Consider the following 57,314-nt stretch of genomic DNA (forward strand, 5'->3'; position numbering starts at 1 on the left):
GCTGGGTGTAGAGCTGCTGGCCGTTGCGCGTGGTCGTGTTGAGGGTCTTGTCCTCGTTGACGAGCTGCTGGCCGCCGTAGCCCTGGTCCCGGTTGACGTTCTTGCCGCCCTCCTTCAGGTCGAGGACGGCGCTGTTCACCTTGGCCTTCGCGGCCTGGAGGGAGATCTGTCCGCCCGACAGCAGGTCGAGGGCGCTCTTGAGGGAGCGGGTGCGGGTGTCGGCGTCGGCGGTCTCGTCGGCGAGCCCGCCGACCGCGCCCTTGAGACGGTCGTACGCCGAGGTGCCGTCGCCCGCGCCCTTGGTGGCCTTGGCCAGCTCCTTCGCGTTCTTGATGGACTCGGACATCTCGCCCTTGACGCTGCCCAGGGCGTCGGCGGCGTCCTTGTACTGCTGCCCGACGTCGGTGTATTCGAGGGTGCTCACCTTCCCGCCGGCCTTGTCGACGTACTCCTTGTTCTCGTCGGCTGTGGCCTGGAGCTTCTTCTGCAGCGCGTCCAGGGACGTGCCCTGCCCCAGGTAGGCGTCGGTCAGGGAGGACACCGACACTCCCGCGTCTTCCATCACCTTGGTCAGCTGGCCCTGGCTGACCTTGGTGTCGAGCAGGACCTGAGCTGCCTGCCCGCGTACGTTGCCGTTGATCTGGCCGCCCGACTCCCGCAGCGCGGAGGTCAGAGAGGAGATCCGGGACTGATGCTCAGCGGCTGCCTGCGCCGCGCGCTGCTGGCGGGCCGCGAGGAGCCCCAGACCAACCGAGACTCCGGCCATCGCGATACCGAAGGGACCGCCCAGCGCACCGGAGATACCAGACATGGCCGAGCGCAGGCCCGAACCGGCGGCGCGGGACACTCCGTTCATCGTCCCCATGAACGTCACCCCCGCGCCGTTCGCGCTGCGGAACGCGGCGGTCATGTTGCCGAGGAAGCCGACGCGAGCCTGCACCGCCGCCCACGCCGCCCCGTACCGGGACAACGAAACGCCCGCGCTCGCCGCCAGGCTCTGCTGAACCCGCATCTGCTGGTTGAAGCTGGCGAAGCCGCTACGCACGGGGCCGGTGACGGTATTGGCGAGGTTGGTCAGGCCCGGCTGCGCACGGCGGAACAGCAACATCGCCAGGGCCGCCGACTGAATGGGGGCGGGCAGCGCACCGAAGGCGCTGACGAGACCACCGACGACATGGCCGATGGGGACCAACACGGCGGACAGCCCCGAGACCGCGTCCATCGCCAGGTTGGCGACGGTCGCGATGATGTCGAGCGTGCCGGCCGCGGCCCCGCCGTCCTGTCCGATTCCGGAGATGGCCTTCAGGATCGGCTCCGCGCCGTCGGCAGCGTTGCGCAGGACGTCGCCGAGCGTGCGGCCCGCGTTGATAAGCAGGTTCAAGCCGGTGGCCAGCGTGTGTTCGCCCAGCTCCTTCAGCGGGCCGATCAGCGCCTGGGCCTCATCGATGAGCCCGCCGAGCCCTGCGCTCGTCTTGGCCTTCAGCTCGGGCCCGTACAGCACGGCGAGGTTGCGCCCGTACTCAAGCGCCGTGGTCAGGTACGGCGTCGCACCGGCCATGCCGCGCGTCAGCAGGCGCGTCACCCATTCCAGACCAGGTGCCATGCCCTCGTACAGCGCGAGACCGGTCTGCCGTGCCTGGGTGCGCAGTTGCGTCATCGCGCCGGTCAGGCCCTGACCGCGCGAGGCAGTGATGGTCGCGGCAGCACCGGTCTGGCGCACCGCCACCGACAGCGCGTCGAAGGACTCGGTTCCCTGGTGGGCGAGTGCTGCCGCGCCGCTGAGCGCGGGCTTGCCGAACGCCCTGGTGACTCCGGCGGTGAAGTCTTTCTGGGACAGGTTGTGTTCGGCCTTGGAGAGACCGTCGATGACAACCCGGAGCCCGCGGAATTTTCCCTCGGCGTCCCAGGCGTCGATGCCCAAGTCCTTGAGGGCGCCCTGCATTTGGGGGGTCGGCGCCGCGAGGTTCGCGAAGATCCCGCGCAGGCTCGTTCCGGCGGTATGCCCAAGGATGCCGCTCTTGCCGAGCATGCCGACTGCGGCGGCGGTGTCCTGGAGCGAGACACCGAGGGCGTTGGCGACGGGCCCGGCGTACCGCATCGAATAGTAGATGTCAGTGATCGAGCCCGAGGCGTTGTTGGCCGTGGCAGCCAGGGTGTCCGAGGCGCGTGCCGCCTGGTCGGCGCCGAGACCGTACTGGTCCATGATGTCGCCCAGGTACTTGGCCGACGTGGCGGCGTTGACGTCGGCCGCCGAGGCGAGCTGGAGCGAAGCCCGGACAGCGTCGATGGACTGGTCCGCCCTGAAACCGGCCTTGCTCAGCTCGACCATGCCCTCGGCGGCGTCAGCCGCCGTCGAACCGGGCAGCGACAGGTCGTTGCCGAGTTCCTGCGCCACGACTGAGGCGCGCTTCATCTGTGAGGCGGTGGCCGAGGTGACCGCCCGGAACAGATTCATCTGCTTCTGGTAGCGGTTGCCTTCCTGGATCATCTCGCCCGCGCCCAGCAGCAGGCCGCCACCGGCGAGCATGTTGGTGGCGGACATGCCGCGCCGTCCGGCACCGGCGGTCGCCCGCTGGAGCCGGGACATGGACCGTGCGCCGTCGTCCCCCGCCGAGCGCAGCGCCGCACGGGCGGCCCCGGCGCGGGCGGTGATCCGGTTCAGCTCACCGACGGCACCGCGGGCGGAACGATTCAGCGCGGCGAACTGCGAAGCGAGGCGGGCCCCGTTGGCATCCAATCGGGCCAGGGATCGGTTCGCGGCGTCGGTGCGGTCCCCCAGGGTCCGCATCTGTGCGGAGGCAGCACGGGTTCCCGCGATCAGGTCGCGGACCTCGGCGCGCATCGCGACCGTGAGGGTGAACCCGGCCACCGCGGCGGCCTCCTTACGTGGTGCGGGGGTGGATCAGGGGCGCTGTTCGTACTGCTCGCGCGGGAGGAGCTGGATCTTCACGCCGTAGCCGGACCGGTCCTGCGGGACGTGGTCGCGTTCCTGCTCGATCAGCTCGCAGCCGGGGCAGCGCAGGGTGTCGGTGACGTAGGCGTGGGGGTCACCACCACGGGTGCGGTCCCACTCCTCCAGCCGGGTGCTGCACTCCGGGCACACCGCCCGCTGCCACTCCGACCAGGCCAGGGCCTTCGCGCGGTCTAGGTCGGACCAGCGGCCGTCGCCGCCGAGGAACTGCGAGTGCGGGATCTGGAACCGCTCGCACAGCTCCAGCTCCGCGCGCAGGCCGGCGTCACGGCTCAGCCTTTTCCCAGCTCGACCCGGCTCTCCTGCTGGATCTGCCAGGCCGCGTCCCACAGCGCGTTTGCGTCCGGCGCCGACCAGCCGTTCAGCAGCTCCTCGGCCTCCTCGCGGCTCATGCCGTCCACGGATGCTGCCGAGATCAGAGCGGCAGGGAAGGTGTCGGCGTTGAAGATCGCCCCTTCCTCCACCTGCTGTTCGGTGGGCGGGTGCTCGGAGATCAGCTCCTCCAGCACCGGGCGCGGCAGTGCGCGGAAGGTCAGGAACTCCGAGGCGGCATCCAGCGCCGAAAGGGCCTGGCCGCACGCTGTGTCGGCGTCGACGGCCTGGCGCGCGGCCAGCTCGTCACCCGGGCTGGCTTCCGCGAGGAACCGGGCGCGGCGGGCCGCCTGTTCGGCCTCGTCGTACCGCTGGCGCAGCTCGTTGTCGTCGCAGACTCGCAGGCGGTTCTGCGGCCGGGCTCGGCGGCGGAGGCGATCCATCTTGGCCGACCAGGCCCCCTCCACCGGTGTGGTGGAGGGGGACGGCCGCTTGGCCTGTACGGGGCGCGACACGATCAGCCCTCGTCGGTGTCGTGCTCGCGGACCGTCGCCTCGGTCTTGGTCTTGGTGGTACTGACCACCGTCACATCGACGTGATCACCCTCGTGGTCGTGGTGTCCGTGATCGTCGTCGCAGTCCTCGTCCGGCAGCGGGCGGGGCTGCGCCTTCGGCACCGGGCGGTCGAGCGACGGCTCGTCGGTGATCGTGAAGTCGACCTTGAACTTCGCGGCCTCGTTGCCGGTGCTGTACGTCGCGGCGCGGGTGGCGACCTGGACGGGGAACACGTCCACGCTGCGGCTGCCCGGGAGGTCGCCCTTGCGCAGGAGGACCACATAGCCCTTCGCGCCCTTGGGGAGCTGCTGCTCGATCGCGTCGGAGAATCGGTCCTCGTAGAACGTCAGGCTGGAGTTCTCCGCCTTGTCGTTGCCCGGGATCGAGGAGTTGAAGGTCGAGCCCATGTCGGGGGTCTCGATCGGGTCGTTCTCCAGGGCCCAACCCTCGATGTCCGAGACGGCATCGGTCAGGCCGAAGGCGTTGGTGATCTCCCGGCGACTGGGGTACTTCGGGTCGTTCAGGTCGGGCGCCCAGAGGATCTTGGAGATGCCGCGCCGCAGAAATCGGGTCTGGGTGGTCTTCTTCGTGCTCGTGGACACAGGTCCGCTCCCACTTCTGGGGCAGCGTCCCGTGCCGAGGCCCTGCCCCTTGATGATCAAAGGGGGTTCGCCTGGCCTGGTGGGGCTTAGCGTCCGCGCGGGCCTCCGCGGTGAGGATCAGAAGAAACGTTTCTTCACGCAGAGGTCACGGTGATCGTGAACCGCTGCACGTAGGACACGATAGCGCCTGCCGCCGACACGGAGGGGTCTCCTCCGGCGTCGTAGGTCAACTCCCTATCTATGACACGGAATTGAGGAATGTACAGGCCATGGGCCCAGTGGCCGTCGCTTCGTCCGACGACGCCGGCGCGCACGCGGTCGGCCAGCCACTCCACCTGATCGCCCCGTTCCCCGACCGAGGTGACCTGGTAGGACCAGGCCGCGTCCGCGTGCCAGTCCCACAGGGGTGGACCGCTGAACTCGGCGGGCAGCGAGTCGAGGATCGTGTACGGGGCGGCGGCGGGTTCCCAGCCGGATTTCCCTTGCACGCGCGGGAGTTCACCGGTTCCGCATGGGCGGCCGGTGGCGTGCTCGACCAGCGCAGCGAGTGCCCGAGTGACGGGAAGCCGGGCGGTCACGGCAGGACTCCGTCCGCCAGGGCCTGGATGAACGCCGATTCGGTCTGCCGGAACGCGGGCTCGACGTGCGGGAACGGCGGCTGCCGGTAGTGCCGTCCGATCGAGTCCACGCCCACGAATCCGTACTCCAGCCGCCTGGCCTGCGGTGCGTCGGAGAACACCTCGGCGGTGACCTCGCCGCCACCGGTGCGCATCCGTACGTCCCACGATGCACGGTACTGCCCGGTGATCACGTTCGGGCCGGGCCTGCCGCTCGCGTTCCGCTGGATGCGGACCCGCAGCAGCATGGCGTGGTGCCGGGTGATCGTCCGGGTGCGGGCGCGGGTCGCCGGGCCCATCCGGGCCAGCGCGGCGGCCAGCGCGATCGGGTCGCGGAAGGCAGTGGCGTCCGGGTGGGCGTTGGGGTGCGGGTTGGCTGCGGCCATCAGTCGATCACCTGGACTCGGACGATGCGCACCACGCTGTAGGTGCCCACGGCTTCGTCGGAGACGCGGAAGCGGCGGCCGACCAGTTGCGGATCGCGTGGGCCCTCGGGGCGGATGGATCCGGCAACGCGGATCACGTCGTCGCGACGCAGCGCCGGAGCGCCGACCGGCAGCACGGCCTGGTAGTCGGTGGTCGGCGGTTCGACGGCGACCGATCCCCCGACCGGCTGTGTGATGGCGGGACGGCTGATCGGCATCACCGCGCCGAGCCCGTCCCAGACCAGCTCCTCATCCGGCGCGGGCTGCACCAGCCTGCCCGTGGTCTCGTCCAGCACATCGTCCGTACGGCCCGCGCTGTCCCGCCATACCTCCAGCTGGTCATCCATGATGCGGTCGACAACGCGGCGCGCACCGTCCACGTCAAAGGCCACGGGCCCACTCCCCGAGCTGGGTGAGCATCGCCTTCGTCAGCGAGTTCGGCTCGGCCCCGAGATCTGGGCGGGCCAGCGCCGCGCGCTCCAGCGCCTCCGGATCGATCGCCTCAAGGAACACGGCCGCGGCGGGGCCTGGGTCGGGGAGGTCCGCGACCGCGACGCGGGCCATGCCGGACCACTGAGTGTCGCCGCGGTCTGCGACGTGCAGCAGGACCTCCGGCCGTTCGCCCGCGAGATGGGTGACCGAGTACGCCTTGATGGCGCGCGGGTCCACCGGCTTGCCGTCGATCTCGATGGTGGCCTGTGGCCCCTTGGCGGTGATCCGCAGGCGGTGCGACTGATCGTTGTTGTGATCCATTCAGCCGACGCTAACGGCGCTGTCGGACAGCACCCGGCGCGCACGGCTGCCGTCACGCGGCGGGATCCTTGGCAGGCGGCTGGCAGTGACCCATATCCCATACCAACCCGCTTATCGACCTGATCGTGCCGTTTTTGTGCGACGCATGGATTCCCCTACCGTGACACGATGTCTTTGTGGCGTACCATGCTGCTCTCGATGCGGGGCGGCCGGTGCCAATTACCCCCTTCGAGAGGTGCAGGATGATCGACCCGAATCTGTTGCTCCACGACGTGGAAGCTGTCGCAGCGGCTCTGGAGACGAAGGGAACGTCTCCCGAGGCTGTGCACCAGGCTCATGCTGCCCTCCTGGACCGCAGGTCGGCACTCTCTGAGCTGGAGACCCTTCGGGCCGAGATGAACCGGCGCTCCAAGGAGGTCGGGAAGCTCCTCGCCCAGCGCGATCCCGCAGCAGAAGAGGAACGGAAGCGCCTGGGGGAGCTGAAGGCGCAGATCAGCAAGCAGGAGGCCGAGTACCGGGAGGCGGAGGAGCAGTTCCGCCACCATATGCTGCGCCTGCCGAACCTGCCCTCTCCGGAGGCTCCGGTCGGGAGCACGGAGGACAGCAATGTCGTTCTGCGGCATGAAGGGCCTTCCGTGGAGATGTTCCAGGGGAAGGAGTACCGGCCGCACTGGGATATCGCCGCTGACCTGAAGGTATTCGACCCCGAGCGGGCGGCGAAGCTCAGCGGATCAGGGTTTGCGCTCCTGTACGGTGACGGGGCGAGGCTGTTGCGGGCTCTGGTGCAGTTCGGGTTGGACATCCATCGGGACACCTACCTTGAGACGGTCGTGCCTCACCTAGTGCGCGGTCCGATCATGGAGGGAACCGGCCACCTGCCAAAGTTCGCCGATGATGCGTACAACACCACGCTGGACGATCTGTGGCTGGTGCCCACCGGTGAGGTTCCGCTCACAGGTCTGCACCAGAACGAGATCCTGGAGCCCGGGGATCTTCCGAAGCGTTACATGACGCACACGGCGAGCTTCCGGCGCGAGGCTGGTTCGGCTGGGAAGGACACGCGGGGCTTTCAGCGGGTGCACGAGTTCCACAAGGTGGAGCTGGTGCGTATCTGCACTCCTGAGACGTTCCAGGAGGAGTTCGATGCGCTGTTGGCTGATGCTGAGAAGCCGCTACGCATGCTGGGGCTTCCCTACCGGGTCCTGGACCTGTGCACGGGTGACCTGACGTTCTCCTCCGCGCGGATCTTTGACCTTGAGGTCTACGCGCCTGGTGTCGGCAAGTGGCTGGAGTGCGCGTCGGTCGGTCACTTCAGTGATTTCCAGGCCCGTCGGGGGAACATCCGTTACCGCACGGCGGACGGGAAGACGGCGCCCGTGCACACGCTGAACGGAACCGGGATTGTCACGCCCCGCGTGTGGGCGGCGCTGCTGGAGCATGGGCAAAGGCCCGATGGCACGGTGGAGCTTCCTGAGGTGCTGGTTCCCTACATGGGGAAGAAGATCCTCGAGCCTCTGGGATGACGCCCAGGAGATGTGAGAAGGGCCCCGTCGGTCGCCGGCGGGGCCCTTCCGCGTCAATCGAGGTCGTTTAGGTTCCTGCTCCAGGTGGGGTCGGTGAGGCGCGTTCGTACCAGCGTCCGTTCTCCGGCATTCCCCTCGGGCAGCGGGCCGCGGCGGTGCAGAGAGCGCCGGTTGTCGAACACCAGGACCTGGCCCTCGGTGAGGCGTAGCGCGAGGTGGCCGGTGGTGGACCGTAGTGCTTGGTGCAAGCGGTCGTCCAGGTCGTGGAGGTCGTGGGCGAGGTGCGGGAATGCTGTGGCGGCAGGTTCGATGTGCTCGCGCAGGTAGCGCAAGCCCTCCGGAGTGACGATTGGCGTGAAGGCCGTACCAGCGCCGCTTTCGTCGTCCAGGATCCACGGAACATCCGTCTCCCATAGCCTGCGCCAGAGGTCTGGATCTCGGGCGAGGACGGACCGCAGTGCCGCCCAGGGGAGGAGTTCGGTGGCGCCTCCTTCCTGTGCGGGCTTGATGCAGAGCAGGCATGTGAAGTCGTTCTGCCGGGCCCAGCCTGCCCCGTCGGTATGCCAGCGGGTATCGGCGCCGTCCGGGGCGTGTCGGCGTAGGACATGCAGCATCTGCCCCATCATCTGGGGGACGACGAGGGAGCCCAGGGCGGCTGACAGGGCGGCGAGCAGCGGTACTGACGCCTGACGTGGCGGGTGCGGGGTGATGACTGCCGCATGCGGCTCGGTGTCCAGGCCCTCACGCACTTGCCGCACAACCTGTTCCCACGGCTCGCCGACCGTGGCGTAGAGCCGGTGCCGCCATGTTTTCTGTCCTTGCGGGTCTTTGAGGGCAGTGTCGGAGAGTCCGAGTGTGCTCCACAGGCGCTCGATGCCGTCGACCGTATCCGCGTCCACCGCGACCAGGGCGGGGCTCAGCTGGCTTGCCTGGAGTGTCACCGCTTACCCCTCCGCGGGTTGTGCGCTAGCCATGTGAAGACGTCGACGATGGGCAGGAGGGCCTGTTCGTCGAAGTCGAAGCGCGAGGTGTGCAGATCGGCGGGCGACGGGCCGGTACCGCATCCGGCGAGGAACATGGCACCGTCGGCGCCTTTCAGATACCAGCCGAAGTCGTCACTGACCCCGATCGGCTGGGGCGGGTAGGGGCGCCACGTGGCTCCTGTCGCCCGGCAGGCTTCGGCAACCAGATCTACGGCCGACTCCGTGTTGCACAGCGGTGGCCGGATGTCCTGCTCCAATTTCACGTCGATGGCGGCGCCCGTCCGGGCCGCAGCCATCGCTGCCAGTGCTTGTATCTGGCCGAGGGCTTCGGATTCGGCGCTCTCCGAGAGGGCTCGCAGCGTGCCGCGGATCTCACACTCGACCGGCACGCGGTGTGGGAGAGCGCCACCGGCAAGCCTCCCGATGTGGAGGGCATACGGATGGTCTTCGTCCAGTGTCCGGCCCGCAGGCGTGGTGGGCAGCATGCCGTACAGAAGTACCCCGGCGTTCAGAGCGTCCACGCCACCGGCCTCGGCCTGTGTTCCATGGGAGCGGCCCTGGCTACCGGTGATGCGGATCGTGATGCCTGCCACCGAGGCCAGGAGCGGACCGGAGCGCAGGCCGATCACGCCGGTCGGCAGTTCGGGCCAAAGGTGGAGCCCGAAGAACAAGGGGGGACGCATGTCGGCCGGGAGCCCTTGCAGTACGAGGGGTGCGCCCGAGGGGTGGGATTCCTCGGCTTGCTGGAAGACCAGGAGTAGGGCGTGGGAGCGGGGTGGATCGGCGGCAAGCCGACGGGCGAGTGCCAGGACGGCCGCGGCGTGTCCGTCGTGACCGCAGGCGTGCATGACGCCAGGGATGCGTGAGCGGTATGGGGCCTTGGTTTCTTCTGGGATGGGGAGGGCATCGAGGTCCGCGCGAAAGCCGATCACGAGGTCGGCTGTGGGTGGTCCGATGCGCACGGCGACGCTGGTGGGGGCCGGGCGGAAGGGCGCAAGCCCGAGCCGTGTGAGGAGACGTTCGACGTAGGCGGCGGTGCGATGCTCTCGGTGCGCGGTTTCAGGGTGGCGATGGATTGCCCGCCGGATCCTGCGCAGCAGCACAAGATCGTCAATGGTTGGTTCGTTCACGAGTCGGCTCCGTCGGGCACAGCGGCGGGAATGCGCTGTCGATTTCAGTGTCCAGGGTCTTGAACAGTTCTTCGCCGGTGATGAGGTCGAGAGCGGCGGCAGCGTCTCGCAGTTGGGCTTCGGTGCGCGGACCGATCACGGCCCCGGTTACGCGCCTGAGCACCCACGCTAGGGCCGCCTGGGTGGGCCGGACGCCGAGACGCGCGCAGGCGTCCCAGAAGCTCTCCAGTGCCCTCGCGTGGCGCCTGTGGGTTGCGGTAGTACGCGGGTCGTTCCTGCGGGGTCCTGCTCCTGTGAGTCCGGCGAGGAGACCGCGGTTGAGGGGGCTCCACGCCAGCGTTCCCATGCCGTATGCGGTGCAGGCGGGGATCACGTCGAGTTCGGCGGCGCGGACCATGGGGTTGTAGAGGCACTGTTCGGCCACGCCGCCGGGAAGGCCGGCGGTTCGCGCGGTCTCTTGGGCTTGCGCCAGGTGCCAGCCGGCGAAGTTGGAGTAGCCGAAGGAGCGTATGAGGCCGCGAGTCCGGAGGCTTTCCAGGGCGCAGAGAGTTTCGTGGATGGGTGTGGTCCGGTCGACATGGTGGAGAAAGAACAGGTCGATCGTGTCGACGCCGAGGTTGCGCAGGGAGCGTTCGCAGGCACGGCGGAGGCTTAGAGCCGACAGGCCGCCGGAGTTTGGCCAGTCGTCCACGGGCCTGTATGCCTTGGTGGCGATCAAGACTTGATCGCGGGCCTGGGGGTTGCGCTTCAGCCAGCGGCCGATGATCTCCTCGGTCCAACCTCCACCGGGCCGCCATCCGTAGACGTTGGCAGTGTCGATGAGGGTGATGCCGAGGTCTACGGCTGCGCAGAGGATGCGGTGCGCCGCGGGCTCGGGGGTGTGGGGGCCGAAGTTCATAGTCCCGAGCACCAGGGGGTGTATCGCCGGGCCGCCCACGCCCAGGCGCCGCAGAGGGGGGTGGGCAACGGTCATAGGAAGAAGCTGTGGGTCGGGCGCGGCAGCACGGCGCGGAGGTCTTCCATCCATGCGGCCACCTCGTGGATGCGTCCCTGCGTGCGCAGGTTCTCGACCTGCCGGAATATGCGGTTGAAGAAGTAGCCGCGGCCATTGCGAGGGCAGGAGGTGGTGTAGCAGGAGGTCTGTCGGGCGTGTTCGAGGGCTGTGCGGCGCCCCTCGCCTGCCCACAGTGCCGTGAGAGGGATGGTGGCGACGTTCCCGATGAAGTAGTCGGGGTTGCCGTACTGGTCTGAGCACAAAACCATGTCGGCGTTCGGGGTGATCTCTCCGAACCAGCCAGCGGAGAGGCATCCCATGTCGTCGCGGACGGGAAGGTCCGCTGGCGTCTCGTTCTGGGTTGAGAGCGACTGTTCGGGCACTACCACGTCGATGCCCACCTCGCGCATCCGCCGGTTCCACAGAGAGTCCGGACCGACTGCGTTGAGGAAGCGGTCGACGGTGTCCGGGCGCATGTCGATCTGCGCCGTGTTCAAAGGGAATGCAGGGCGGAAGATCGCATAGGAGACGGCACCGTGCCCGTATTCCTCGGCGAGGCGGCATAGGTGCTCGGCTGTGGCTTCAAGGTCGTCGAGGTTGCGTTCATCGACGACCACCGACACCCCGACCTTGGTTGATCCCTGTCGGCGTGCGCCTGTCTCAGCCAGAGCGCGCAGGTTGTCCATGACCCGCTTGGAATATCCGCGGCGGGGGTCGTAGTCGTGGTGGGCCTCGTGGACTTTAGGGGTTACGGCGTTGAGGCTGAGCCTGATGAATGCCAAGCGGGCGTCGAACAAGGTCGCAATACGCTTGGGCTGGAGGAGGCTGCCGTTGGTGAACAGGCATTGCTGGAGGCCGAGTTCGGCGGCGCGGAGAGCGGCGGGGTACATCAGCGGATTCATGGTCGGTTCACCGCCGACCCACATGATGCCGACCTGGTCTTCGGCGAGGTGAGTGAGAACGTGGTCGAGTTTGTCCTTCCGCATGACTGTCATGGGGGTAGCGCGGGGGTGGTTGAAGACATCGTCGTCTGACCAGTCCTCCCGTGCGCTACGGCAACTGCACCAGGGACAGGCGAAGTTGCACAGGTAGGTGGGGGACAGTTCGATGTGGAGGGGTTTGACGTCGTCGTAGCGGGCTTGGAGGACCAGGTCGGCTCGGTCCTCCCAGAAGACCCACTGCCCGCTTTCCACGCGGGAGGCGCGGAAGGCTTCCAGGTCGCCCCATGTGGCGACCTGGTCGGGCAGTGGCCAGCGCGTGCGCGTGCGCGTGCTTCCAGTGGTGTTCATGATGGTTGGGCCTCCGGTGGGCGGCTGGGCAGGCCCGGGGGTCAGACGAAGAAGGAGTGTCCGAGGGGGTACGTGACTTCCCTGAGGTCGTCCATCCAGCGGCGGACCCGGTCGATCTCCCCGGCCTGCCGGAGTTTTTCGATCTGATGGAAGACCCGGTTGTGGTGGTGGCCTCGGGAGTTGTGCGGGCACGCCGTCTGGAAGCACTTCTTGGCGTTGACCTTGTCCAGGACCTCGCGACGCCGGTCGGAGCTCCAGATTTCTTCGAGTGTGTTCTCGAAGAGGTTCCCGACGGTGTACTCGGGGTTGCCGTACGAGTCGGAGCACAGTTGGACATCGCCGTTGTGGCGCAGTTCGCCGTACATCCCGTAGGCCAGGCAGTCCGTACCTTCGTACGTTTCGGCGGCCGGTGGGGTTTCGTAAGAGTCCTTGATGAGGACGAGGGGGATGCCGAGGTCGTTGATGATGTTCCACGCCTCGCCGCCATCGCTGACCAAGTCGCGGGCGCGCTCCTTGGTGCCGTCCTTGACGCGAGCCCAATCGTCGTCGAAGTGCTCGTAGTTCATGACGGGGCGGGCGATGACGTAGTCGATGCCGGGGCCGGCTTCCTCGACGACGGCGCGGATCTCCTTCGCGGCGGCGACTGTGTCGTCCATGTTGCGCTCGTCGGTGATCAGAGAGATGCCGACCAGAGTCCGGGCGCCGCGTTCGAGCTTGCGGCGAGCTAGATCGCGCATGTTGGCTTTGACCCGGTCGAAGTAGTCCCATCCGCGGGGATAGCCATGGAACTTGCGATACGTTTCTTCGGTTCCGCAGTTGAGGCTGATCCTGATCAGCGTCGGGTCGGCGTCAAGGCAGCGGTCTACCTCGAGGAAGGTGCCGTTGGTGAGGAAGCTGGAGGTAATGCCCAGGTTCCGGGCGTACATCATCCCGTCGTAGGTGTAGGGATTGGCGGTCGGGTCTCCGCCTCCCCACACGATGCCCATCTGGTCGTCGGTGCGGTGCAGCGCGAGCTGGTCGATGACCCGCCTGAGGCCGGCGGGGTGCATCGTGTTCTTCTTCTCGACTTCGGTGTTGTGCTCCCAGGTGCCGTCTTCGACCCATTTGGTGCGGGTGACGCGGCGGGTGCAGTGCGGGCACATGAAGTTGCAGACCAGGGTGAAGATGCCCTCGAAGTGCGCGGGGGGAAGCTCGTGGTAGCGGCCTTCGAGAACCATGTTCGCGCGGTTCTTCCAGTGAACCCACTGCGCCATGTATTTGGGTGCTTTACGGAAGTCTGTGTAGGTTCCGTACTCGCCGGGCCGGTCTGGAATCGGGTACGCGGTGCGGCCTGCTATGCGCGGCAGTACAGCCCCGGGGTAGGGCTGGAGCGGGGTGATCAGCTCCTCGTTGGAGAACAGTGTCTCGTGGTCGCCGACGGGGAACGCTTGGTGGCCGTCTACGACGCCGGCGGCCTTCAGGGGGGCCAAGTCGTGGTCGGTGATCAGCGGAAGCCTGCGCCTGGATGTCTTTTCCTGGTTACTGCTCAAGGTCACCCTCCCGATTTAGTGGCGGATCCAGCCGTGCTTGTCGAGCAGCGCGCACACGTCACACACGCCCGCCCACGGCGCATCGGCCATGGTCTGCAGGCTCACGGAGGCCCCGCAGTTCTCGCACTCCTTGAAGACCGCGGGATGGGCAGCGGCATGCTGGGCGTGGGCGGTGAACATCCACGTCTCGATACCCGGCCAGGACCATTGGAGCTGGTCGGCGAGGTAGTAGTAGAAGTTCCGGTCAGTGGGGTTGAATTCCCACTGATTGGGCGTGGTCTGCTTCGGGGCGTGGCCGGTGTGGTGCGTGTAGTACAGGTGCAACTCCCGCTTCGGAGTGAACGCCAGAGGGAGGATGTACTCGTACGGACCGACTGTGCGGGAAGGGATTTGCCCCATGGTGAAGCCGGTGGTGTGGGCGTTCATCATCCCGGCGAGCAAGTCGGTGGTGTGCAGCCCGAGCGCGATCTTCCGGGCCCCGACACGATCAGCGAAGACCTCCAGGACGCGGCGGGTGGAGTGGTGGTCGGCATACATGGCGAAGTGGGCGTCCTCGGTCTCCATCAAGAGCATGAGGATCTGCGCCATGGGCCGGTTGAGGTGAAAGACCTCCTCAGCCATGCCCGCTTCGAGCACACGATGCCGCACCCCGTGCTTGGCAGCCAGAGCCGCGGCGAAGTCGAAGGTCTCCGACCATTTACTGTCGAAGTCCTGGAAGGTCGCGGCTTCGATCTCGACGTCGGCCAGTTCCGCTGCGTCTCGGTGAGCAGCGAGCAACATCAAGAGAGACCCACTGTCCACCCCGCCAGACAGGCCGAGAACGACGCGGTCGCCGTCCCTCATCAGCTTGAACTCGTTGATGGTCTCCCGCACCATCGTGTCGACATGAGCGGCGGCGGACGGAAGATCCAGCGGCGCTCGCTCCATTGCCAGTGCTCCATCGGAAGCGACCGAAAGACGCCTCCGGATGTATGCGGCGCTGCTGTCCCGGCTCTCGAAGAGCCTGCGGATCCCGGCCAAGTCATAGCCCTCGATCAGCCGGGCCTCGTACGTCTGCTCAGGGTCTATGACGTGGTCGTCGGCGACGATGCGTTCCTGGCCGCTGTAGGTGAGGACCGATGTCGGGGGTATGTGGTTGCGCAGCAACACGGTCGCGACGGTGTCGCCAGGCTGGGCGATAAGGGAGTGCTTTCCCCCTCGCCGATCGAGTAGTGAAAAGGTCGTCAAGGTTGTTCCTCCAGCAAGGGGCACTGCAGCATGGGCGGAGGCGAGGTCAGGCCCGCACAGCGGAGCCTGACCTCACGTCGCTACTTGCTGGCGCGGGGATCCGCGCAGCACGTACGGAAGCGGATCAGGTCACCCTCTCGCTTCGCTGCGACTTCCCTCAGCGCAGCGGCCAGGGCTGTAGGGCGGACGGTGGTGCTGCGTGTCTCCTGAAGGTCTCGCGTGAGAACAGTCACGGATCTTTCCTCCTCGGGTCGCGGCAGGGGCACTCGTCAACATCGAAGCGCCCCTTGAGGGCAACGAAGGCTATTTCGAACGGGGTTGACTCCACAAGATCGCGTCGACCTGCAGCGATCCTCTTGGCCTGTTTTCAACGGCTGAGGGAAGCCGGAAGCGTCGGCCCGGCTCTCGACCAACACCCAACCGGCGGTGATCTGCCCCGCGGCAGAGGCTTGCGCTGAGAGCTCCTGGTGGCGATCCTCACGCCGCCGCCTTCACGGGAAGTGCCGCGTCGCGGTGCTCGGTGTCGTCGGGCGACCCGGATTCCGGTTCGCGGGTGTGGCGTCGTCGTAAGGCTTCGTGAGCGGTGGCGAATGGCGGCAGGCCGACGCTCGCGCGGCGGGCGTTAAGGTGCTGGGGCTCTCGGACTGGCAAGGGTTCCACACCATCGGATCCGCTGCGGTACTGGGTGCCGTAGGTTTGCGCCGTGCCGGCGTTGATGCTGCACCGGTCGTGCAGGTGTGCCCACTGCTGGATGGTCGCCTCGCCCCGTTCTACAGCGGTGGCCATGAGACGCAGGGTCAGACGCTGGAAGTCGGCGAGGTGGTCAGCGTGGAGAGCGATCTGCCACGCCGACTTTGCCCCCTCCTCTCCGACCAGGCTCCTGCCCGGCCATCCGTGTTCGCCGACGATCCGCCGGAGCACCTGGGCGTTGACGTGTTCGTTGTGGCGTCCCATGTCGATCTCGGCCCGTCTCAAGAGGCCGCGGGCGAGCCTGGAGTGGTGCTCCCGTGATCTCTCAGCACGGTCGATCAGATCGCGGGCGATGTCAGGCCGCTGCGGGTTCGTGGTCATGGTGAGACTCCGAAGTGGAGGGCGTTCATGAGGCGCTCTCTCCCATCAGGTCGAGGATCGCGAGGATGGTGAGGGCGAACCGTCGGAGGTGGCCCAGTGCGTCATCGAGGTGGGGATGCTCGGCGCTCAGGTAGATCAGTCGCCGCATCGCCCCGACCGGGTACGGCCGCACGAGGTACGGAACGACCTCTACGATCTTGGTGGTTGTCTTCCGGAACCGCTCCGCGATGACCCTGATCTCGTGCGGGGCGGGTTGTGCGTACTCGTCGAGTACAGCGTCCAGGTCGTCGTACAGCTGCTCGTCGATCGCCTCACCGGCGAGGGAGCGGCGCAGAGAGTAAAGGAGCATGCCCAGCGTGTCGTGATCGTTGGAGGTTCGCCGGGTCAGCAACTGCGCGGCCACGCCGGCCGTCACTGCAACCATCACGATCCCCCTTCGGGGATCGCGAGAGAGCACCACGTCATGGTCCCGTCGGGACTAGTGCCCCACTCCTTCGCGATGGCAGCGACGAGTAACAGCCCACGGCCACTCTCGTCTGCCTCGCCCGCGCAACGCAGACGCGCCGGTGTCGGCGATCCGTCGGTGACTTCGATGCGAAGTTCGTGCGCGGCGCGCCACATCCTCAGTCCAACCGGGGTTCCCTCGGCGTGTCGTACGGCGTTGGTAACCAGCTCGGAGACGACGAGCGCGGCGTCGTGGGTTAGCGCGGTCAGGTGCCAGCGACGCAGTTGGGCTGCTGTGATCCGTCTCATCTGCCCGACCCGGAACTCGGCCGGAAGGAAGTCAACTTCGAAGCCAGTCGCGGCGGTGTGATCTGGGGCTGAGGCGACCGGGGCGAGGGCCGTGGTGGGGGTCATCGGCGTTCTCCAATCCCGTCTCGATCTCGGGTCCACGCCGGATATGGGCGGCGTCCCTCGGCGTGCTACCGCCGCAGTTCTGTCCGTGCCCCCGCCCGGCGGGGTCGCCTCTTGGACCCTGGTCATGCACCCATCACACCGCGCTACGAAGCCGTCTACCAGGGGAACCCAGAGGGGGAAAAATCTGTCAAGGGGGGAAACCCCGGGGGGAATTGAGGCCATGATTGGATTCCGCCCACGACAGAGGTCACACTCATGACAGATCCGTTCGCCGAACTACTCCTCCGGCTCCGGAAGGACGCAGGCCGGACGCAAGAGCAGCAGGCAGACGCGATCAACGCGGTCTCCGGCCGGGACACCATGACCCGCCGGGAAATCAGCCGCTACGAGAAGTTCGAGAACGTTCCTACGAACCACACACTCGCCCACATCGCGGTGGCCTGCGGCGTCCCCTTCGAAGAACTAGTGCGGGAGGCCAAGGCCGCCCGCGCCCGGCGGAGGAGGGGGAACGTCCGTGAAGAGGAGGACCAGGACGACGTGAAGCGCCGCAAGCTGCTGGGCAGCGCCGCCATTGGCGTAAGCGCGGCTGCCGAGCCCTGGGGGCGGCTCGCCTTCGCGCTCAGCAAGGGCTCCCGCATCGACAAGCCCGCTGCGGTCGCGCTCATCACGCGAGCTGCTGACCTGCACGTCCAGGAACTCAATCTCAGTGCCCGCCGCCTGCAGAGCACCGTTGAGTCGCACCTTGACGCGATCACCGCAGCCCTGCCTCATGCCGGCGAGCACGAACGGGCTCTCACGATCGCCGCCGGGGAGACCGCCGCCCTTGCCGGATGGGTGGCCTGGGACCTGGGCGAGAACGACAAGGCTGGCGCCTACTACGACGTCACGACTGAGTGCGCGGCGAAAGCCGGGCATCCTCCCCTCAGAGCCTTGGCCCTCACCTACGCCAGCTATGGGGCTCCGACGCCGAAGAGGAAGCTGGAACTCCTGTCCCAAGCCTCCAAGGATGTGCGCGGCCACGGCAACGCCACGGCCGCAGCCTGGGTCCTCGGAAGGCACGCGGAGGAAGCCGCCGCGGTCGGCGACGAGACAGGGGCTCTGCGTGCGCTTGATCGAGCACGCTTCGCCTACGACTTCGCGGATCACACCAACGAGCAGGCGTGGGTCCGCTTCGTGACGCCGTACCGGATGGATTCGTTGGCCCTGTCCGTGTACGGGCAGTTGGGGCGATCCGAACTCACCGCCACGGCCGACACCGCGGTCGACCGCCTTGGGGACGAACTACCGGGTGGCGGCGTCGTCGTGCTCGGTGACCTCGCCTCGGCCCTGCTACGCGGAGGCGACGTCGAACAAGGCGTCTATGTATCACGCCAGTTCACGGCCGCATCACAGGCCAAGCCCAACACGATGGGCAAGGAACGTGCCGCGAAAATCGCCACGTGGCTCCCCGACAGTGAGCGGGAACTCGCCCATCACTTGCGGCAGTTCGCATCCTGAACCGATACCTTCGTTCGGTACACGGGCAAGCTCAGGACACGAACGCCGTCGCGCGGCACGTCGCTCGTCAGCCCCGCGTTGTCTCCTCAACGACCCACGACAAGTACGCCTCCGACCCGCCGGTCACAGGCAGCGTGATCCACTGGGGGACGTCGTACGGGTGCTTCTCGGACAGCCACGCCTCCAACTGCTGGAGACGGTCTGTCGTCGTCATGTAGGAGATACGCCACTCCCGCGCCGTCTCGACCTCGTTCTTCCACCAGTAGACGGCGGTGATCGGCGCGTCGATGTGAACGCCCGCTGCCAACTTGCTCTCGACCGCACCCCGCGCCAGAGTCTTCGCCTGGTCCTCATCGTCGATGGTCGTCTGCGCGATCACAATCTCGTTGGCCATGCAACTACCTCTCCAGCTCGGTGTACCACGACCCTACCCAGCCGCCGCGGCACGTCGAAGGCCGTCACCTCTGGTAACTCCTCAGTCACCATGCCCTTGGCATGGCCAGCACGAGACCCGTGCCGTCAGGGCCAGGGGTCGATAGGGACAGTCCTCAACTCCCCTGCACGGGGAGGAAGGTTAGACACTCATGCCACCCCAGATACGATGTCGGGATGGTGCAGAGTAGCGGTCAGAACGGGCGGGGCACTGTCTTCCCCATCGTCGAAGCGTTTGGGTTCCCCTACAACAGCGCGGCGCCTGAAGCCGCCAAGGCACAGAGCGAGAAGGCGTGCCCCTTCGCCGGCGGCCTATGCGAGAAGTACCGTCAGTACCATTTTGGATACTGCTCAGTCACCTATGCCGCCAATTGGAACAATGGCCAGCAAAAGACTTACGCGGTCTGCGATCATCGCTTGGACGGCCCTCCCGTCGAGTGGGCCGTGACCGATTACTTCGGTAGCGATCAGGCAACGCTAGTTTCCGAAGTCATGGCAACGAGCAAGCCGAGACTCAACATCGACTATGTCGCCTTCTCCGATGACCCTTCCGCCCCTGACGGAACTCGCCTCATCGCTATCGAAACACAGGCGATCGATCTGCGAGGCGGTGGAGTCGGTCCAGCTTGGGAAGCATGGGAAGCAGACGACGTCGCGAACTGGCGCGCATATTTCACTGCGGAGGCCGAACGCAAGGGACGCCGCGACACCGTTGACTATGGAGTGAACACGGGAAACGTCTACAAGCGCCTAGGGACTCAGGTGGCCGTGAAGGGGGAATACTTCAAGCAAATAGACGTACCCCTGTATGTCGTCATGCAGCACAGCATCCTGGAACAACTTCGCTCGCGGATCAATTTTGCTCCGGTCGAAGACGGCGCACCTTGGGACATTACTTTTGCCGGATTCGAGTACAGCGGCGACTTGGACTCGGACGGCAAGCTCCGCCTCGACCTAGTTGAATCCACACGGACCACGCTGCCGAACTATCTAGAAGCCATGACCTCAAGCCGAGAGGGCGGCGCCCTTCGCTCCGACTTCGTAGCCAAAGTCAGGAAGAAGAAAGGGACGCCGCCGCCCAATCAGCAGGATCTGTTCACGATCTAGTGGCCTCATTCTTGGCCTTGAATCGACCGCCCGCCCCGTGTCCGCCACGACTCGGAAAGTAGCACGGCACACAGACGGCCGCCGATCCGGCAAGGGGTTTCCGACTAGAACAGCTGAGACTGCGGGTCGGTATCCCTTTGCGAGGGAAGATCTGCCTCGTCGGCAGCTTCGGTGGCGAAGTCCAGGTTCGTTGCGTTCGCTCGCGCGGATGCCGAGAAATTCGACGTGATCTCAAATCCCATCCCGCGGCGGCCATTCTTGACAGCCACTGCAAGCGACCTGCCCGTGCCACAGAACGGGTCCAACACAAGGCCATCAGGAGGGCACGAGCTCAAGATTCGGGGCTCGATCAGCTTCACAGGGAAAGTTGCCGAATGACCGTCCGAACCCGGCGCGGCATTCACCCTAACGACGTCCCGAGCCCCGTCCTCCACCGCAGACATGTCGTAGTAGTACTTCGCTCGCCCTTCCTTCGGTCGCTTCACGAAGTGGAAGAAGTGCTCATGTGCCAGTCGAAGCCGGTCCTTCTCCGGACGCGGCGGCACGTTCCGCTTCTCCCAGATCAGGTCGTTGCGGAGAATCCACCGCTTGTCCTGCATGGCGATAGCGAACCGCGCCGGAATCAGCAGCATCTGCTTCTCCTGTCGGAAGCCTCCCATGGGAGTCTTCCGGCGCAACCGCGGGTTATCGCCAAGCCCCTGCCGGCCGTCCATCCGAATGCTTGACCAGCGGGCAAAGTACGTGTCCCCAATGTTGATCCACAAGCTACCGCCCGGCTTCAACGCCGGGGCACTGCGCTGGAAGATCTCAACCAGGTGGCTCACGTACCACTCCGGAAGTGGTTCCAATCCCAGGCAACCGCCATGCAGCCGGTACCAGTCGTACGGCGGGGCTTCCTCCTTGCTTCCACCCTCGGCTTCCCATTCACGCAGGATTTCCTCGTTGTGGTCGAGGCCATAGGTGCGGAGCCCCCAGTAAGGGGGTGAAGTAATGATCAGGTCGACAGATTCCGCTGGGATTTTCTCCATGAGGTCATAGGCGTCACCCTCATAGACCTCGGCCGTCTTCCCCTGAAGAGGAGGCGTGATTGTGCGGGAATCTGTCATTTTCAACCTCGGGCACCGTGGACGCGTTTTACATGGGAGCGAATCAGGTCAGAGTATATACCAATGCGCCACGGAATTACAATTCCGCGGCAACGCGCTTTTCTTTCCGCCCGATCGTCACCCGTATTCCTCAACATCATTTTGAGCTTTGCTCAATGTGTGAGATTTAATGATCCACATCTCACCAGCTCGCCGTTAATACGACTCCGAGTTTCACCTTCGCACAATCTGCAATCGTCATGCGGAGAATCATGCTCGGCGAGCCCGGATATGCGACTCGTGCTTCAAGGGCCATTACCGGTACTGGCGCGCGGGCGTCAGCCACGTCACCGCCATCACCGGCTCCGCTGCATCGTCCTCATCGCCTGGGTCGCCCGGGGCGGGGGCTTGGCGCACCTGCTCGATCTGTCGCTCGATACCCCGCAAGTTCTCCTGGAGGTCCATCGTCACCACGCCGTCGACGGTGACCTTCAACGGGTCCGCGAGGAGTTTGGCCCGCCGCTCGCCCAACACCTCGAGGGCAACCGCGCGCACCGACCGCAACCGGAAGTACCGACGCTCCAAGTCTGCCGGGTCAGCGTCCGGGCCGAGCTGCGCAAGCAGCCACGATCTCTGAAATTCATCCACAGGGGGCTGCCCCTCCATCGAACGAGGTACGGCCCGTCACCAGACGGGGGATGCTGGTGACGAGCCGTACGAGCATCATCCTACGACCCAGACGAGCGGGAGCGCCGAGTCTGCGGCTTCTTCGTCCCGCTCGCGCCGGCGTCGTCCTCCTGGCCGTCGTCCTTGTTCTCGGTCGGCTCCGGCCCCTTCACCGAGACCACCTCATCCTGCTCCTTGCAGTCGTCCGGCGGGACGTCCCACGCGTCCGGATTGGTGATCAGGACGGCCACCTCCGGTTCCGGACATTCACCCGGCAGCAGGACCAGTTCCTCCCTCGTGGTCGGGTCCTGCACGTACACCGCGGCCTTCAGCCGCCCGCGGCCCGCCATCACAGGACCTTCGCCACGATGTGCGCGTCCGGGGTGTGCATGACTGGCATCGCGACCCCGGCACCCTTGGTCCAGATCTGCACCGGATCATCCTGCACACCGCGGGTGATGATCAGGCCGGGAGCGTCCTCCCGGACGATCTCCGGGTTCGACCCGCGCGACAGCACCAGGCCCTCCGCCGTCACCCCGTACATGGTTTGCGCCCACTTCTCCCGCTCCGGCGGCACCAGAATCCACCGGTCCTCCGGCAGCACCTTCCGGGGCTTGCCGTCGACCCTCACCTGGGCCTTGTAGAACTGGATCGGGGGCAGCGAGTAGTTTCCGCGCACCACGTTGATCTGCTGCGGGGTGAGCGTCGCCGTCGGCGTGGTCGACGGGTTCACGCTGCCGTAGTACGCCGCCCTGTAGGCATTGTTCGCCGCCAGGTAGCTGAACGCCTTGCGGCTGGTGATCACCAGCTCGGGTTCCGGGGCGCCGATGTCGTCCAGGTGCTGGATCCACCGCAGCTCGTCCGCGATCGGGTCGGAGGCCGGGTCCGACCACTGTCGGGACGCGACCGGCATGTTCTCGGCGGGCACATTCCAGTCCACCTCCAGCGTCAGGCCGTTCTCCTGCTCCAGCGTGAACCGGCCGTCCACGAGGACATCGCCGGCCGCCAGCTCCAGCCGGGACCGGATCGCCTCGACGTGGCGTTCCACATCGTCATACAGCAGCTCGATCAGCCGGTCCTGATCCGAACCGTGCGACGCCTCCAGCAGGATCTGCTCCTGTTCGGAGACGACGAGCTTCTGACCCAGCGCGGGCAGCGCACCCTCGCGGGACGTCTGCCACGCCTCACGCGTCGCGAACGGCACGCTCGCGTTGAACGCGCGGTACTTCGCGACGTTGACGTACCGGCCGGAGTCCTTCGTACGCCACTTCACCTCCCGCATCTCCACGTTCGGGAAGATCGACTGGGTGAGAAGGAAGTCCTTCGGGGACGGGATGGCCCTGGCGAACGTCGTCAGGTCCATCACCGAGACGTCCTTGAGCAAGTCCTGAATCGTCACAGCTCAGACCGCCGCTCAGACGAAACGGATCTGCGCGGCACGCGGGTGCCACACCAGCTCGGACACATCGATGCCGCCCGGCACCTTCGACGCGCGCACCGCACCGTGCCACAGCAGCGCGGCCGGAACCCGCGTCTGCCCCGGCGCGAACGGCGCCTCCGCGATCACAAAGCCGCGCAGGATCTGACGGCCGCAGTGCGCCTCCGGGTCGTACGGCCCGTACAGGCCGGACTCCGCGACGCGGCCGACCGGTACACCAGACAGCACCCGGCCGTACGGCTCGCACCCATCCCCGCACACGTAGTGCGTGCCCTCGCAGAACAGGTTCAGGTCGAGGGTGATCGTGTCGACGGAATCGGTGCCGTGCAGGGACGCCAGCCACTCGCGGTTGGCGGTCGTGTACTCGGACTTGGATACGGGCTGGATGCTCATGTGCGTGTCTCCATGGACGCTGCGGTCTGAATCCGCACACCGCCCACGGAGGCGATGTCGTCCACGAAGTCGAAGGGGCGTGGTCCCCAAGAATTGAGCCCGGACTACTGGGCCGGTGCCTCACGGAACTCGGGGATCAGCCCCCGCCGCTTGGCCATCTCCAGTCCGGCCGAACCCGGCTTCGACACCGGATTCGTACGCGTGGGCCCGCGCCCGGCCGGTGCGCCCCCAGGCGCCGCCGGCGGCACTTCCTTGCGGATCTCCCCGAACAGCTCGGGGCGCCTGGCGCGCAGGGCCTCGGCCGCCGACTGGATGTGCGCCTCGTCGGCGTCCTCGTCCTCCACGGTCAGCAGACGCTCCGCGTCCACCAGGTCATCGCCCTCCGCGCCGAGCGCAACCAGCGCGGCCCGGCGAAGCGCGGCCCGCTCCCGCTCGGCGGCCAGCTCCTCCCGGCGCGCAGCCTGCAACTCCCGTTCCTGCGCCGCCTGTTCGCGGCGTTCCACCTCCGACAGCGCGGCCTGCTCGGCCTCCCGCTGCGTGGACACGAACTCGGACAGAGCCTTCGGGGTGTCGAACCCGAGCGAGGACAACAGGCGCTTGATCGCGGCCCGTTCACCCTGGGCCTTCTCCCGCGTCAGCAACTTCCCCAGACGGTCCTGGGTCACAGTGACCTGCTGATCTGAGCTACCCGCGTCGGCGCCCTCGTCCAGCTGGTCATTCGTCTCATCCTCCGAAGAGGCACCGAGAATCGGATAGATCGGCCGCCCGTCACGGCGGAAGCCGACAGGACGGCGAGGCGGCAGGGGCCGGACCATGCATCTCCTCCAGAGCGCGCCCCCGCGCTGCCGATCAGTGTAGCCACCCGCCCGGACACAAGCAGGAAACGGCCGACCGTCCCCACCATCCAGGTCACCGGCCCGCGGGCACCGGCTCCCGCTCGCTGCCCTTCTCCGCCGTCGCGCGTCCACCGGCCGAACCCGGCTCGTCGCTCTCCTCCTGGTCCTCACCGTCCTCATCCGGACCGCGCCGCGCGGCGGCCTCCGCCATCCGCACGGCCGCCTCCTGCTCCGCCTTCGCCCGGATCCGCTCGACCTCCTGCGACGCATCCTTGATCGGATAACCGGCCTCCAGCAGCATCATCACCGCCGTCTCCAGCGACAACACCCCAGCCCCGTACGCCTTGACGACCTCCTCCAGCACCGCGCCCCGGTCGGTCGGCGTGTGCGGCGCCCACGCCAGCCGCGCCGGCAGCGTCTCCCCGGCCGTCCAGCCCGCCGCCCGCCCGGCCTGGTACAGCCGCTGCACCATCTTGAACAGCAGCCGGTACTTGTGCTCCCGCGCGAGCCGCATCATCCCGATCAGGGCGTCCAGCGGCCCCAACGCCAACTTAAGCGCGTACCCGGACGGCACCTCCGTGGCGTCCAGCGTCCCCAGCCCGGCCGCCGTCACCCGCGAGTTCGCCGCGATCCGCTCCAGCAGGTGATCCACCCGCGCCCTCAGCTCAGCCAGCTGCGGCGACGTGTCCAGCGCATCCATCCGCCCCGTCTCGCCGAGTTGCCACACCGCACCGGCCTTCACCTCAAGCTCTTGCGGCCTGCCCGTCGCACGGTCCACCGGCAGCCGCGCACCCGCAAGCCCGATGATCGGCGTACCCGTCGTCGCGGACGCCGCTGAGCTGTCCGAGTCCGTGGCTGCGAGCTCATCCAGTGCCTGCAGAACCCGTGCGAGCACCGACCGGCCCCAGTGCTCCCCACCGTCCGGGATCGTGTTCGCGATGTGCACCACCGGAACAAAGTCGATCATCAAGTCCAGCCGGTTCAGCTCCGTGCCGTCCGGCCTTACTCGGAAGCTCGCCTTTCCCATGGGCAGACGGTCCAGCGTCTCCCCGTTCTTCAGGTCGTCCAGCAGCCATTCCGCATCGGTGAGGTAGCACGTCACGTTGGATGTGCGGCCCGGCTCCCACGGATACGTGCGCCCCGACGCACCTCCGCCGTCCGTGCTCTCCTCGCCGCCCTCGGATATCGGCCCCAGCTCGTACGTCACCCGCCGCACCCGGGCCTTCAGCCCGGCGTCATCGTCCGCTGGCAGCTCCCACGCCAGATGCACCCGCGTGGGGAAGTCATCGTCCTCGTCGTCCCACTGCGGGAAGAAGAACCCCGGATCGTAGGCGCGCAGCGTCGGCCGCTGCTTCTCCGGGTTCCACGCCAGCGCCAACACGCTGTCCCCGAGCAGCACCGCCGCCCGCTCCGCCTGCTGGACCCGGAACGTCAGCAGCTCCTTGTCCGCCCACTTCCTGAGTCGGTCCTGCACCGCGGCGGCCTCCGCCGCACCCGGCGTCGACGTCGCCTCATCAGCGTGCTCCGCCCCCTCGACGGCGACCTTCTGCTCCGAGCCGAGGAGGTAGCCGAGCGCGGTGTCCACCAGGTTCGCCGCGTCACCCAGCTCCCGGCGCTCCAGCGCGCCCGCATCCCCACCGGCCGCCGCGAGCTGCCCCGCCTGGTTGGAGTCGTAGCTGGCCAACACCTTGTACGCGGCCAGGCGCCGCAACTCGTGCGGCGGCACCCACGTCTTGGCCAGCTCCGGAAACGCGCGACTGCCCGGACGGCCGGCATCCGCCATCACTGGCTTGTAGTTCAGCCACGACCACGCATCGATCACGAGTTGGCGCAGGCCCACTTTGCCCTCCGGTAGTCGGCCCCGCGCCGGAGAAACCGTATCGCTCAAGGACTCCGGTGGTCATTACGAGTACCTCACAGGCCACACCCAGCAGGGAGTGTCAGTGCCCACACATACGATGCTCAACTCCCAGTGCCTCGCCCGCCTGCGCCAGCGAACGGAGCGTCACGTGAAGCTGCTCTACAGCCAGATGTCCGACAAGGAGAAGGAGAAGTACCGGTCTTGGCATCCGAACTGCGCGATCTGTGGCCACGTTGCCCGCTCCATCGACCATGACCATGAGACCGATGTCGTGCGCGGCGCGTTGTGCCAGAGGTGCAACAGCCGAATCGGATCGCTTGAGTGTGCTCTACGTCTCCCCAAGGGACGCGGTTTTCAGTCTTTAGCAGGCGATCTCCATCGCGCCTACGCCCAAACGGGCACGATGAACCTGAGTCGGTTCACCGACGATTTTCCTTACCTCGGAATCACAGAAGACGAGTTCATACACCGCTTGGCCGCCGTGCATGCCCTGTTGACGCGACGATTCATCTACTGGACCGAGATCACCTCGGTCCCACTAGCGTCCGACACCTTGTGGCAAAAAGTCGGACCACTCACTGAAGAACAAGCGCAGCAAGCCCTGTCCCGCTTGCAAGATCCGGCGAACGTGCCGCCGCACCTGCAGATCACCATGACTCTAGAGCCCGACGATGGAGTCGACTCTCCGGCTCCTCGAACTCTCGGCTTCGGCTACCACACGCCGGGAGCCCTCCAACATCGCATCGAGCTACGGCGCAACCAAGAATCATCTATCGGACTGTCCACGGACTTCCAGAAGAAGTGCGAAGCCTACGTCCGTGACGTAGTTCCCATCCTGCTCAGCCGCGCACTCACCGCAGCCCAGATACACGCTGCCGACGCGTGGCTGAAGTCCGTACCAAAGAACAAGAACGAGCTGCGCGATGCCATCGGTGACTGGTACTCGCCCCGATGGGTGGACATCGCCGTACGAATCGCTCTCGAAGACCTTGGCGATAACCTCCCGAACCCAAAATGGGCCTCCTTCACCAGGGCTCGTTTCCACTGGCAGGAGCTCTGCGCGTACTGGAATGCCCACCATCAAGGAAGTAGCTGATGGGTGCACCGTCCGCCGTGTACCACCACGCTCCTCAGCGTCGGTTGTCGAGTCGATGATCTGCTGGACTCCGCGGTGGCGGCATCGTCGGATCAAGGAACAGATCCCACAGCGCCCACACCGCTGAGTCCAGCAGGTCCGGCGAGTCCTCCGTCTCTCCCTGACCCACGAACGTCGTCATCTGCTCCTCCAACTCCGCGAACAACCGCGCCGCCCCGACGTGATGCACCCGCGCCTGCTCGTACAGCTGGGCCGCCGGGGCAGCCCGCGCCCGCTTCCCTCGCGTCGCATGAACGATCCGCCAGTTCACCGTCGGGTCCACTTGCTCCAGCAGCGCAGGCAGATAGTCACCGCCGTTGTTCGCCTCGATGACCACGCAGTCCGCGCGATGCTCGTGATACAGCGCAGCGGCCCGCTTCATCGCCGCCGTCGGTGTGTACCGGTCCTGCTCCGCGTGCAGCAGATACCCGCGGGGCCGGTCGTCCCCGAACATCGACTCCACCGGAAAGCCGCGCCCCGCCACCGTGAACGCCGTCATGTCCGCGTTCTCGTGGCTCTTGGTCGCCGGGTCCACAGCCACCACGACCCGCTGAAGGTCCGGCAGATGCTCGGGCCTCCACCGAAAGCCCTCGACCTCCAGCATCCAGCCCTGCCACAGAGCGCCCTCCACGTCCTCGAGTAGCTCGCCCGACAGCTCCTGCCGACCCAACCTGGTGCCGGCGTACTCCTCCTCCAGTTCCTCCCGCGCCGCCATACTCAGGTTCGCGTCGTTCTCCCGCATGTGCCCGCGGGTCAGCACCACCCGAGGCGGAGCCCCACCCTCCCGGTGCGCCTTCTCCTGCGCCCGGCCACGCTCCACCAGCCTCTTGACGTGCGGGAGCGGCTTCGGCGTCGTGGAGATCACGACCTGCGGGGTGTCCGCCTCACGCAGGCAGAACCACAGCATGTCGTAGACCTCTTGCGCCGTGTGCCGCGACCAGGCCGCGTACTCATCCGCCCACGCCTTGTCGAACGCCCAGCCGCGTAGGTTGTCCGGCGTCTCCGCACCGAAGCCACGGATCAGCGTGCCGTTCTTCAGCCGCAGCGTCGTCTCGCCCAGCGACGAGGTGTACTTCGCGATCTCCTCCGGCGGGAACACCGACAACAGCCCAGACTTCGGGGACTCGAAGCAGATGTCCCGCACGAGCGTCGCGTTCTTCGCCACCACCGCGATCTGCTGCCCCGGTGTCCGCGCCCAATCCCGTACCGCCTCCGCCGCCGTCCGCGACTTCCCCCAGCCACGGCCGGTGAGCAGCATCCACACCGTCCACAGCCACAACGGCCGCCGCTGCGCCGCACGGGCATGGTGATGCAGCCACCCCGCGTGAGGCAGCCCGTCGCAGTCCGGGACCTCGCACGCCCACCGCCGCGCCGACAGCTCATCAGCCCGCACCAGCGCCGCGACCTCGGCCCGAAGCTGCTCCTCGCTCATCACCGACGGGTCCGCGAATCCCTCGACCAAGCCGCGCTTGGCCCGGCCCCGGCTCACTGCTCGCCCTCCGACAGTCGCCGCTCCAACTCCCGGCGCAGCTGGTCCATCCGGGCCCGGCGCTCCTCGTCCGACAGCGTCGCCACGTCCGCGCCCTGGTCCCGGTCCTCGACCGCCCCGGCAACCGGTGCCTCGCCCACGGCGCGCCGCTCGATCTCCGCCGCGACCTGGACGTACCGCAGCAGCTCCGACGGCGACAGCTCCCGCGGGTCGAGCGTCTGCAACCGGGCGACGGCCTTGCTCTGCACCGCCTGTGCCAACTTCGCGTGCCTGCGGGCGATTTCACGCCGCGCCATCGCCTGCTCCGCGAGGAACAGCCGGTCCTGCTCCCTGTCGTACGCCGTCGCCCGCATCACCCATGCGAACTGCCGCGACCACCGGCCCACCAGCGTGCGGGATTTATCCAACTCCCGTGCCACCTTCGTGACACTCCGCACCGGGCCGAGATCGCGGTACACAGCGAAGCCCTCGAACGCCTGGACCGACTCCCCGCTCTGCCGCTCCCAGGACTCCACGGTGCCCTCAGCCACCGCTCACCTCCTGGCCGACGGCCTCTAGTTGCTCTGTGCGGCCAGGACTTCCAGCGCGCGCCACGGCTCGTCCGCCGACACAGTGCCGTCCTGCACCATCCGGTCGATCGCCGCCCGTACGACGGCCGCTGTCTCCACCGGCAGATCCCGCACGCCGAACACCGTCTCCAGCGGCGCCGTCCCCGCCCGGGTCGGCTCCCCGGTAGCTCTGTCGAACCAGCCCTCGGCCAACTCCGACAGATGCCTCTCGAACACCGCGAGGATCACGCCGAGCGCCGTCGCGGAATTGCCGATCTTGTACGCGGCCCGGGAGGTCTCCAGCGCGTCGAGTACCGGCTCGTACTGCTCCAATCCGGCCACCCACCGCTGGTCCGCCGTCGCCGTGGAGCGGGCCGCGTCGAACGCCGCCTCTGCGCTCTCCAGCTCGGCGGGCAGGAACATGAACTGCACGCTGGCGAAGTCGAGGTTCGCCTCGCCCAGGGAGGCCACGTCTACCTTCTCCAGCAGGTCAAGGGCCTTGTCGTCCAGGCCCGTGTACTGCCGCCACTCCACCGACTCCAGCTCGTCGTACAGCTCCTTGAGGATCGCCGGATCGTCCTGCCCCGCGATGGCGTTGTGCGAAAGTTGAAGCGCGATCTGGCGCTGCCGGGGCAGCGGCTCGTCTATCTGCATCCACCAGATCGTGGACAGGCCGGCCTCGACCGCAGCGAGCGTGCGGTGGTTGCCGGACAGGACGACCAACCGCCCGCCTTCACGGTCGTTCCACACCAGCGGCGTCGAGGTCAGGTGCCCGTCCCGCTCGATGTTCGCCACGAGCTGCCGGAACTGCTCGTGCGGCAGGAACCTCGCGTTGTGGTCGAGCAGGGTCAGCGTGCGCGGGTCACCCTGCACCATCTGCGGCGGGGCGAGGCGAGTGGACTCCTCCATGATCAGACTCCCGTCTTCGTCGTCGGGGCGCCCCACCGCTTCGCCCACATCTGAAGGGCCTCGGCCAGCGAGTGCTGGCCCATCGCCCCCTGGTACTGGAGCTGGAACTTCCAGCCGTCCTCGTTCGACGGGCTGCGCTTGTTCAGGCGCAGCAGCCCGCGGTACTTCATCGACACCGGGTTGTTGCTGAACGCCGTTGTCGCCACGCGCCGGATGCGCCGCGAGAACGACCGCTGGCACAGCAGCTGTGTCTCGGCGCTCGTGGCCGCCAGCACGATCAGCTTCGACAAGCGCGGATAGTCGGTCGGCGCGACTGCGAAGTCCGAGAGCACGTACGCCTCGTCCGGGGTGAACGTGCTCGGAGCCATCGCGAAGACGCCCAGCAGCCGACCGCCGCCGTCCCTCACTGCGACCGCCAGGTTCGCCGCGCCCGGAGCGATCCTCGGGTTGAGGTACCGGGAGCGCAGCGCGTTGAACTGGCCGGGCTTGAGCAGCGAGAGCGTGAGCGGTCCGACCAACTCCTCGCCCTCGCGCAGGCGCGGGATCTTCACCGGGTCGATCGGCTGACGCGGGGCGACGATCCGCGTCCGGGCCTCGCTGGCGTACACGTAGAAGGGAGCGGCGCGCGGCGTCGCCTTGATCACGCCACGCAGATACCGGTGCAGCTCGGGCACGCTGTGGTTCGAGGCCGTCAGCCAGTACGGCCGGTCGGTGATCGCGCCGAGCACGCTGACCACGTCGTCGTCGGACAGCGGCTCGTACTGGGGCGCGTCCCAGGTGAAGTGGGCGTCCAAAGGCTCGTACAGCTTCTCGTAGCCGCCGCCGTAGAAGGGAGGGAAGGAGCACACGGGAGCGTCGCCAGGGATCTTCTGGAGCCAGGAGCGCACGTCCTCCACCTCGTACGAGGCCAATTCGACGTCCGAGCCGGACAACCGCTCTACGGTCTCGGCGTGCTTGGCCTTCCACTGCTCTCGGTAGGAGCGCACCACCCGTTCGTGCCACAGCCCTTCGCGCCCGACGCTGGCGAGGAACCGCGTGCCGAGCATGAGCGTGGCCACGGTGCCGACACCGTCGTCCAAGGAGTCCGCGAGCCAGCCGAGTTCGCCCGCGCTCTCTTCGCGGAGCTGGATGCCGACCGGCTGCCTGGTGAGCCACCGGCCCACCGCGCTGGTGTAGATGGACACGTCGGAGGAGTGGAGGCCGAAGCCCAGGCCAGCCAGCGACCGTTCGATGGTGAAGTTCCCGCAGCACGGGACGTACACCGGGCCGCGCGGCCACAGGCTGGCTGTCTCACGCACGATCGAGCGCATAGGGGCCGGGATGGTGCCCTGGAACATCTCTCCTCCTGGAAACGACAACGCCCGACCTCGACGGGATGCCGGGCCGGGCGCTGCGCTGGAACCTAACACAAGGAGCGCAGAGCCCCTTGAAATCATGTCACCTATCTTTGGGGAGCGGCTCCGACGCTCACATCAAGGTGCCCTGCCGATAGTGGTCATCCTCCTTCGGGGACAGCTCCCGCACTTCATCCCCCGTGCGCTCCTTCCACCAGGAGGCGAACACCCCGCGGTGACACCACAGCCCCGGCCTGGTCAGGTCCTCGAAGCAGAGCAGCACCAGGCGGTGATCCCCTTCAGCCCGCGCAATCTGCTGAAGCAGCGCCGCAACCCGATCGGGACCGAGCTGGTCCAGGTCGGCCCGGTACGCCTTCGCGAACTCGGGCTGGGACGCATTGAGGTAGTCGCGACGCGGCGCGAGCTCCCGCACCGAGTGGGTGAGGGAGTAGGGGAGCTTGAAGCGGACACCGCCCAGGGTGATCCGCACAGGCACCCCTTGCGGGGGCTGGAATGCCTGAAAGCGGTTGGTGAACAGGGTTAGCACTCGGCTGTTCCTTTCGTGCTGCTCAGCGACCGGGCGCGCTGCGACGCCGCCGCCGGCGAGCCCGGATTCCTTCGGTGCCGCCCGCTCGGGCCCTGGTGGACCTGAGCGGCACCGGGGGTGCAGGGAGGCGCCCCCCTGCACCCCCGGCCTGGGCCGTCAGAGGTGCCGAACCTCGTCGCCGAGCTCCGGGATGATCGTGAGCCTGGAGCCGCTGTCCCAGTTGATATCCAGGTGCCCCAGGCGCGCGTCCCACCGCTTGACCTCGCCCTGATCACCCGGCCGCAGCTCCGTGTACTCATCGGCGGTGCGGACGAGTTCCACTCGCTCCCCCTTCTTGAATTCTTCCATTACCAACCCTTCCCTTTCCGTCCTTGTTTACACTTATATCTTAATGGCAAATACCGCCAAAGCAAGGTTCACCGAAATTGAATTCAAGGAATTTCACTCAAGACGCAGGGGGGTGCGGACTCCCGCACCCCCTCCGATCCGACCTAGCCCTCCTGCTTGTACGGGGAGGTGAAGGATGTCGGGGCCGCGAGCTGGATGACGATGTCGAATTCCGTGCGCCCGCCCTCAAGGTCAGCCGTAAGGCGGAGGACCCTGTTGGTCTCGTTGGAGAACTGGGAGGCCGTGACCTCCTCCAGCTCGACGAACACTTCCGAGGTCGGGCCGGGCACCAGCTCGCGTGACTCCGAGAGGAGGAAGGACAGGTACGCCGCAACGTCGCGGATCGCCGGGTGGGCCGACTTGCTCCCCCAGTCCACGTACTCCGACCTGACCTGGTGCAGACCGACCGAATCCAGTTTCACGCTTTCCGTCATTTTCCCGATTCCAATCTTTTGAGGATTCCCTTTCCTGTACTTATATCTTATTGGAATTGCCGGGCCGGGTACATATTCACCCGGAATTGATTTCCCTGAATTCCGTAATTCCGACACTCGGCACGCAGCGGGCGCGGCCCGGATTCCAGGCCACGCCCGCTCTTGCACCAGGGGGATGGGGCGCGGCTACCGCCGCGCCCCATCCGCTCTACTGGGTCGGTTCGGCCTTCTTGGCGGGCGTCCGCCGCGCCGGGGCCTTGGTGGCCGCCGCGCGCGCCGCAGGCTTCGGGGTGGCGGGCTTCGCGGGCGCCTTCTTGGCCGTGGGCCGCGGCTTGGCTGCCGGCTTGGCCTCGCTCTTGTCCGTGACCTTCGGCTCAGCGGGCTTCTCGGCCGCCTCGGGCTTGACCTCCTCGTCCATCTTCTTCGCTGCCGCCTCCTGCTTGACCTCAACGGCGGCCTTGTTGAACTCCGCCTCCATGGCCCGCTGGATGCCCTGAGCCTTGCTCAGCATGTTCTTCACCATCTGGACCTTGGCGTGCAGGCGGGTGACGACCCGCAGGTGGCGGGCGAGGTCGTCGCCGAGGATGACGGCCAGGTCCTCGGGCTTCTTCTCTGCCAGGTCCTCCAGCAGCGGAATCAGGACCTCTTCCGCCTTGCCGAGGCCGTCCTTCGCCTTGGCCTTGGCCGCCTTGCGCTTCTCCGTCTCCTCCGCCGTGGGCGCCTGCTCGTTGGTGAGGGAGGTCTGCTGCTCCATCATCTTGAGGCCGTTGGCGAAGTGCTGAGCCTCGGCCTCGCTGTCGAAGTCGCCGCGCACGTACCGCATGGCGGCCACCATCTGGTTGGCCGGGTTGAGCTGGGCGATGTGCCAGGCGAGGTTGTTCTTGATCTTCCCCTCGTCGACCATCTGGGCCACCTCGGGGCGCAGGGTGAGCAGGCCCAGCCGCCAGGTGATGTGGGTCTCCGTCTTGCCGAACTGCTTGGCAATCTTGGCCGGGGTCCATCCAGCGGCCTTGAGGTCGGCGTACGCACCGGCCTCTTCCATGATGGTCATGTCCGCGCGGTTCACGTTCTCCGCGATGCTGAGGACGTACGCCTTCTCCTCGGAAGCCCCCTCAACGAGCTTGGCGGGGATGACCTCCAGGCCGGCCGCCTGGCAGGCCCTCCAGCGCCGCTCGCCCGCGATCAGCATGTACGGGACCTTGCCACCCTCGACGGGCCGCACGACCACCGGCTGGAGGAGGCCGTTCTCCTTGATGCTGCCGGTCAGCTCCTCGTGCGCCTCCTCGGAGAAGAACTTCCGGGGCTGCTCCGGGTTGGGGGCGACCTCGCTGATCTTGACGTTGATGAATTCGACCTTGTTGGTGTCAGTCATTTTCCCGCGCCTTCCGTGAATTCCTGTAAGTGTTTCCCTTTGTTCTTACACTTATATCTTAATGGCAAATACCGCCAAAGCAAGTGACGAACTCTTTTAATTCAAGGGAATTCAGAAAGGGAATTCGGGGTGCATTCTTTTGAATTCCCCGCACGGGCGCAGCGGGTACGAGAGAGCCCGCCGCGACCAGTGGTCACGGCGGGCTGATCCCGTCACGCACCCCGACGGCCGCACCTGGCGGCCGACTCCTCGCCGGGCGGGGCGCGGGGGGTCGGCCACCCGGCGAGGAGTAGGAAGAACGCCGCTCACGCGACGCTGCCGAGCGTGAAACCTGCGGCTGCTGCACCCGCTCGGCACGTCAGAACGTACATCAGCCAATCAAAAATGTCATCTATCTCTGCGAGGGGGCAGCCCTCGAGGCTGTCAGGATTCACCCCCGTCATCCCCTGCGCCCCGTTTCGACTCATGCAGAAGCGCCATCGTCTCCACCGTTCTGCGCGCGTCTTCTCGCGCCGCCGCGTCTGGCGCGCCCCACAAGGCCCGCGGCGGCTCCTTCGCTGTCGCAGCGATCTGCCGTTCATCAATCTCCGTCTCCGGCATGGACATGCGGCTCCTCCCGTGCACGGCGCGCAACGCCGCCTCGCCCGCCCAATAGGACTCCTCGGGGCACCTACCGCGAGGCAGGCACAGGGGAGCATGCCGGTGCCCGCTCACCGGTTGACGCTCCGCCGAGAAACTGTGCAACAAACCCTATAACCCTCGCCACCTGCGAGGTAGTGTGGTCTACGCCCGTAGTAGTTACTCATGGGTCACACAGTCGCGAGCATACGACACAGCCAGAGAAGACGGTCATGGCAGACACCCACGACGCCGGCAGGCCCCTGAGCCTGCAGGCGAAGCTGCTCACCCTGTTCAGGCTGCGGCGCGACTCCGACGGCTTCACTCCCAGTGCGCGGGACATCGCCAACTCCACCGCCGCCGGGCCCAGTTCCACGGTTTCCCACGGCCAGGTGGCCAGCCTCGTCAACGGGAAGAGCGGCAACCCGCGGGCGTCGACCATCGACTCCTTGGCCCGTGCCCTTGGCGTGCCGGCCGCCTTCCTGCTGCGCGGAGCCGAGTGGGACGATCTCGCCGCGCTCACGGTCTACGCGACACGGCCCGAAGCGCGCGAAGTCCTGCGTTTAATGCAGGGCCTTGAGGTGCAGGACATTCTTGAAATCAGCACCAGGCTCCAGGAGATTCGTCGTCGTGAGGGACTGTCTGAAGATGTCCCGGCGATCCCCCCACCCCCTCCCGGCGTTGACCAGCCCCGCGAGGGACGTCCACGCCGCCGGAGCTTGGACGACGCCGCTGAGCGGGCAGCGGATTACCTGGAAGGACACTGACGTGGACGGCCCGATCTTCGGCCTGTGCTCGGTGCTCACCCTGCTCGGTACGGCGATAGCCCTCAGCCGGAGTCTCTGGCGCCAGAGACGCGGTAGCGACGCGTTCCGCGTATCGCGCAGCGCGCACGTCCTCGCCCTGGTGAGCAGCTTCGTCGGTTCCCTGCTGGCGATCCCGTTCGTAGCAGAGATCGTGGACGGCGCCACGATGACCGAGCTGTCCTCGCTCGTCTCGGACATCTCCGCGATCATCTTCTGCGCGAGCCTTCAAGTCATGGTTATCGACTGGGAGTACGAGGGCCTACCCCACGCCGTCAGCATCGCGTGCCGCATCGCTATGGTCGTGGCGGTGTCCAGCTTGCTGATCTGGCAGTACCGCCGCACCGATCCGGCGCGGCTCGACCTGGACCTGTCCACTTCGTACGCGCAGGTTGACGCTGTCCGTACCTACCTGCTGACGTACCTGGGCTTCTTCGCTGCCGCAGGGATCGAGGTGGCGGCGCGTGCGGCGAGGCTCGCTCACGGGGTCTGGCGGCAGGGCCGCTCGGCAGGCACCGGGCTGGCCGTGGCCGCTGCCGGCGCGACGCTGGGCGTCTTCTACGCCCTGAGCCGGGGCGGCTACGTCCTCTCAGTCGAAAGCGGCCATGCATGGCCGCTGGCGCTTGACAACGTAATCAGCCCCACGCTGGCGGGGCTGTCCATCGGGGGTATCACTGGCGGGCTCTCGATGGCCGTGCTCAGCAACAGCCGCCGTTCCGACGAACTGCGTCACGGCATCAGCGTCTAGGCAGAGCGCGGCTCTTGCTCAGCGGCACCCCACTGCCGCCAGGTGAAGCCGACCCGGTCCGCATCCACCGTGCGCGAGCCTCTGGACGCGGCCGGGTACACCGCAATCTGCTCCAGGAGAAGGACGACCAGCCCCCTCTTGGCCTTCAACGGCGCATGCTTCCACCAGCGCACCAGATCCGGCACGGACCCAACGGGCACGTGCTTGACCTGCTTCAGGAACCGGGCCTGCGTCGACTTCTCCCGGGCAAGGTTCGTCAGCTCCTTGTCGGCCACCTTGAAGGCGGCCAGCGACATCCCCGACCCCGCGGCGTAGTCCGCACCCAGCTTCTTCTGCCGTCGGCGCGCCGCCGCCGCTTCCCGGTCCAGATCCTTCGCCTGGGCAAGCAGTTCATCCCGCGCAGCCTCGATCAGCTCCGCGACCTCCGGCTTGGCCAGCTCGCCCAGAACCTGCTCGGCCACGTACTTCTCGTACAGGTCCGCGTTGATGCGGACCTTGCCGCAGCCGCCCGGGTGCTGCGCCGTGCTGGGCGGGCAGCGGTGCCCGCGGGCTCCAGCGTTCGACGGCGACGCCCCGAGCGTGTGGGCACACAGGCCGCACACACTGATGGGCCCGGAGAGCAGGTACTCCTGCTGATCTCCGCGCTGCTTGTCCGGGTCCTTGACCTGTCTCATGGCGCGGATCGCCATGAAGTCTTCGACGGGGATGATCCGAGGGCCGCCGCTGTCGACCAACTCGCCGTTCTCGTCCTCCATCAGACCGGCAATCGCCGGGTGATAGAGCACGCCGGCCAGTACATCCGGCTTGAACTGGCCCCCCCGAGTGGTGCGGTAGCCCTCCTCACTCATCCACGCCGTGATCGCGTCGAAGCTCTGCTGGGCAAGCCGCCGCGAGGCGGCGGCCCGGATGCCCTCCGCCTCCGCCTCGCGTACGCGTCGGTACGCCATGTCTTCAAAACCGTAGAGTCTCGGCATTTTCGACCCCTCTACCCGACCCCCACAACGTCTCCCAATTTAGCAGCGAGATAGGTAACAGTAATGACAAACCAACGCACACCTCAGATCCCTCTGTGTCTGACGATCATGGACTCACCTCCGCACGAGGCTCGACACCGAGCACACGCCACAGTTCGGCTGTCGGAACGCGGACTGTCCCGCCCAAGGGCAGCGTCCGGACGGGGAACGTGCCCGCCCTGATCAACTCGTACGCCTTGTCTCGGCCAATGCCCAGTGCACGTCCAGCTGTCGTCACATTGACCGTGGCTGGAAGAGCTAGCAGCTCCTCCAGCCCCATGGCTCCGCTTCCGCCTGCTTCGTGAGCAGTCATGTCGTTGGTCGCCTGTCTCCCCCGCGCCAACTGGAAAACGACTTTACAGCAGTGTCCGACAGCCCCAGCAAGATCGAAAGAGATCACGCCAGACACGTACTGAAACGTACGCACACCGATGACTGGCGAGCCAATCGACAGACCAGGGGGTCGGATGTTCGAGCCGAGCTACTACCGGCGGTGCCAGTGCAAGGGGCCACTCAAGGACAAGGAAGGCGACCCGGTCTTCAACGACGACGGCACCCCGAAGATCGGAGACATCGGGCTGTCATGCCCCAAGCTCGGGAAGGGCCACGGCACTTGGTACTTCTACTTCGAGGCCGAGCCTGGCGAGGGCGGCAAGCGTGCACGGGTCCGCCGAGGCGGCTTCACCAGGCTGGACGATGCCAAGAAGAAGGCGAAGGAGCTCTACGACGCCGCGTCCGCCGGCACCGACGTGCTGTCCGACGAGAAGTGCGGAGACTTCTTCGCCCGGTGGATCAAGGCGAAGAAGTCACTGGCTCGCACCACCCGCCACGGCTATGAGGAGCACATCAACAACTACCTGCTCCCTCACCTCGGCCACATCAAGCGACGGGACCTCAAGGTCCGCCACCTCGACAAGATGTACGACGCGATCGAGAAGGAGAACGCCGAGCGAATCCTTCACCGCCTGCGCGTCGATCAGCTCCAGAAGGACCGTGACGACGCCCACCAAGCCTGGGTGAGGACGGCGGGCTATGCCAAGAGGGAGGAGCGCCGCGTCACCCGCGGTGCCTTCCTCGATGCGAACGCGGCGCTCCGCGAGGGCAAGAAGGGGCTGCGGAAGATCACCTCCGCCGCCACCATGCACCGCATCAACGACACCCTCAGCTCAGCTCTCTCCTGGGGGATCAAGCGCGAGCAGGCGTTCACCAGGAACTGGGCCCAGCTCGTAGAGCTGCCGCCAGTCACCCGGCCCAAGCCGCTGGTCTGGACGCCTGAGCGCGTCGAGCACTGGAAGCGCACCGGCGAGAAGCCCGGCCCCGTCATGGTCTGGACGCCGGAGCTCACCGGCCAGTTCCTCGACTTCGCCAAGGACGACTGGCTCTACGAGCTGTGGCACAGCTTCATCTTTCTCGGCCCCCGCCGCGGCGAGATGGCCGCGCTGCCCTGGACAGAGGTCAGCACCGATGCCCTCTGGCTGCGGATCTCCCAGCAGATCGTCGAAGTCGCCTACAAGCTGTACGGCGAAGCACCCAAGGCCGACAGCGTCCGCACCCTCTCGCTGAGCCTGGAGTCCGGCGACAGCCTCGTCAGCTTCCGCGCGAAGCAGGACCGGATGCGCCAGCAGTGGGGCGACGCCTACGTCGAGAGCGGCCGGGTGTGGACGCACGAGAACGGCGAGGAGCTGCACCCGGACTGGATATCCCGACGCTTCACACGCCTCGTGGAACTCTCCGGCCTACCGCCGGTCCGCCTCCACGATCTTCGCCACCTCGCCGCCACCCTGTCCCTGCTCGCCAAGAACGACATCAAGGTGGTCCAGGAGAAGCTGGGCCACTCCTCGCGCCAGATCACCTCCGACACGTACACCAGCGTCCTGCCCGAGATGATGCGGGCTGAAGCCGAGTCTGTGATGTCCGTCGTTCCCCGCGACATCGCCTACGAGGTGCGCACCCCGCTGGAGATCCCCGAGGCGGCCTGGCAGGCCGACGTCGCCGTCTTCTTCGCCCACGGCGCACGGCAGTCAGGCGAGACCTGGGCCGTTGGGGCACAGCGGCAGCCGGACTCCGACCTCCTCGGCATGATCACCCTGACCGGCCGGGGCCAAGGCGACGCCGCCAACGCGGCCGTGAGGTGGATACGCGATCACTGCACCGCGAACGATCTGGAGCTGGTCAGGGTGGAGAACTTCAACGACCGCTACCCGGAGGAGCAGCAAGCCGACTTCTCGCTCACACGCTTCACGATCGCCCGCTCCGAGTCCCTGGGCCCGGACAGTTGGGCGCTGCCGACGGGCCTGCCGCCCGCCGCGTCCCGGACCGGGAGCCGGGCTTCGAAGGGGCGCCGGAAGGCGGCATGACAGCTCCTGTGTCCCCCGAACCGGTCCCGTGTCCCCTGTGTGTCCCCTGGATCTTGGTCTGAACGAATGAACGGGGGTCACCACCTTGGAGTGGTGACCCCCGTTCTTACGTTTCCGCAGGTAGAAACGGTTCTGCTCGCGTAGTGAATGGTGGGGCGGGTGGGACTCGAACCCACGGCCGACGGATTATGAGTCCGCTGCTCTAACCGGCTGAGCTACCGCCCCATAGCGGCGTGTCGCGTACATGTGTGCGCGCCGTCTGCCGCAGCATAGCCGCTCATACGATCTCCTGCTTCGGATGGTCGACTTCGCCTGCCCTGGAGGACTCCACCTGCGGCGCAGTGGTTCCCGCTGACATGAAAAAGGACCCCTGCGGGGTCCTCGTTCAGCATGCTCCCCCGACTGGACTCGAACCAGTAACCTGCCGGTTAACAGCCGGCTGCTCTGCCAATTGAGCTACGGAGGACCGAGCTCCCCCGACTGGACTCGAACCAGTAACCTGCCGGTTAACAGCCGGCTGCTCTGCCAATTGAGCTACGGAGGAATGCCTCGTTGCATCGAACGTACCTACCTGGGTATTCGCCAGGGGGCGGGCGCTCGCTGCGACACATACATTAGCGCAAGCAGGGGGGTGCTCCGCCAATCGGTTCCCCCCGGCACCGATACCGCACCGAAGGCCTACGCAAGGGAAGGGTGGCCGCCATGCGCTACCGCCTCACGTTCGTCGCCGGACTCGCTCTGGGCTACGTGCTGGGCACGAAGGCCGGACGCGAGCGGTACGAGCAGCTGATGAAGTCCGCTCGTCAGGTCGCGCAGAACCCCGCCGTCCGCAACACCGCGGAGACGGCGGCGCAGCAGGGCCGCCAGTTCGCGGGCAAGGCGTACCACGCGGTGAGCGACAAGGTCGGCGACCGCGTGCCCGACTCGGTCGCCCAGCGCGTGCGCACCCTGCGTGAGCGCAACACGAACGGCAGCGGCGGGGACGACTGGGGTACCAGCAACACGTAGCCTTCACCCCCCTTCACCCCCCTTCGCGCCCCCTGCGGGCTGTCCTTCGCGCCGCCCGTAGGGCCGTCCTTCGAGGCCGTTCTTCGCGCCGTTCTTCGCGCCATCTTTCGCGCTGCCTCACTACGGCGTGCCGACCCGGCGCGTTCACCTCGCTTCGTGCGGCAGAATTTTGAGCATGGGGATAGTCGCCGGGTTGGACAGTTCGCCCGATTTCACTCGTATCGTCGTCTGCGACGGGGACACCGGAGCCGTGCTCCGGCAGGGATATGCGCCGCATCCGACGGAGGGCACCGAGGGCGGCGGCAGGCCTGCCGACGTCGATCCGCAGGCCTGGCTGCTGTCCCTCGGTGAAGCGGCCGGCGGCGGGCTCCTCGAAAGCGTGCAGGCCATCGGCGTCTCCGCGCAGCAGAACGCCGTCGTGCCGCTCGACTCGCAGGGCAACACGGTGCGGCCGGCGATGGTCGGCGGGGACCGGCGGGCGCAGGTCGCGGCCGCCGATCTGATCGACGCGCTCGGCGGGCGCGAGGCCTGGGCGCAGGCCGTTGGCTGCGTTCCGCAGGCGGCGCTGCCGGTGACGAAGCTGCGCTGGCTCGCCAAGAGCGAACCCGACGCGGCCGCGCGCACCGCCGTCCTCCTGCAGGCGCACGACTGGCTGGTGTGGCAGCTGCTCGGCCGGCCCGTCAGGAGGACCACGGACCGCGGCGGGGCCTCCGGGACCGGTTACTGGTCGCCCGCCACCGGCGGCTACCGGCCCGACCTCGTCGAGCTGGCGCTCGGTCACCATGCCATGCTGCCCGAGGTGATCGGTCCCTCCGACGCGGCCGGTACGACCCCGGAGGGGCTGCTGATCTCCGCCGGGACCGGCGAGACGATGGCCGCGGCCTTCGGGCTCGGGCTCGGTCTCGGGGACGCGGTCGTGTCGCTGGGCGCCTCCGGGTCCGTGATGGCCGTGCACCCCGAGGCGCTCGTCGACCAGACCGGGATGATCACCTCCCTGGCGGACGCCACGGGCATGCACCTGCCGGTCGTCACCACGCTGAACGCCGTACGGACCCTGCGCGGGACCGCCGAACTGCTCGGGCGGCCCGATCTGGAAAGCCTGTCCGAGCTGGCGATGAAGTCGACGCCGGGCTCTCACGGCCTCGTCCTCCTGCCCTATCTGGAGGGTGAGCGGACGCCGAGTCTGCCGCACACCGCCGGGACGCTGGCGGGCCTGCGGCGGGAGTCGATGAAGCCGGAGCATCTGGCGCGGGCCGCGTTCGAGGGCATGCTGTGCGGGCTCGCGGACGCGCTCGACGTGCTGCGCGGCCGGGGTGTCGAGGTGCGGCGGATCTTCCTCCTCGGCGCGGCCGCCGAGCTGCCCGCCGTGCAGTCCGCGGCGCCGGCGCTGTTCGGGGCGCAGGTCGTGGTACCGCAGCCCGCCGACTACGCGGCGATCGGTGCCGCCCGGCAGGCCGCCTGGGCGCTCGGCGTGTCGCAGGGCACCCTCGACCCGCGTACCCCGCCGGCCTGGCAGGGCGCGGTCGCGCAGGTGCTGGAACCAGGCGAGGATCTCGCCGTGGGGCAGGCGGTGCGCCAGCAGTTCGTGTCGGTGCGGGAGCAGACCCATCCCGGGGCGTTCCGCCCCTAGGCCGCATCCGTATCGCCGCCGTCGGGACCGTGAGGCCGAACGGGTAGGCCGTAGGGAGCACTGCTGTCGGCAAAATCAGTTGTGGTAACGCGGGTGGGGTGTCCGACGATAGGGGCCAGGGGCAACCATCCGCTCCTACCGGCGACTCCGAGAGACGTAGCGTGCTCATACGACTTCTGCGGACCTACCTGAGGCCCTACAAGAAACCCATCGCCCTGCTGGTGCTGCTGCAATTCCTGCAGACCTGCGCCACCCTCTACCTGCCCACACTCAACGCGAAGATCATCGACAACGGTGTCGTGAACGGCGACACCGGCTACATCCTCTCGTTCGGCGCCCTGATGATCGGCATCTCGCTGGCACAGGTCGTGTGCAACATCGGTGCCGTGTTCTACGGCGCCCGGACCGCGGCGGCACTGGGCCGGGACGTCCGGGCCGCCGTCTTCGACCGGGTGCAGTCCTTCTCGGCGCGCGAGGTCGGCCACTTCGGCGCGCCCTCACTGATCACCCGCACCACGAACGACGTCCAGCAGGTCCAGATGCTGGCCCTGATGACGTTCACCCTGGTGGTGTCCGCGCCGATCATGTGCGTGGGCGGCATCATCCTGGCTCTCGGCCTGGACGTGCCGCTGTCCGCGGTGCTGGTCGCCGTGGTGCCGGTGCTCGGCATCTCCGTGACGCTCATCGTGCGCCGGCTGCGCCCGCTGTTCCGGGCCATGCAGGAACGACTGGACACGGTCAACCGGGTGCTGCGCGAGCAGATCACCGGCAACCGTGTCATCCGCGCCTTCGTCCGGGACGACTACGAGAAGGACCGGTTCCGGAAGGCCAACACGGACCTGACCGAGGTGGCGCTCGGCACCGGGAACCTGCTGGCGCTGATGTTCCCGATCGTGATGACGGTGGTGAACCTGTCGTCGATCGCCGTGGTCTGGTTCGGCGCACACCGCATCGACAGCGGCGGGATGCAGATCGGTGACCTGACCGCGTTCCTCGCCTACCTCATGCAGATCGTGATGTCCGTGATGATGGCCACCTTCATGTTCATGATGGTGCCGCGCGCGGAGGTGTGCGCCGAGCGCATCCAGGAGGTCCTCGGCACCTCGTCGAGCGTGGTGCCGCCGGCCGGTCCGGTGCGGGAGCTGCGCCGCCACGGCCATCTGGAGATCCGCGGGGCCGGGTTCCGCTACCCGGGTGCCGAGGAGCCGGTGCTGAAGGCCATCGACCTGGTGGCCCGGCCCGGCGAGACCACGGCCGTCATCGGCTCGACCGGCAGTGGCAAGTCCACCCTGCTGGGCATGGTGCCGAGGCTGTTCGACGCGACCGACGGCGAGGTGCTGGTCGACGGGGTGGACGTGTCCACCATCGACCCGAAGCTGCTGGCCAGGACGGTCGGGCTGGTACCGCAGAAGCCGTACCTGTTCGCAGGCACGGTCGCCACGAACCTGCGCTACGGCAATCCGGACGCCACCGACGAGGAACTGTGGCACGCGCTGGAGGTGGCGCAGGCCAAGGACTTCGTGGAGCGGCTGGAGAACGGGCTCGACTCGCCCGTCGCGCAGGGCGGAACCAACGTGTCGGGCGGCCAGCGCCAGCGCCTGGCCATCGCCCGAACGCTGGTGCAGCGCCCGGAGATCTACCTCTTCGACGACTCCTTCTCCGCCCTCGACTACGCCACCGACGCGGCCCTGCGCGCGGCGCTCGCCCGTGAGACCGCCGAGGCGACCGTCGTGATCGTCGCCCAGCGCGTGGCGACCATCCGCGACGCCGACCGGATCGTGGTCCTCGACGAGGGCCGGGTCGTCGGCGCGGGCAGGCACGACGAGCTCATGGCGGACAACGAGACCTATCGGGAGATCGTGCTCTCCCAGCTGACGGAAGCGGAGGCTGCCTGATGGCCGGGCCGATGGGGCGGATGATGGCCGGGGGCGGCCCCGATCAGCGCTCGATGGACTTCAAGGGGTCGGGCAGGCGCCTGATCGCCCGGTTCAAGCCGGAGCGTGTCACCATCTGCGCGCTGCTGTTCTGTGTGGTCATCAGCGTGGCCCTCAACGTGATCGGGCCGAAGATCCTCGGCGAGGCGACCGACCTTGTCTTCGCGGGCATCGTCGGGCGCGGGATGCCGTCCGAGGCCACGAAGGAGCAGGTCCTCCGGTCCATGCGGGAGCAGGGCGACGGTGCGGTCGCCGACATGCTCAGGAGCACGGACTTCACTCCGGGCGAGGGCATCGACTTCGCTGCGGTCGGCGGCGTGCTCATGATCGCGCTCTGTACCTTCCTCGCCGCCGGCCTGCTGATGGCGGTGGCGACGCGTCTGGTGAACCGGGCCGTCAACCGGACGATGTACCGGATGCGGGAGGACGTGCAGGCGAAGCTGTCGCGGCTGCCGCTGTCGTACTTCGACAAGCGGCAGCGCGGTGAGGTGCTCAGCCGGGCGACGAACGACATCGACAACATCGGCCAGACGCTCCAGCAGTCGATGGGCCAGCTCATCAACTCGCTGCTCACCATCATCGGTGTGCTCGCGATGATGTTCTGGGTGTCGTGGCTGCTGGCGCTGGTGGCGCTGGTCACCGTGCCGCTGTCGGCGGTCGTCGCGACGCGTGTGGGCAAGCGGTCGCAGCCGCACTTCGTGCAGCAGTGGCGCACGACGGGCAAGCTCAACGCGCACATCGAGGAGATGTACACCGGGCACACGCTGGTAAAGGTGTTCGGGCGGCAGGAGGAGTCGGCCGGGCAGTTCGCCGAGCAGAACGAGGCGCTGTACGAGGCCGGGTTCAGGGCGCAGTTCAACAGCGGGGTCATGCAGCCGCTGATGATGTTCGTGTCGAACATCAACTACGTGCTGGTGGCTGTCGTCGGCGGGCTGCGGGTCGCGTCCGGCTCGCTGTCCATCGGTGACGTGCAGGCCTTCATCCAGTACTCGCGGCAGTTCTCGATGCCGCTGACGCAGGTCGCGTCGATGGCCAATCTGGTGCAGTCCGGTGTCGCCTCTGCCGAGCGGATCTTCGAACTCCTCGACGCGGAGGAGCAGCAGCCGGACCCCGTGCCGGGCGTACGTCCGGAGGAACCGCGCGGGCGGGTCGCGCTGGAGCACGTGTCGTTCAGCTACGACCCCGAGAAGCCGCTCATCGAGGACCTCTCGCTGGCTGCCGAACCCGGGCACACGGTCGCGATCGTCGGCCCGACGGGGGCCGGCAAGACGACCCTCGTGAACCTGCTCATGCGGTTCTACGACGTCTCCGGCGGGCGCATCACCCTCGACGGCGTGGACATAGCGAAGATGTCCCGCGACGAACTGCGCGCCGGAATCGGCATGGTGCTCCAGGACACCTGGCTGTTCGGCGGCACGATCGCGGAGAACATCGCGTACGGCGCCTCGCGGGAGGTCACCCGTGGGGAGATCGAGGAGGCGGCGCGAGCGGCCCACGTGGACCGGTTCGTGCGCACTCTCCCCGACGGCTACGACACCGTGATCGACGACGAGGGCACGGGCGTCAGCGCCGGCGAGAAGCAGCTGATCACCATCGCGCGGGCGTTCCTGTCCGACCCGGTGATCCTGGTGCTCGACGAGGCGACCAGCTCGGTCGACACCCGTACCGAGGTGCTGATCCAGAAGGCGATGGCCAAGCTCGCGCACGGGCGCACGTCCTTCGTGATCGCGCACCGGCTGTCGACGATCCGCGACGCCGACACGATCCTCGTCATGGAGAACGGATCGATCGTCGAGCAGGGCGCCCATGCCGACCTGCTCGGGGCCGACGGGGCGTATGCGCGGCTGTACAAGGCGCAGTTCGCTCAGGCGGTCGCCGAGGTGGACTGAGGGGTGCACCGGGCCGGCGCCGGCGGGTGGGTTCACTCGCCCGCGCCGGCGGGTGCCGCTCTCTGTGGGACGGGTGCCGCCCCAGCGGCACGACTGCCCGCAGCCTCGTCAGTCGAGGTAACCCCTCAGCTGGTCCGCGAACGCGTGGTCCCGCAGCTTGTTGAGAGTCTTCGACTCGATCTGCCGGATGCGCTCCCGCGTCACGCCGAAGATACGGCCTATCTCCTCCAACGTGCGCGGACGACCGTCCACCAGGCCGTACCGGAGTTGTACGACCTTCCGCTCCCGTTCGCCGAGGGTCGACAGCACCGCCTCCAGGTGTTCCCTGAGCAACAGGAACGCCGCCGACTCCACGGGCGAGGCCGCGTCGCCGTCCTCGATCAGGTCGCCGAGGGCCACGTCGTCCTCCTCGCCGACCGGGGCGTGCAGGGAGACCGGCTCCTGGGCGAGGCGGAGCACCTCGGTGACGCGCTCGGGCGGCAGGTCGAGGTGGGACGCGACCTGTTCCGGGGTCGGTTCGTAGCCGCGTTCCTGCAGCATGCGGCGCTGGACGCGGACGACCCGGTTGATCAACTCGACGACGTGGACCGGGACTCGGATGGTGCGGGCCTGGTCGGCGAGGGCCCGGGACATGGCCTGGCGGATCCACCAGGTGGCGTAGGTGGAGAACTTGTAGCCGCGGGCGTAGTCGAACTTCTCGACGGCCCGGATGAGGCCCAGGTTTCCCTCCTGGACGAGGTCGAGCATGGTCAGGCCGCGGCCCACGTACCGCTTGGCGACGGAGACGACGAGCCGGAGGTTCGCCTCGATGAGGCGGCGCTTGGCCATCCGGCCCATGACTACAAGGCGGTCCAGGTCGAGGGCCAACTGGCTGTCCAGATCAGGGGTGTTGCCGAGCTTCTCCTCGGCGAACAGGCCGGCCTCGACGCGGCGGGCGAGTTCGACCTCCTCGGCCGCGGTGAGCAGCGGGACGCGGCCGATCTCCCGCAGGTACTGGCGGAACAGGTCCGAGGACGGACCACTGGTGTCGGCGCGGCCGCGGGCGGGCTCGGGGACCTCGACGGTCTCGGCCGCGCCGGGGGGCGGTTCTTCCGGCTCGGCCGGGCCTTCCGGCTCCGCCTCGGGGTGGCGCGCGACATGGTCCCGCGGGGGCACGGCGACGAGAACGTCGGCCTCCGGTTCCGCACCGTCCGTACCGCTGTCGGTCTGGGTGAGGGTCTGGGTCTGCACGGGGGCGACCTCCAGGATGATCGCTGCTGAGGTGTGCGGCAGCGCTGCTTGGGGGGCGGAGTCGGCGGCCTCGCCGCTGTCCGTCCCGTACGCGATGAGCGGAACCGCGGGGGTGTGGGACCCGTGGGGGACGGATCGGCCGCGCTCCGAGGACTCAGGCACCGAACCCAGTGTGGAGTACGACACATCGCCGCCACGAGGGGCGTGCGGTGACTTTTTGAGTCCGGTCCGTGACCGCGCGGTTACTGCGGTGGGAAACCGGGGTGCCCGTGGGGGGCCTGATCTGGGACGTTCCGCCGGTGTCCGCTTTCTTGTACGAGACGCGGGGTGCCGGTCCCGTGCACGGACACAGGTGCGTGCCGGTTCTGCGGGAGGCTCCAAGACCTCGCGCCCCAGGGGCCTACAGCGCGGCCGCGCCCTGCACCCGCAGCGCCTGGTCGTACTGCTGGAGGACCCACAACTCGTTCTGTACGGCGGCCAGTTGGGCGGGATCGCCTTGGGTGCCCAGGCGGGCCAGGGTGCTCTGGACGTCGCGGACGCGGCGTTCGACGGCACGGCGGCGGACTGTGACGAGCTGGTCGCCCGCGTAGTTCTCGTCCACCGTCTTGCGCATGATCGCCTCGACGGCCAGTTCCGTCACCATCGCGCGGACCGCGTCGTCCGGCGCCGCCTCGCGGACGCGGACCAGGTACTCCTGCGGGTCCTGCGTGCCGTACTCCGCGCCGCCCGCGTCCAGGACGGCCTGCCGTACGGCCGCGTAGGGGGGCGCGGTGAACTCGTCGACGCCGTACGCGTCGAACGCCGGGGAGACCAACTCCGGGCGCTGGAGCGCGAGTTTGAGCAGCTCGCGCTCGGTGGCGTAGACGGGGTTGCGGAGGTTGAGGGCCGGGCCGGCCGCGGTGGGCCTGGGCGCGGCGTACTGCGGGGGCTGGTGCTGGGCCGGCCCTGCCGGTCCCTTGCCGCCTCGGTCGCGGGCCCAGCGGGCCAGCTGGGCGACCCGCTTGACCACGAACTGCGTGTCGAGGATGCCGAGCATGCCGGCGAGTTGCACGGCGACCTCGTGTTGCGCGCCGCTGTTCTTGATGCGGGCGACGACCGGGGCCGCCTCGTCGAGGGCGGCGGCGCGGCCCGCGGGGGTGTCCAGGTCGTAGCGCCCGACGATCTGGCGCAGGGCGAACTCGAAGAGGGGCGTACGTGGTTCGACCAGGTCCGCGACTGCCTCGTCACCCTTGGCGAGACGCAGTTCGCAGGGGTCCATGTTGTCCGGCGCGATCGCGATGTACGTCTCGGCGGCGAATTTCTGGTCGTCCTCGAAGGCGCGCAGGGCCGCCTTCTGGCCGGCCGCGTCACCGTCGAAGGTGAAGATGACCCGGGCGCTGCCGTTGTCCATCAGCAGTCGGCGGAGGATCTTGATGTGGTCGCCGCCGAAGGCCGTGCCACAGGTCGCGATCGCGGTGGGGACGCCGGCGAGGTGGCAGGCCATGACATCGGTGTAGCCCTCGACGACGACCGCGCGGCTGGACTTGGCGATCTCCTTCTTCGCCAGGTCGATGCCGTAGAGGACCTGGGACTTCTTGTAGATCGCGGTCTCGGGGGTGTTGAGGTACTTCGGGCCGTTGTCCGCCTCGTACAGCTTGCGGGCGCCGAAGCCGACGACCTCGCCGCCGATGTCGCGGATCGGCCACATCAGACGGCCGCGGAAACGGTCGATGGGGCCGCGGCGGCCCTCCTGGGAGAGGCCGGAGAGGAGGAGCTCCTTGTCGGTGAAGCCCTTGCCGCGGAGGTAGCGGGTGAGGTGGTCCCAGCCCTGGGGGCTGTAGCCGACGGAGAAGTGCTCCGCGGCGGCCTGGTCGAAGCCGCGCTCGGCGAGGAACTTGCGGCCGGTGTCGGCCTCCGGGCCGGCGGCGAGCTGTTCCACGTACCACTCGGCGGCGATCTTGTGGGCCTCGACCAGGCGGATGCGTTCGCCGCGCTGGTGGGCGGGGTTGTAGCCGCCCTCCTCGTAGCGCAGGGTGATGCCGGCCTGGGCGGCGAGGCGCTCGACCGCCTCCGAGAAGGAGAGGTGGTCGACCTTCATCACGAACGTGATGGTGTCGCCGCCCTCCTGGCAGCCGAAGCAGTGGAAGAGCCCCTTGCTCGGGCTGACCTGGAAGGACGGCGACTTCTCGTCGTGGAACGGGCACAGGCCCTTGAGGTTGCCGCCGCCCGCGCCGCGCAGCTGGAGGTACTCGGACACCACGGCGTCGATCGGGACCGCGTCCCGTACCGCCTTCACGTCCTCGTCGTTGATCCGTCCTGCCACGAGGTGATTCTACGGGGCGGAACTGACACCCCTGGGCGAGCTGACCGACCCGCGGCCGGGGGTCCGGGGGTCGTCCCCCCCGGGAATCGCAGCACGCGGGCGTAGTGACAGCGGTGATCGGTCAGGACGCCAGGCCGTCCAGCGGAACGTGTGGGTCCGCGAGCGCCTCCGTGTTCACCCGAGCCTTGGTCCGGATCAGCTGCTGGATGGGCTCTGTGACGTCCCACACGTTCACGTTCATCCCGGCGAGCACCCGGCGCTCCTTCACCCAGAACGCGATGAACTCCCGCTTACCCGTGTCCCCCCGGATCACCACTTGGTCGTACGCCCCCGCGGGCGCCCAGCCGGAGTACTCCATCCCGAGGTCGTACTGGTCGGTGAAGAAATAGGGCAGGCGGTCGTACGTCACGTCCTGGCCGAGCATCGCGCGCGCCGCCGCCGGGCCGCCGTTCAGCGCGTTGGCCCAGTGCTCGACGCGCAGCCGCGTGTCGAACAGGGCGTGCGGGAAGGAGACGACGTCGCCGGCCGCGTAGATGTCGGGGTCGGAGGTGCGCAGCCGCTCGTCGACGACGATGCCGCCGCCGTGTGCGCGGTCGGCGATCTCCAGGCCCGCCGCCTCCGCCAGGCCGGTGCGCGGGGCCGCGCCGATGGCCGCGAGGACGGCGTGGGCGGGGTGTTCCTCGCCGTCGTCCGTTCGGGCGGCGAGCACCATGCCGTCCTGGCCGGTGATCTCGGTGAGCGTCGCGCCGAAGTGGAAGCGGACGCCGTGCTCCCGGTGCAGGTCGGTGAAGAGCTGGCCGAGCTCGGGGCCGAGGACCGAGTGCAGCGGAGTCTGTCCCCGATGGACCACGGTGACCTCTGCGCCGTACTCCCGGGCCGCCGCCGCGACCTCCAGGCCGATCCAGCCGGCGCCCGCGATCACGAGGTGGCCGTTGTCCCGGCCGAGGGCGGTCAGGACGCCCTTGAGGCGTTCGGCATGGGCGAGGCGGCGCAGATGGTGGACACCAGCCAGGTCCGTGCCCGGGATGTCCAGGCGTCGTGGCTCGGCGCCGGTCGCGAGGAGCAGCTTGTCGTAGTGCACGAGCGTGCCGTCCTCGCCGAAGCGGACCGTCTTCGCCGTGCGGTCGACGGCGTCGACCGTCTGGCCGAGGTGCAGCTCGATGTCGTTACGGGCGTACCAGGCGGGCTCGTGTACGAAGACGCTGTCGCGTTCCTCCTTGCCGAGCAGATAGCCCTTGGAGAGGGGAGGGCGCTCGTACGGGTGGTCGCGTTCGTCGCAGATCAGTATCACGCGGCCGGTGAAGCCCTCCGCTCGGAGCGTCTCGGCCGCCTTCGCGCCGGCGAGGCCGCCTCCGACGATGACGAATGTCTGATCTGCGTCGACCACTTGATGCCTCCTCGTAAGGGTGCCGCCACATGCGAGCGTCCCGCACGGAGTGTGATGGGGGAAGAGGGAGTGGCCCGATCAGGCCACGGAGGGTCACGTTCGTGTCACATGCGTCCCGTCAGTCTCGCGTGCAGGGAGCGGGCAGAGGCGTCGGTGAGGGAGGCGATCTGGTCGACGATCACCCGCTTACGGGCGCGGTCGTCCGCCGCCTGGTCGAACAGGGCACGGAACTGTGGGTCCAGGCCCTCCGGGGCGCGGGCGGTGAGCGCCTCCGCCAGTTCGGCGACCACGATGCGCTGGTCGGCGCGCAGCCGCTCCTGTTCGGCGCGCTGCATGACGTACCGGTCGGCGACCGCCTTGAGGACGGCGCACTCCAGCCGGGTCTCGCGCGGTACGACGAGTTCGGCGCCGTATCTCGTGAGGCGGCCGCCGCCGTACGCCGCGCGTGTGGCGCCCTCGGCGGCGAGGCAGAAGCGGCCGATGAGCTGGCTGGTGGCGTCCTTGAGGCGGGCCTGGGCGGCGGCCGATCCGTCGTAGCCGTGGGGCCACCACTCCTGGTCCTGGAGGCGGTCGAGGGCCTCGGCGAGTTCGGCGGGGTCGGTGTCCGCGGGCACGTACCGGCCGACGGCCACGGCGAAGACCGACCGGCGTTCCGGCTCGGCGTGCAGGCAGTCGGGGTCGATGTGGCCGGCGTGCAGGCCGTCCTCGACGTCGTGCACCGAGTAGGCCACGTCGTCGGACCAGTCCATGACCTGGGCCTCGAAGGTGGCGCGGGTGCCGGGGGCGTCCTTGCGGACCCAGTCGAAGACGGGGCGGTCGTCGTCGTAGACACCGAACTTCGGGGACTCGGGGTCGGTGGGGTGGGTGCCGCGGGGCCAGGGGTACTTGGTGGCGGCGTCGAGGGCGGCGCGGGTGAGGTTGAGGCCGACGGAGCCTTCGGCGGTGAACCGCTTGGGTTCGATGCGCGTGAGGAGTCTCAGCGACTGCGCGTTGCCCTCGAAGCCGCCGCAGTCCTCGGCGAACTCGTTGAGCGCCTGTTCGCCGTTGTGGCCGAAGGGCGGGTGGCCCAGATCGTGGGAGAGGCAGGCTGCTTCGACGAGGTCCGGGTCGCAGCCGAGGGCTGCGCCGAGCTCGCGGCCGACCTGGGCGCACTCCAGGGAGTGGGTGAGGCGGGTGCGGGGGCTGGCGTCCCAGGCGGTGGTGCTGCGCTCGCCGGGCGTGACGACCTGGGTCTTGCCGGCGAGTCTCCTGAGTGAGGCGGAGTGCAGTACGCGGGCGCGGTCGCGTTGGAAGGCGGTGCGGCCGGGGCGTTTGTCGGGTTCCGCGGCCCAGCGGGCGACTGACGTCGGGTCGTAGCCGGGGGGTGGGATGTGGTTCTCGTGCGGGTGCTGTGCGGTGCCTTCCATGTCTCGACAGTAAGCGGCGGCAGTGACAGTCGGGGGCTGCGGGCGCGCCTACGCGTCTGCCGGGTTCTGTTCGTCTTGCGAGTGCGGGTTCGTTGTGGCTTGTCGCGCGGTTCCCCGCGCCCCTGGGTCGGCTGCGGTTGTTGCTCGCTTCACAGGCGCGCGCCCCTTTTGGCCCGCTGCCGTCTGACTGGGTTTCAGGCCGAGGCCAGTGCGGGGGGCGTCAGGGTGGTCGGCGTTGCCAGAGCCTGGTCGTAGCGGTGGAGGACCAAGCGGGCCATGGCGGGGTGCGTGCCCAGGGGGGCCGAGGCGATCCAAGGGGCCGCTTCGGCGCACTCCGTGGCGAAGCGGCCGGGGGCGGTGAAGCAGGAGGCGACGGCGATGCGGTGGCGGCCCTGGGCGGCCAGGGCGCGCAGGGCGGCGGGGACGGTGGGCTCGGCGGTGGTGGCGTAGGCGGGGACCACCGGCACGCCGAGGCGTTCGGCGAGGAGCTGGGCGGTGCGGCCCGTGTCCACGGCGGAGTCGGGGTCGCGGGAGCCCGCGGCGGCGAGCACGATGCCGCTCACGCGGCGCGTGGCGTCGTCCGTGTGCGTGCGCCAGCCGGCCTCGGCCAGGCGCGCGTACAGGGTCTCCACGAGGAGCGGGTGCGGGCCCAGCGGGGCGGCCACCCGCGTGCGCAGCGGTGCGGCGGCGGCCATCTCGGGGATGTCCTGCTTGACGTGGTAGCCGCGGCTGAGCAGCAGCGGCACGAGTACGGCTTCCTCGCTGCCAAGGGCGGCGAGCGTGTCGGGCAGCAGGGGGTCGTTCAGCTCGATGTGGCCCAGGTGCACGGGCAGGCCGGGGCGCAGCTCGCGGACGCGGTCGAGGAGCGTACGAACGGTGCTGAGCGCGCGCGGGTCGCGGCTGCCGTGGGCGACGACGACGAGCGCGGGCGGGCCGGGGCGCCGTCTGCCGCTGAGCGAGACGAGGCTGAGCTGGCTGGCGAGCTGGCTGCTGATCCGGTTCATGAGGTGCGCCGTACTGTCGAGGTCGGCCCCCTGGGGCGGGACGCCGACGGGGAGGGTCGTGGACTCGTCGCGGGGAGGGTTCGACGCCGTCATGCACCGATGGTGGCGGGGGGAGGTTGCCGCCCCGTTGCACGGGAATGACGGGTGTTTTCCGGCGGTTCACGGTGGGGTTCAGGGGGTGTGTGAGGGCGCGTGACCTGGGAATACGCCTTCCTGAGTGAATCTGGTCACAGTGCGGGCGACGAACCTGCGGGCCTGACAGGACGTCTCTGACTGTCGAAGAGACCGTCGAAAAGACCGCCGAAAAGGCCGACCGGGGGGACCGTCCGATGCGCCGTCCGAGACTTCGCAGACCGCGTCTGCCGCGCACGCGTGCGGGATGGCGGCGGCTGGTGCAGGCCGTGACGGCCGGGTGTGTACTCGCACTGCTTCCGGCGACCTGGATGTGGGTGACGACGGCAGACCGGCTGCGTACGACGGCGGACGCGCCGCGTACCGAGGTGGCCGTCGTCTTCGGCGCCGGTCTGTGGGCGGGCGAGCCGTCGCCGTATCTGGCGCACCGGCTCGATGCGGCTGCGAAGCTCTACCGCGAGGGGCGCGTCGAGGTCGTCCTCGTCACCGGCGACAACAGCCGTGTGGACTACGACGAGCCGGACGCGATGCGCGCGTATCTGACGCGGCACGGCGTCCCCGACGGGCGGATCGTCAGCGACTACGCGGGCTTCGACACGTGGGACTCCTGCGTCCGCGCCAAGAAGATCTTCGGCGTCGACCGGGCGGTACTGATCAGCCAGGGCTTCCACATCCGGCGGGCGGTCGCGTTGTGTGAGGCGGCGGGCGTCGAGTCGTACGGCGTCGCAGTCGACGCCAAGCACGACGTGACCTGGTACTACGGGGGCGCCCGGGAGATCTTCGCGGCGGGCAAGGCGGCCCTGGACGCGGTGTTCGAGCCGGATCCCCGGTTCCTCGGGCCGAAGGAACCGGGGGTGAGCAGGGCGCTGGCGAGCGCCCGGTGAAGTGCGCGGGGCGCTGCTCAGGGAACCCGCCTCACGTCGGCCGGGCGGCGGCGGGGAGGTCGCCGTCCCGGCCGCGTAACAGGGCGCCGTGCCGCTCGTAACACGGCGGAAGCACCCTGGACGCATGCAGAACTCCGCGACGCCCACGCACTGCCCGTACTGCGCCCTGCAGTGCGGGATGAACCTGACGCCCGCACCGGACGGGACCGTCGAGGTGAGCGAGCGCGCGGACTTCCCGGTGAACCGGGGCGCGCTGTGCGGCAAGGGCCGTACGGCGCCGGCGGTGCTGGCGTCGAGCGTCCGCCTGACGTCCCCGTTGGTGCGCTCCGAGGGCACACTCGTGCCCGCCTCCTGGGACGAGGCACTGGACCGGATCGCCGAGGGGCTGTCCCGCACGCGCGCGGAGCACGGCCCGGACGCGTGCGGGGTCTTCGGCGGGGGCGGCCTGACCAACGAGAAGGCGTACACCCTCGGCAAGTTCGCGCGGGTGGTCCTCGGCACCTCGCAGATCGACTACAACGGGCGCTTCTGCATGTCGTCGGCGGCGGCCGCGGGCATGAAGGCGTTCGGCCTCGACCGCGGGCTGCCGTTCCCGCTGGAGGACATCCCGAAGACGGGCTGTGTGATCCTCGTCGGCTCGAACCTCGCCGAGACCATGCCGCCGGCGCTCCGCTTCTTCAGCGAACTGCGCGAGAACGGCGGCACGTTGATCGTCGTGGACCCGCGCCGCACGAAGACCGCCGAACAGGCCGACCTGCACCTCTCGCCCCGGCCGGGGACGGACCTGGCGCTGGCTCTGGGCCTGCTGCACCTGGTCGTGGCCGAGGGGCGCGTGGACGAGACATACGTCCAGGAGCGCACCGCCGGCTGGGAGGAAGCCCGGGCGGCGGCGATGGCGCACTGGCCGGAGTACGTGGAACGGATCACAGGGGTGTCGGTTCCGCAACTTCGCGAGGCCGTACGGCTGTTCTGCGAGCCGGAGGCCGCGATGGTGCTCACCGCCCGCGGGCCCGAGCAGCAGTCCAAGGGCACGGACACGGTCGGCGCGTGGATCAACCTGTGTCTGGCGACGGGCCGGGCGGGGCGCCCGCTGTCCGGGTACGGCTGTCTGACCGGGCAGGGCAACGGACAGGGCGGGCGCGAGCACGGCCAGAAGGCCGACCAGCTGCCCGGCTACCGCAAACTGACCGACCCGGCGGCACGGCGGCACGTGGCCGAGGTCTGGGGCGTGGACCCGGACAGTCTTCCCGGGCCGGGGCGCAGCGCGTACGAGCTGCTCGACGCGCTGGGCACGGACATCCGCTCACTGCTGCTGATGGGCTCCAACCCGGTGGTGTCGGCGCCGCGCGCCGCGCACATCGAGGAACGGCTGCGGTCGCTGGACTTCCTGGCGGTCGCCGACGTGGTGCTGTCCGAGACGGCGGCGCTCGCGGACGTCGTCCTGCCGGTCACCCAGTGGGCCGAGGAGACGGGGACCACGACCAGTCTGGAGGGGCGGGTGCTGCTGCGGCGGCGCGCCATCACCCCGCCGGCCGGGATCCGCAGCGACCTGGAAGTGCTGCACGAGCTGGCCGACCGCCTCGGTGTGGAGAAGGGCTTCCCGACGGACCCGGAGGAGGTCTTCGAGGAGCTGCGCCGGGCGAGCGCGGGCGGGCCCGCGGACTACTCCGGGATCACCTACCGCAGGCTGGCGGAGGAGAACGGGGTGTTCTGGCCGTGCCCGGCGGCGTCGGCCGACGGTGAGGACGCGGCACTGGACGGACCGGACGCGCTCGCGGACGACCCGGTGCAGGACGAGGACGCCGGCGGCGTCCACCCCGGCACGCCCCGTCTCTTCCTCGACCGGTTCGCCACCGAGGACGGCCGGGCCCGGTTCGTCGCCGTGTCGCACCGGGCGGCCGCCGAGGAGCCGGACGACGAGTACCCCGTGCTGCTGACGACCGGGCGGGTCGTGGCCCAGTACCAGTCCGGCGCGCAGACCCGGCGGGTCGACGAGCTGAACGCCGCCGCGCCCGGCCCGTTCGTGGAGCTGCACCCGCGTCTCGCGGAGCGGCTGGGGGCGTCGGAGGGCGATCCCGTGGCGGTGGTGTCCCGCCGGGGCCGGGCGGTGGCACCGGCCCGGATCACCAGCGGCATCCGTCCGGACACCGTCTTCATGCCCTTCCACTGGCCGGGCGAGGGCCGCGCCAACACGCTGACCAACCCTGCCCTCGACCCGACCTCCCGGATGCCGGAGTTCAAGGCGTGTGCGGTGCGGGTGGAGGCGGTGAAGGCGTAGCCGCGCGGGCCCGGTCGAGGCCCGTCGGCAGCCCGCGGCCGGCGGAGACGGCAGTGGCGCGGGTGAGCCTCGTCTGACGATGCCGGTGTGGCTCACCTGGCGAGCCAGTCCCCGCTCTCGATCAGCTTTCCGCGTGCCCGCAGTCGTGCGGCGACGGAGGGTGCGGCGAGGTACACCCAGGCGGGCACCGCCCTCCCGTCCGCCGCGCACGTCACCTCACGCAAGACACGTGCGTAGAGGCTGCGCGGGTCTTGGGGGGCGGACTCCTCGAGCAGGTCCAGGGCGAGCAGCAGCTCCCCGTACGCCTCCGGTACGGCGGTGACGAGCTCCCCGTACACCGTCCCGCCCGGCTCCTGCACGGCATACGGATAGCCGGGGCCGTC

Annotated in this window: 53 protein-coding genes and 3 tRNA genes (2 of these 56 cut by a window edge); 13 read left to right on the plus strand and 43 right to left on the minus strand. The window is 68.3% G+C overall.

All coding sequences use genetic code 11. The annotated features are described in order from the left end of the window. From ACZ562_RS12775 to ACZ562_RS12810, 8 genes are all read right to left on the minus strand, one after another. Positions 1-2,869 carry the 5' portion of a phage tail tape measure protein gene (locus ACZ562_RS12775; protein WP_471177169.1) on the minus strand. The gene continues 1,400 nt to the left of window position 1, outside the view, so the window shows 2,869 of its 4,269 coding nt (coding positions 1-2,869); its start codon is at positions 2,867-2,869; the stop codon falls past the left edge of the window. A 33-nt stretch (positions 2,870-2,902) separates the two neighbouring features. Further along, positions 2,903-3,301, minus strand: a complete 399-nt coding sequence (locus tag ACZ562_RS12780) for a hypothetical protein (protein ID WP_360822697.1) — start codon at positions 3,299-3,301, stop codon at positions 2,903-2,905. After that, positions 3,244-3,798 carry a hypothetical protein gene (locus ACZ562_RS12785; protein WP_471177172.1) on the minus strand — a complete coding sequence of 185 codons (555 nt, stop codon included), beginning with the start codon at positions 3,796-3,798 and terminating at the stop codon, positions 3,244-3,246. Before ACZ562_RS12785 ends, ACZ562_RS12780 begins: the two co-directional genes overlap by 58 nt. Before the next feature lie 2 nt (positions 3,799-3,800). Beyond that, positions 3,801-4,439, minus strand: coding sequence for a phage tail tube protein (locus ACZ562_RS12790; RefSeq protein WP_471177175.1), 639 nt, complete (start codon positions 4,437-4,439; stop codon positions 3,801-3,803). A 134-nt stretch (positions 4,440-4,573) separates the two neighbouring features. Then, a complete protein-coding gene (locus ACZ562_RS12795; RefSeq protein WP_471177178.1) occupies positions 4,574-5,017 on the minus strand; it encodes a hypothetical protein in 444 nt (147 codons plus the stop codon). Then, complete coding sequence (locus tag ACZ562_RS12800; protein WP_471177181.1) at positions 5,014-5,442, minus strand: HK97 gp10 family phage protein; 429 nt, start codon at positions 5,440-5,442, stop codon at positions 5,014-5,016. Before ACZ562_RS12800 ends, ACZ562_RS12795 begins: the two co-directional genes overlap by 4 nt. Next, positions 5,442-5,873: a DUF6093 family protein gene (locus tag ACZ562_RS12805; RefSeq protein ID WP_280886949.1), complete on the minus strand. Its 432-nt coding sequence runs from the start codon at positions 5,871-5,873 to the stop codon at positions 5,442-5,444. The genes ACZ562_RS12800 and ACZ562_RS12805 overlap by 1 nt, the downstream gene beginning before the upstream one ends. Further along, entirely contained in the window at positions 5,863-6,234 is a 372-nt protein-coding gene (locus ACZ562_RS12810; protein ID WP_471177184.1) for a hypothetical protein, read from the minus strand. Before ACZ562_RS12810 ends, ACZ562_RS12805 begins: the two co-directional genes overlap by 11 nt. A gap of 242 nt (positions 6,235-6,476) precedes the next feature. Here ACZ562_RS12810 and serS point away from each other — a divergent pair, with 242 nt between their 5' ends. Beyond that, positions 6,477-7,757 (plus strand): serine--tRNA ligase, encoded by a 1,281-nt coding sequence (gene serS / locus ACZ562_RS12815; protein WP_471177187.1) that lies wholly within the window; start codon positions 6,477-6,479, stop codon positions 7,755-7,757. A 53-nt stretch (positions 7,758-7,810) separates the two neighbouring features. Here serS and ACZ562_RS12820 read toward each other — a convergent pair whose 3' ends face one another. The 9 genes from ACZ562_RS12820 to ACZ562_RS12860 all read right to left on the minus strand — a co-directional run bounded on the left by ACZ562_RS12820 (position 7,811) and on the right by ACZ562_RS12860 (position 16,838). Beyond that, positions 7,811-8,698, minus strand: coding sequence for a TauD/TfdA family dioxygenase (locus ACZ562_RS12820; protein ID WP_471177190.1), 888 nt, complete (start codon positions 8,696-8,698; stop codon positions 7,811-7,813). Then, a complete protein-coding gene (locus tag ACZ562_RS12825) occupies positions 8,695-9,870 on the minus strand; it encodes a M20 metallopeptidase family protein (protein ID WP_471177193.1) in 1,176 nt (391 codons plus the stop codon). The genes ACZ562_RS12820 and ACZ562_RS12825 overlap by 4 nt, the downstream gene beginning before the upstream one ends. Then, entirely contained in the window at positions 9,851-10,843 is a 993-nt protein-coding gene (locus ACZ562_RS12830) for an aldo/keto reductase (protein WP_471177196.1), read from the minus strand. Before ACZ562_RS12830 ends, ACZ562_RS12825 begins: the two co-directional genes overlap by 20 nt. Continuing rightward, entirely contained in the window at positions 10,840-12,153 is a 1,314-nt protein-coding gene (locus ACZ562_RS12835; RefSeq protein WP_471177199.1) for a radical SAM protein, read from the minus strand. The genes ACZ562_RS12830 and ACZ562_RS12835 overlap by 4 nt, the downstream gene beginning before the upstream one ends. 41 nt (positions 12,154-12,194) lie before the next feature. Beyond that, positions 12,195-13,682 (minus strand): radical SAM protein, encoded by a 1,488-nt coding sequence (locus ACZ562_RS12840; protein ID WP_471177202.1) that lies wholly within the window; start codon positions 13,680-13,682, stop codon positions 12,195-12,197. A gap of 15 nt (positions 13,683-13,697) precedes the next feature. Continuing rightward, positions 13,698-14,831: an asparagine synthase-related protein gene (locus tag ACZ562_RS12845; protein WP_471177205.1), complete on the minus strand. Its 1,134-nt coding sequence runs from the start codon at positions 14,829-14,831 to the stop codon at positions 13,698-13,700. A gap of 555 nt (positions 14,832-15,386) precedes the next feature. After that, positions 15,387-15,980, minus strand: a complete 594-nt coding sequence (locus ACZ562_RS12850) for a DUF6624 domain-containing protein (RefSeq protein WP_471177208.1) — start codon at positions 15,978-15,980, stop codon at positions 15,387-15,389. A 25-nt stretch (positions 15,981-16,005) separates the two neighbouring features. Further along, the gene (locus ACZ562_RS12855) at positions 16,006-16,404 is read right to left on the minus strand and encodes a DUF6415 family natural product biosynthesis protein (protein WP_471177211.1); all 399 of its coding nucleotides are present in this window, start codon (positions 16,402-16,404) and stop codon (positions 16,006-16,008) included. Continuing rightward, positions 16,404-16,838: an ATP-binding protein gene (locus ACZ562_RS12860; protein WP_471177214.1), complete on the minus strand. Its 435-nt coding sequence runs from the start codon at positions 16,836-16,838 to the stop codon at positions 16,404-16,406. The genes ACZ562_RS12855 and ACZ562_RS12860 overlap by 1 nt, the downstream gene beginning before the upstream one ends. A gap of 255 nt (positions 16,839-17,093) precedes the next feature. Here ACZ562_RS12860 and ACZ562_RS12865 point away from each other — a divergent pair, with 255 nt between their 5' ends. Further along, complete coding sequence (locus ACZ562_RS12865) at positions 17,094-18,335, plus strand: helix-turn-helix transcriptional regulator (protein ID WP_471177217.1); 1,242 nt, start codon at positions 17,094-17,096, stop codon at positions 18,333-18,335. Between the two features lie 67 nt (positions 18,336-18,402). On the opposite strand, the gene cutA is transcribed toward ACZ562_RS12865, so the two are convergent. Continuing rightward, entirely contained in the window at positions 18,403-18,729 is a 327-nt protein-coding gene (gene cutA / locus ACZ562_RS12870) for a divalent-cation tolerance protein CutA (RefSeq protein WP_471177219.1), read from the minus strand. A 215-nt stretch (positions 18,730-18,944) separates the two neighbouring features. Between cutA and ACZ562_RS12875 the strand changes: the two genes are divergently transcribed. Beyond that, positions 18,945-19,874 (plus strand): hypothetical protein, encoded by a 930-nt coding sequence (locus ACZ562_RS12875; RefSeq protein ID WP_471177222.1) that lies wholly within the window; start codon positions 18,945-18,947, stop codon positions 19,872-19,874. Positions 19,875-19,978: 104 nt separating this feature from the next. On the opposite strand, the gene ACZ562_RS12880 is transcribed toward ACZ562_RS12875, so the two are convergent. The 7 genes from ACZ562_RS12880 to ACZ562_RS12910 form a co-directional block, all read right to left on the minus strand. Next, complete coding sequence (locus tag ACZ562_RS12880; protein WP_471177225.1) at positions 19,979-20,980, minus strand: DNA-methyltransferase; 1,002 nt, start codon at positions 20,978-20,980, stop codon at positions 19,979-19,981. Between the two features lie 294 nt (positions 20,981-21,274). Then, positions 21,275-21,607, minus strand: coding sequence for a hypothetical protein (locus tag ACZ562_RS12885; protein WP_471177227.1), 333 nt, complete (start codon positions 21,605-21,607; stop codon positions 21,275-21,277). 80 nt (positions 21,608-21,687) lie between these two features. Next, positions 21,688-21,975, minus strand: a complete 288-nt coding sequence (locus tag ACZ562_RS12890; protein WP_471177230.1) for a hypothetical protein — start codon at positions 21,973-21,975, stop codon at positions 21,688-21,690. Then, entirely contained in the window at positions 21,975-23,024 is a 1,050-nt protein-coding gene (locus ACZ562_RS12895) for a major capsid protein (protein ID WP_471177233.1), read from the minus strand. Before ACZ562_RS12895 ends, ACZ562_RS12890 begins: the two co-directional genes overlap by 1 nt. Positions 23,025-23,039: 15 nt before the next feature. Then, positions 23,040-23,456, minus strand: a complete 417-nt coding sequence (locus ACZ562_RS12900) for a head decoration protein (protein ID WP_215180273.1) — start codon at positions 23,454-23,456, stop codon at positions 23,040-23,042. Positions 23,457-23,560: 104 nt separating this feature from the next. Then, positions 23,561-24,121: a hypothetical protein gene (locus ACZ562_RS12905; RefSeq protein ID WP_471177237.1), complete on the minus strand. Its 561-nt coding sequence runs from the start codon at positions 24,119-24,121 to the stop codon at positions 23,561-23,563. Between the two features lie 244 nt (positions 24,122-24,365). Beyond that, entirely contained in the window at positions 24,366-26,132 is a 1,767-nt protein-coding gene (locus ACZ562_RS12910; protein ID WP_471177239.1) for a hypothetical protein, read from the minus strand. Between the two features lie 169 nt (positions 26,133-26,301). Here ACZ562_RS12910 and ACZ562_RS12915 point away from each other — a divergent pair, with 169 nt between their 5' ends. Beyond that, positions 26,302-27,249 carry an endonuclease domain-containing protein gene (locus ACZ562_RS12915; RefSeq protein WP_471177242.1) on the plus strand — a complete coding sequence of 316 codons (948 nt, stop codon included), beginning with the start codon at positions 26,302-26,304 and terminating at the stop codon, positions 27,247-27,249. 34 nt (positions 27,250-27,283) lie between these two features. On the opposite strand, the gene ACZ562_RS12920 is transcribed toward ACZ562_RS12915, so the two are convergent. The 8 genes from ACZ562_RS12920 to ACZ562_RS12955 form a co-directional block, all read right to left on the minus strand. Then, on the minus strand, positions 27,284-28,777 hold the full coding sequence (locus ACZ562_RS12920; RefSeq protein WP_471177244.1) for a terminase large subunit domain-containing protein: 1,494 nt from the start codon (positions 28,775-28,777) through the stop codon (positions 27,284-27,286). After that, complete coding sequence (locus ACZ562_RS12925; protein WP_471177246.1) at positions 28,774-29,307, minus strand: hypothetical protein; 534 nt, start codon at positions 29,305-29,307, stop codon at positions 28,774-28,776. Before ACZ562_RS12925 ends, ACZ562_RS12920 begins: the two co-directional genes overlap by 4 nt. Positions 29,308-29,331: 24 nt before the next feature. Next, positions 29,332-30,234, minus strand: coding sequence for a ParB N-terminal domain-containing protein (locus tag ACZ562_RS12930; protein ID WP_471177249.1), 903 nt, complete (start codon positions 30,232-30,234; stop codon positions 29,332-29,334). 2 nt (positions 30,235-30,236) lie between these two features. Then, positions 30,237-31,571: a putative antirestriction adenine methyltransferase gene (locus ACZ562_RS12935; protein ID WP_471177251.1), complete on the minus strand. Its 1,335-nt coding sequence runs from the start codon at positions 31,569-31,571 to the stop codon at positions 30,237-30,239. 130 nt (positions 31,572-31,701) lie between these two features. Next, the gene (locus tag ACZ562_RS12940) at positions 31,702-32,058 is read right to left on the minus strand and encodes a DUF488 family protein (protein ID WP_471177255.1); all 357 of its coding nucleotides are present in this window, start codon (positions 32,056-32,058) and stop codon (positions 31,702-31,704) included. Positions 32,059-32,271: 213 nt separating this feature from the next. After that, positions 32,272-32,463, minus strand: a complete 192-nt coding sequence (locus tag ACZ562_RS12945; protein ID WP_471177258.1) for a DUF4314 domain-containing protein — start codon at positions 32,461-32,463, stop codon at positions 32,272-32,274. A 143-nt stretch (positions 32,464-32,606) separates the two neighbouring features. Continuing rightward, positions 32,607-32,936 carry a hypothetical protein gene (locus tag ACZ562_RS12950; RefSeq protein WP_471177260.1) on the minus strand — a complete coding sequence of 110 codons (330 nt, stop codon included), beginning with the start codon at positions 32,934-32,936 and terminating at the stop codon, positions 32,607-32,609. 208 nt (positions 32,937-33,144) lie between these two features. Beyond that, positions 33,145-34,308 carry a ParB/RepB/Spo0J family partition protein gene (locus ACZ562_RS12955; RefSeq protein ID WP_471177263.1) on the minus strand — a complete coding sequence of 388 codons (1,164 nt, stop codon included), beginning with the start codon at positions 34,306-34,308 and terminating at the stop codon, positions 33,145-33,147. 851 nt (positions 34,309-35,159) lie between these two features. On the opposite strand from ACZ562_RS12955, the gene ACZ562_RS12960 reads away from it, so the two are divergent. Both ACZ562_RS12960 and ACZ562_RS12965 read left to right on the plus strand, forming a co-directional pair. Continuing rightward, the gene (locus tag ACZ562_RS12960) at positions 35,160-35,693 is read left to right on the plus strand and encodes a hypothetical protein (RefSeq protein WP_471177265.1); all 534 of its coding nucleotides are present in this window, start codon (positions 35,160-35,162) and stop codon (positions 35,691-35,693) included. Between the two features lies 1 nt (position 35,694). Continuing rightward, positions 35,695-36,477 (plus strand): hypothetical protein, encoded by a 783-nt coding sequence (locus ACZ562_RS12965; protein ID WP_471177268.1) that lies wholly within the window; start codon positions 35,695-35,697, stop codon positions 36,475-36,477. Here ACZ562_RS12965 and ACZ562_RS12970 read toward each other — a convergent pair. Beyond that, positions 36,474-37,424: a recombinase family protein gene (locus ACZ562_RS12970; RefSeq protein WP_471177270.1), complete on the minus strand. Its 951-nt coding sequence runs from the start codon at positions 37,422-37,424 to the stop codon at positions 36,474-36,476. The genes ACZ562_RS12965 and ACZ562_RS12970 overlap by 4 nt on opposite strands. Positions 37,425-37,957: 533 nt before the next feature. Between ACZ562_RS12970 and ACZ562_RS12975 the strand changes: the two genes are divergently transcribed. Then, the gene (locus ACZ562_RS12975) at positions 37,958-39,847 is read left to right on the plus strand and encodes a tyrosine-type recombinase/integrase (RefSeq protein WP_471177272.1); all 1,890 of its coding nucleotides are present in this window, start codon (positions 37,958-37,960) and stop codon (positions 39,845-39,847) included. Positions 39,848-39,995: 148 nt separating this feature from the next. Here ACZ562_RS12975 and ACZ562_RS12980 read toward each other — a convergent pair. From ACZ562_RS12980 to ACZ562_RS12990, 3 genes are all read right to left on the minus strand, one after another. Beyond that, positions 39,996-40,072, minus strand: a tRNA-Ile gene (locus tag ACZ562_RS12980). 168 nt (positions 40,073-40,240) lie between these two features. Continuing rightward, positions 40,241-40,313, minus strand: a tRNA-Asn gene (locus ACZ562_RS12985). Positions 40,314-40,318: 5 nt separating this feature from the next. Continuing rightward, a tRNA-Asn gene (locus tag ACZ562_RS12990) sits at positions 40,319-40,391 on the minus strand. 158 nt (positions 40,392-40,549) lie between these two features. Here ACZ562_RS12990 and ACZ562_RS12995 point away from each other — a divergent pair. The 4 genes from ACZ562_RS12995 (at position 40,550) to ACZ562_RS13010 (ending at position 46,308) form a co-directional block, all read left to right on the plus strand. Beyond that, positions 40,550-40,855: a YtxH domain-containing protein gene (locus ACZ562_RS12995; RefSeq protein ID WP_471177274.1), complete on the plus strand. Its 306-nt coding sequence runs from the start codon at positions 40,550-40,552 to the stop codon at positions 40,853-40,855. A gap of 175 nt (positions 40,856-41,030) precedes the next feature. After that, on the plus strand, positions 41,031-42,485 hold the full coding sequence (locus tag ACZ562_RS13000) for an FGGY family carbohydrate kinase (RefSeq protein ID WP_471177277.1): 1,455 nt from the start codon (positions 41,031-41,033) through the stop codon (positions 42,483-42,485). A 161-nt stretch (positions 42,486-42,646) separates the two neighbouring features. Further along, the gene (locus ACZ562_RS13005; RefSeq protein WP_471177280.1) at positions 42,647-44,380 is read left to right on the plus strand and encodes an ABC transporter ATP-binding protein; all 1,734 of its coding nucleotides are present in this window, start codon (positions 42,647-42,649) and stop codon (positions 44,378-44,380) included. Then, the gene (locus ACZ562_RS13010) at positions 44,380-46,308 is read left to right on the plus strand and encodes an ABC transporter ATP-binding protein (protein WP_471177283.1); all 1,929 of its coding nucleotides are present in this window, start codon (positions 44,380-44,382) and stop codon (positions 46,306-46,308) included. The genes ACZ562_RS13005 and ACZ562_RS13010 overlap by 1 nt, the downstream gene beginning before the upstream one ends. A 108-nt stretch (positions 46,309-46,416) precedes the next feature. Here the strand turns inward: ACZ562_RS13010 and ACZ562_RS13015 are convergent, their stop codons facing one another. The 5 genes from ACZ562_RS13015 to ACZ562_RS13035 all read right to left on the minus strand — a co-directional run bounded on the left by ACZ562_RS13015 (position 46,417) and on the right by ACZ562_RS13035 (position 53,730). Further along, positions 46,417-47,700, minus strand: a complete 1,284-nt coding sequence (locus ACZ562_RS13015) for an RNA polymerase sigma factor (protein WP_471177286.1) — start codon at positions 47,698-47,700, stop codon at positions 46,417-46,419. A 238-nt stretch (positions 47,701-47,938) separates the two neighbouring features. Continuing rightward, on the minus strand, positions 47,939-49,840 hold the full coding sequence (gene dnaG / locus ACZ562_RS13020; protein WP_471177288.1) for a DNA primase: 1,902 nt from the start codon (positions 49,838-49,840) through the stop codon (positions 47,939-47,941). Between the two features lie 121 nt (positions 49,841-49,961). Then, entirely contained in the window at positions 49,962-51,227 is a 1,266-nt protein-coding gene (locus ACZ562_RS13025) for an NAD(P)/FAD-dependent oxidoreductase (RefSeq protein ID WP_471177291.1), read from the minus strand. Between the two features lie 104 nt (positions 51,228-51,331). Continuing rightward, on the minus strand, positions 51,332-52,633 hold the full coding sequence (locus ACZ562_RS13030; RefSeq protein WP_471177294.1) for a deoxyguanosinetriphosphate triphosphohydrolase: 1,302 nt from the start codon (positions 52,631-52,633) through the stop codon (positions 51,332-51,334). Positions 52,634-52,827: 194 nt separating this feature from the next. Continuing rightward, positions 52,828-53,730, minus strand: coding sequence for a sirohydrochlorin chelatase (locus ACZ562_RS13035; RefSeq protein ID WP_471177297.1), 903 nt, complete (start codon positions 53,728-53,730; stop codon positions 52,828-52,830). Positions 53,731-53,966: 236 nt separating this feature from the next. Here ACZ562_RS13035 and ACZ562_RS13040 point away from each other — a divergent pair, with 236 nt between their 5' ends. After that, positions 53,967-54,653 carry a SanA/YdcF family protein gene (locus ACZ562_RS13040; protein WP_471177299.1) on the plus strand — a complete coding sequence of 229 codons (687 nt, stop codon included), beginning with the start codon at positions 53,967-53,969 and terminating at the stop codon, positions 54,651-54,653. Between the two features lie 124 nt (positions 54,654-54,777). After that, complete coding sequence (locus ACZ562_RS13045) at positions 54,778-56,931, plus strand: molybdopterin oxidoreductase family protein (RefSeq protein ID WP_471177303.1); 2,154 nt, start codon at positions 54,778-54,780, stop codon at positions 56,929-56,931. A gap of 92 nt (positions 56,932-57,023) precedes the next feature. Here ACZ562_RS13045 and ACZ562_RS13050 read toward each other — a convergent pair whose 3' ends face one another. Further along, positions 57,024-57,314, minus strand: partial view of a gamma-glutamylcyclotransferase family protein gene (locus ACZ562_RS13050; RefSeq protein WP_471177306.1) — the 3' portion only. 120 nt of this gene lie beyond the right edge of the window; 291 of the gene's 411 nt are visible here — the last part of the coding sequence; its start codon lies beyond the right edge, outside the window; the stop codon is at positions 57,024-57,026.

The sequence above is a fragment of the Streptomyces sp. NPDC040410 genome (genome assembly GCF_055595715.1).

Excerpts from the sequence above, each read along its gene's own strand:
- ACZ562_RS12945 (WP_471177258.1), bottom strand. The coding sequence starts at position 32,463 with ATGGAAGAATTCAAGAAGGGGGAGCGAGTGGAACTCGTCCGCACCGCC.
- ACZ562_RS12890 (WP_471177230.1), bottom strand. The coding sequence starts at position 21,975 with ATGGCGGGCCGCGGGCGGCTGAAGGCCGCGGTGTACGTGCAGGACCCG.
- ACZ562_RS12835 (WP_471177199.1), bottom strand. The coding sequence starts at position 12,153 with ATGAACACCACTGGAAGCACGCGCACGCGCACGCGCTGGCCACTGCCC.
- ACZ562_RS13040 (WP_471177299.1), top strand. The coding sequence starts at position 53,967 with ATGCGCCGTCCGAGACTTCGCAGACCGCGTCTGCCGCGCACGCGTGCG.
- ACZ562_RS12880 (WP_471177225.1), bottom strand. The coding sequence starts at position 20,980 with ATGACAGATTCCCGCACAATCACGCCTCCTCTTCAGGGGAAGACGGCC.
- ACZ562_RS12975 (WP_471177272.1), top strand. The coding sequence starts at position 37,958 with ATGTTCGAGCCGAGCTACTACCGGCGGTGCCAGTGCAAGGGGCCACTC.
- ACZ562_RS12865 (WP_471177217.1), top strand. The coding sequence starts at position 17,094 with ATGACAGATCCGTTCGCCGAACTACTCCTCCGGCTCCGGAAGGACGCA.
- ACZ562_RS12800 (WP_471177181.1), bottom strand. The coding sequence starts at position 5,442 with ATGGCCGCAGCCAACCCGCACCCCAACGCCCACCCGGACGCCACTGCC.
- serS (WP_471177187.1), top strand. The coding sequence starts at position 6,477 with ATGATCGACCCGAATCTGTTGCTCCACGACGTGGAAGCTGTCGCAGCG.
- ACZ562_RS12950 (WP_471177260.1), bottom strand. The coding sequence starts at position 32,936 with ATGACGGAAAGCGTGAAACTGGATTCGGTCGGTCTGCACCAGGTCAGG.
- ACZ562_RS12830 (WP_471177196.1), bottom strand. The coding sequence starts at position 10,843 with ATGACCGTTGCCCACCCCCCTCTGCGGCGCCTGGGCGTGGGCGGCCCG.
- ACZ562_RS12995 (WP_471177274.1), top strand. The coding sequence starts at position 40,550 with ATGCGCTACCGCCTCACGTTCGTCGCCGGACTCGCTCTGGGCTACGTG.
- ACZ562_RS12970 (WP_471177270.1), bottom strand. The coding sequence starts at position 37,424 with ATGGCGTACCGACGCGTACGCGAGGCGGAGGCGGAGGGCATCCGGGCC.
- ACZ562_RS12810 (WP_471177184.1), bottom strand. The coding sequence starts at position 6,234 with ATGGATCACAACAACGATCAGTCGCACCGCCTGCGGATCACCGCCAAG.
- cutA (WP_471177219.1), bottom strand. The coding sequence starts at position 18,729 with ATGGCCAACGAGATTGTGATCGCGCAGACGACCATCGACGATGAGGAC.
- ACZ562_RS12930 (WP_471177249.1), bottom strand. The coding sequence starts at position 30,234 with ATGGAGGAGTCCACTCGCCTCGCCCCGCCGCAGATGGTGCAGGGTGAC.
- ACZ562_RS12960 (WP_471177265.1), top strand. The coding sequence starts at position 35,160 with ATGGCAGACACCCACGACGCCGGCAGGCCCCTGAGCCTGCAGGCGAAG.
- ACZ562_RS13045 (WP_471177303.1), top strand. The coding sequence starts at position 54,778 with ATGCAGAACTCCGCGACGCCCACGCACTGCCCGTACTGCGCCCTGCAG.
- ACZ562_RS12850 (WP_471177208.1), bottom strand. The coding sequence starts at position 15,980 with ATGACCACGAACCCGCAGCGGCCTGACATCGCCCGCGATCTGATCGAC.
- ACZ562_RS12860 (WP_471177214.1), bottom strand. The coding sequence starts at position 16,838 with ATGACCCCCACCACGGCCCTCGCCCCGGTCGCCTCAGCCCCAGATCAC.
- ACZ562_RS12875 (WP_471177222.1), top strand. The coding sequence starts at position 18,945 with ATGGTGCAGAGTAGCGGTCAGAACGGGCGGGGCACTGTCTTCCCCATC.
- ACZ562_RS12855 (WP_471177211.1), bottom strand. The coding sequence starts at position 16,404 with ATGGTTGCAGTGACGGCCGGCGTGGCCGCGCAGTTGCTGACCCGGCGA.
- ACZ562_RS13010 (WP_471177283.1), top strand. The coding sequence starts at position 44,380 with ATGGCCGGGCCGATGGGGCGGATGATGGCCGGGGGCGGCCCCGATCAG.
- ACZ562_RS13035 (WP_471177297.1), bottom strand. The coding sequence starts at position 53,730 with ATGACGGCGTCGAACCCTCCCCGCGACGAGTCCACGACCCTCCCCGTC.
- ACZ562_RS13000 (WP_471177277.1), top strand. The coding sequence starts at position 41,031 with ATGGGGATAGTCGCCGGGTTGGACAGTTCGCCCGATTTCACTCGTATC.
- ACZ562_RS13030 (WP_471177294.1), bottom strand. The coding sequence starts at position 52,633 with ATGGAAGGCACCGCACAGCACCCGCACGAGAACCACATCCCACCCCCC.
- ACZ562_RS12900 (WP_215180273.1), bottom strand. The coding sequence starts at position 23,456 with ATGAGCATCCAGCCCGTATCCAAGTCCGAGTACACGACCGCCAACCGC.
- ACZ562_RS12955 (WP_471177263.1), bottom strand. The coding sequence starts at position 34,308 with ATGACTGACACCAACAAGGTCGAATTCATCAACGTCAAGATCAGCGAG.
- ACZ562_RS12935 (WP_471177251.1), bottom strand. The coding sequence starts at position 31,571 with ATGTTCCAGGGCACCATCCCGGCCCCTATGCGCTCGATCGTGCGTGAG.